Here is a 43,489-nt window from a genome sequence, read left to right on the forward strand (position 1 = left end):
TTTTACCACATACCCAGCAATTGGCCTTGACCGGTGTAGCCCGTGGGGGGTACGTCCTATCCCCGCAACGGGGGCGGCAGCCCGGTGGCATTTTGATGGCTAGCGGGTCGGAGGTCACGCTAGCCTTGCAGGCCCAACAACGGTTAGCCGCCCTGGGGCACGACGTGAGCGTCGTGTCACTGCCGTCACTGGATCAGTTTCACCAACAGTCGAAGGCGTACCAAGACCAGGTCTTACCCCCGCAGGTGCGTCGGCGCGTGGCCATTGAACTTGGAACCACGCAGGGCTGGGAGCGCTACGTCGGACTGGACGGCGCCGTCGTGGGCATCGATCATTTCGGGGCCAGTGGCGCCGCGGTTGACGTTTTGACCGCCAACGGCTTTACGGTGGACCACCTCGTGACGGCCTACTTGCGTACGGGAAGGGTCACCCCTTTACAACTAAACGTCATTTAAACGAACTTACGAGAGGATGATTTGATGATTAACGGCAAAACACAATTATTTGGCTTCATCGCGCATCCGGCGCACCACAGTCGGTCGCCACGTATGCATAACTTAAGCTTTCAACATTGGGGCATCAATGCCCGGTACTTAGCCTTTGACGTCGCGCCCGGTAATCTACCCGCCGCAATCGCCGGTATTCGGAGCATGGGAATCGCGGGGGTCAACTTATCGATGCCGTTCAAACAGACCGTGGTGCCGTTACTCGACGACTTAACGCCCCGGGCCCAACGGATCAACGCTGTCAACACGATCAAAAACGATCACGGCCGCTTGATTGGCGACAGTACCGATGGTGCCGGGTTGTTTCAAAACCTCCAGTCCCGGGGCTTAAACCTGCGGGGCAAACGGGTCGTGATTCTGGGTGCCGGCGGGGCGGGTAAGGCCATCATCGCCGCGTCACTGGATTACCGGTTGGCCCAAGTCGACGTGTTCAAGCGCCAGACGACCAGCTACCCGGCCGTTGCCACCTGGGTAACGGGGTTAGCCCAAAACACCACCACGCCGTTACGCCTGCACCCGTACGAGGCCGTTCAGACCATGCAAGACCTAGTCGCGCAGGCCGATTTGATCATCAACGCCACCAGCGTGGGGATGACCACGGCCGGGGTCCCGGTCCCCACGAGCGTGTTAGAGCAGTTACATCCCGGCCAGGTCGTTTACGACGTGATCTACCAACCCCTGGAAACCGAGTTTTTGGCTTTGGCTCGGCAAAGGGGCTGTGAAACCCATAACGGTTTAGGCATGTTGATCTGGCAAGGCGCCTTAGCTTTCCAATTCTGGACGGGAAAACCGATGCCGGTCCCCGCCGTTGAGGCCGATCTGTTAGCCAGTCTGACCAACGAGACGCCGGCGACTAACCAACGTCACGCCATGTAATTGAGGAGGAATTTAAATGATTATTATTTTAAAACCGACGACCGCAGCCGCCATGCAAGCGAAATTGATTGCCCAATTTGGGACCACTCACGAGGTCTTTACCCACGCTAACCGCATCGCGATTCAGGGTCTCACCCCCGCAGAACTCCCGGCAGATGTTCGGGCGGCCAGTACCGACCTCTTGACCGACGTGCCGGCAGCCGTGCAAAGTAGTCGGCTGTTACACCCCGAGGACACGATCATTCGGACGCCCCATAGCGTCATTGGTGGCAATCATTTTGTGATGATGGCCGGGCCGTGCTCCGTCGAGAGTGCGGGACACGTCGAACGAATGGCCGAGGTTGCTAAGCAAGGTGGTGCCACCGTGGTCCGCGGGGGGGCCTTCAAGCCACGCACGTCGCCGTACTCTTTCCAGGGATTGGGGGAAGAAGGCCTACGGGATCTCCGAGCCGCGGCCGACCAGAACGGCCTGGACATGATCACCGAAGTCATGGATGACGAACACGTCGCAATGGTTGCGCAATACACCGACATCTTTCAGATTGGGGCTCGTAACATGCAGAACTTCTCGCTGTTAAAGGCCGTGGGACGGACCCGGATTCCGGTCGCCTTGAAACGGGGGATGTCGGCCACGATTGACGACGTGTTGAACGCCGCCGAATACATTGCCGCCGGTGGCAATCACCAGATCATGCTACTGGAACGGGGAATTCGAACGTTTGATAATAAATACACCCGTAACACCTTTGACCTGGGGGCCGTGCCGGTCTTACAGGAGCTGACCCATTACCCGGTCATTGTCGATCCCAGTCACGCGGTCGGCACCTGGGAATTGGTCACGCCGATGGCCATGGCCGGCGTGGCGGCGGGCGCCAGTGGAATGATCGTGGAGATTCACGACGACCCCACCCACGCGTTCTCCGATGGGCCGCAAGCGTTGAAACCCAAGACCTACCTGAAGATGGCCAAACAGGCGTTTCAACTGCACGATTTAGTCCAGAGTTGGGCGTAGGAGGGCGAAGATGACAACGATTCCAGTCACGACCGCGGCGAAAAGTTACGCGGTCAACATCGAAACGGGCCTGTTAGTTCGGGTGGGGACCGAACTGGCTAAAGTTTGGTCACCCCGTCAAGTCGCCATTGTGACCGATACCAACGTGGGACCGCTGTACGCGCAGCAGGTCCGTGAGCGACTGACGGCGGCCGGATTTCGGGTGACCGTCCTGACGGTTCCCGCCGGGGAAAGCAGTAAGAGTTGGGCCCAAGTGATGCGGTTGATCGACGCGTTAAGTGCTGCTCAGTTGACTCGTAGCGATGGCGTCCTTGCGTTGGGGGGCGGGGTCGTGGGGGATTTAGCGGGCTTCGTGGCCGCCATTTACCTGCGGGGCATCGCCTTTGCGCAGGTGCCCACATCGTTGTTGGCCCAGGTCGACAGTTCGGTCGGCGGCAAGACCGCCATTGATTTGCCCACCGGTAAAAACTTGGTCGGGAGCTTCTACCAACCCGACGTGGTGTTGATCGATCCCCAAACGCTGACCACGTTACCGCCACGCATGTTGGTGGAGGGCTACGGGGAGATCCTCAAGTGTGCGGCGCTAGTGGGGAGTGACTTCTGGGCCTTGGTTCAGACGGTCGCCCAACCGGCGGACATTCTCGCGCAGGCCGCCCCGTTGATTCGGCACAGTATCGCCTTTAAGGCGCGGGTGGTGATGGCCGACGAAAAGGAGGGCGGTCAACGTCAACTCTTAAACTTTGGGCACACCATCGGGCACGCCGTCGAGCTTTGGGGGCGGGGCCGTTACATGCACGGGGAGGCCGTTGCTATTGGCCTGGTGCAAGTCGCCCGGCTCTTCGCCGCTCAGGGGCTGATGCCCGCCGAGTTGACGAACCAATTACGGGAACGGCTAATGGCCGTGGGGTTACCGGTTGAATTTCCGGTGGATCTGACGACGACGGACCTCTTGGCGGCCATGCACCACGATAAGAAGATTCACGATCAAGCCCTCACCTGGGTCTACCTAACGGCGATTGGACAGCCCGCGATGCACGCGGTTCCGTTAGCCAACTTAGCTACCTGGATTGCTCCGGTGACGGCTAAATGAAAAACTTGAGTCACCAAAAACCGTTGGGCCCGTGAGCCTAACGGTTTTATTTTAGGGGAGAGCCCCTATTTGTGAATGAATGACGTATAATGGGACTATGTTTTAACCAAACTAACTAAGCCCCTAAAAGGGAAAGCCTCAGTTTAACGAAAGGAGGTCTGTTCAGGTGGGTACGCAATTAAAGCGCTTTATTCGTGGGATTTTTTGGACCGTCTTGGCGGGCTACTTCTGGTACACCAACGCTCAAAACCACGCCGCCGGGATCGTCGGGATCATTCAGGACGTCTTCGTGATTTTGTGTGTGATTGCCGCGCTGTTCTACTACGTCACGCTGGTGGTGGACTTCTTCCAGCTCATGCGGCATCGGTCAAAATAGGAACATCATGAATCGGTGTTAATCACTTAGTGGTTGACCCGGTTTTTCTTTTTGCCAATCAGACAGTCACTAATTGAATCGCATTATTGGTGATGAATTGGTCAAGAGGTGAGCTCAGCAAATCTATGCTTTATATAGGAAGCTTTTAGAATGAACGGCAACGGGACTACGACCAAAACAGCCAACCACGGGGGAAACGTAACAAATGTGTGAGCGCACAAAGCCTAAAGAATGTCGTGCGATGATGGGGTTGTCTCAATAGACCATTAGTTTGTTGCCTTGACCCAGGTGAACAAGGTCCTTAGCAATCGCTTAAGTAAATGATTTCACAAAAAAAGAACGTTCCTTAATCAGGGAACGTTCTTTGAGGTTTGTCAGTTAATGGTCAAAGCGAATGGCGACCCAGGTGCTGGCGAGAATCAACAGCAAGCCGATGCCAAACCCCCACGAGAGGGGTTCGGCCAACCACCACCAACCCAGGAGCGCGCCGGTGACGGGTTGCCACAGGAAGAACAGCCCGGATAGTCGACTTTGGAAGAGGCGTAACCCGAGATTCCAAAGTAAGAAGGCTAGGGCGGTCGACACGGCACCGAGATAGAGCAGACTGCCCCAGACGTGGGGGCTGGTCCACGCTATGTGGGTCAAAATGGGCGCTTGCCACATGACGATTGGCGTCAGGCAGACTACCGCGACCAGCGTTGCCAGCAAGGTGACTTGCAACAACGAGTAACGTTGGTCAATTAGTTGGACCAGCACCGACATCAATGCCCAGGTTAGGCCGGCGAGTAACAGGCACAGGGCTCCGAGAACGACGTGTTGCCCGGTGACTTGCAGGCCCACGATGGCGAGTACACCAGTGGTGGCCAGACCGAGACTCACCCAATCGTGTCGCCGGGGCCGCCGGTGGAGGAGGGGCCAACTAAACAACACCATGGCGGTCGGGGTGGCGGTGGTGATTACCGCGCCTAATTGGGCCGAGGCTAGCCAGGTGCCGGTTTCTTGCAGAACGATGGATAGCGTATCGCCAATGATGCCTGCCAGGATGATCAGCCGTAAGTTAGGCCAATCCCAGTGCCAAGGGGTGTGTTGCCCCCAAGCAGCCAGACCCAAAACAATGGTGGCAATCAGGTAGCGCAGCCAGACCAATTGATATGGGAGAAATTTCTCCGACGATGGTCTTGACGACCACGAACATGCCGCCCCAGATGCAGGCCGCAAAACTTAAACATAACGCACCGAAAATTGATTTTGATTGCATGAAATGACCCTCCGCTAAATTTTTTGAATGACTTAAAAATCAGCGGCGGAAATGTGCCGCTGATTAACCCAGCGTTGGCACATCACATTCGAATAGTGGGGCAAAGAACATGGCGACGACCTCCTTTAGCAATAACTTAGCTGATCTAGTTTAGCACAACAATTAGCGGTGAAGAATTGGTCGCTGTCGATTTTTATTAAAAGTGACGGTTAAGTTAATGACTTAATAAAATATTTTTTCAATAAGCCGAACTTTTTTGAAATCGGTGCCAAGACTGACAGCTCGCACTTTTGTAGTCGGTTGACCAATTATTAATCGGAGGTCAATTTAAAATTGTGGGCGCTTTCTGGAAAATTTCCTAGTATAATAAGGATGGTTATAGAGTCCTGAGGAGGTCGTTACAGATGGATCAGATGGAATCAATGAATCCGAAGAAGTTTAAACGTATTTTAGTGGGGGTCGATGATTCGCCCGACGCCCAACTCGCCTTTCGTTACGCCATGAACCGGGCCAAGTATGATGACGCCGAATTGGTGATCTGTTCGATCATGGAATCCGACAGTATGAACATTTACCAGGCCCTGAGCAAGGATTACGTCCACGGACAACGGGCCGAACTGGTCAAGCACCTGGAGCAGTATCAGAAACTAGCCGAACGGGTCGGGGTTAAGCAGGTTAAGTTAATTATCGGTGAAGGGGATCCCGGTGAAACCATGGTCAAGACGATCATCCCCGAAGTGAAGCCCGATATTCTGGTGATCGGGTCGTTATCCAAGAGCGGCGTCCGGAAATATTTCGGGAGCCAGGCGGCCTACATGGCAAAATATTCTCCGGTTTCTGTAATGATTGTGCGGTAACGTTTTCACGGACTTTTCATAATAAAATTGAAAATTATATTCAGTTAAACGCTTGCATGTCGAAAAAAAGTTTCATACAATGGTTCCTATGCGTAGTGATTGAATTAGCACTTTTATTTAATTCGTCAGAATCGGGCATAGGAAAAGAGAGAAAAACATGCAGTTCGTGATTTTGTTATTGGGTATTTTGCTCTTACTGTTCTTAATCATCAAGGTAAAGCTGAATACTTTCGTTTCACTGATTGCCACTTCGATCTTGGTCGCATTAGGTCTGGGGATGAATCCTGCAGACATTGCCGATTCCATTAAAAACGGGATTGGGAGCTCAATGGGCGAGCTGATTATCGTCTTTGGGTTCGGGGCCATGATTGGACGGCTGGTATCAGACGCTGGGGGATCTTACCGGATCGCCCGGACGTTGATTAACATCTTTGGGAAGAAGCGGTTGCAAGTTGCCATCGTGATTGCGTCCTTTCTGATTGGGATTTCCTTACTGTTCGAAGTTGGGTTAGTCCTGGTCACACCAATCGTGTTCGCCGTGGCGTTGGAAGCTGACGTGCCATTCCTGTACTTAGGGATTTCGATGGCCGCCGCACTGTCCGCCACGCAAGGGTTCTTACCACCACAACCCGCACCAACTGCCGTTGCCACGGCCTTGGGTGCCAACATTGGGGAAGTCCTGTTAATCGGGATTATCGTGGCGATTCCTTGTGTGATCGTCGCGGGGCCACTTTGGACGCGGGTGATTCGGCGGTTTAGTCCCGAATTGTTCGTGGTCAAGAAGTCTTTGCCCGCCTTTGGTGAAGTTAAGGAATTTGACTTGAAAGAAACCCCAGGTTTTGGGATTTCCGTTTTAACTTCTTTATTCCCAGTGATCTTTATGGCACTGGCAACGATTTATCAAATGGCGGTCAACGGCGGTCAAGCGCCGAAGAATCCGCACGGCTTTGATGCCGTCGTGACGATGCTGGGGAATCCCGTCATCGCCATGGTGATTGCGTTACTTTTCGCCATTTGGTCCATGGGCCTACACCGTCAACGGACGATGAAGGAAATCAGTGGCACCATCGAAAGTGCCGTAAAGTCGATTGCCATGTTACTGATGGTCATTGCCGGGGGTTCTGCCTTCAAGCAAGTCCTGATTGATGGTGGGGTCGGGAAGGCCGTGCAACAATTGATGGTCAACTCCTCGTTCTCCCCAATTATCTTGGCTTGGTTTATCACGGTGATCTTACGGATTTCTTTGGGGTCCGCGACGGTTGCCGGGATGACGGCTTCCGGATTGATCATGCCGTTGATGCACTCGTTGGGTGCCGATCCCGTCATGATTGCTTTAGCCATTGGGGCTGGGTCGTTAGCGGCTTCTCACGTGAACGATGCCGGTTTCTGGATGTTCTCCGAATACTTTGACTTAAGTGTCAAGGATACCTTCAAAGTTTGGACGACGTTGGAAACGGTCATCTCCATTGTGGGGGTTATCATGGTCATGATCATGAACGCCATTTTCCATTAATTTAAACGTTAATAAGCGGTCGGCGCTGAACCGACCGCTTTTTTTGTGACCAAGCGACAAAAAACGACGTTACCCTCAGCGGTAACGTCGTTTGGCAATCGTTTATTTTTCTTCCCGGACGATGTATTTCGGCCGGTGCTTGGTTTCCAGATAAATCTTATTAATGTATTGGCCTAAAATGCCCAGGCAGAACAATTGAATTCCGCCAATCAGCAACATGATGACCACGAGTGACGGCCAGCCGGCCACCGAGCCACCCACGGTGAGGGCGCGTACGATGACGAAAATCAGCCCGATGATTGACAGGAAAAACGAGAAACTACCGACCCAGGTGGCCAGACGTAACGGGGCGTTAGAAAAATCGATAATGCCTTCGATGGAGTACGAGAACAACTGCCCCAGACTCCAGTGGGTCTTGCCGGCGGCTCGCGGCTGACTTTCGTAGGTCAGGTAGGTCGTCTTGTAACCGACCCAGCTGAAGATACCCTTAGAGAAGCGGTTGAACTCAGGGAGGTCAAGGACCGTATTGACGAACTGCCGCGTCATTAACCGGTAATCCCGTGCGTTCGGTTCGATGCGGACGTCGGAGATGCGGTTGATGACCCGGTAGAAACTACTCGACAGGAAGGCCCGGAGTTTGCTTTGGCCCCTTCGTTCCTTTTGAATGGTGCCGACACAGTCGTAACCGTCGTTTTCAATTAACGCAAACATTTTAGGTAATAGTTCGGGTGGATCCTGAAGATCGACGTCCATGACGGCCACGAGGTCCCCGGTAGTGGCTTGTAAACCGGCGGCTAAGGCGGATTCTTTCCCAAAGTTACGAGAAAACGACCGGTAATGGACCGTTTCTGGATTAGCCTGATGCAACGTCTTCATTTCCGCTAAGGTGTTATCCGACGACCCATCGTCCACAAAGATGTACTCGGGTGTGACCGTTGGGGTCGGGGTGTTCATTTTGTCGATCACCTTGCTAACGGTTTGGTAAAATAGTGGGATTGTCTCCTCCTCGTTATAGCAAGGAACGACTAGACTTAAAGTTTTCATGTATTAGACATTCCTTTCACTCAACATGCTTAATTTTACAGCAAAGCTTAGGGGATAGCTATTACGTTTCCTTTATGTTTGGGTGTCTTTAAACTTAACTATCATGATTAAATTCCCCGGTCGTTAAGGGGGACAATGGGTAAAGGGGGAACTTAAAGCGGGACAGATGGTGACCTGGTGCCGGAAAGGGTGGGGCATTCAGCACCACCGTTCGCCCGGTTTAAGTCGCTGTGCCGGTGTCATCTGGTTGACACAAACCAGAGATTAGAAAAGCGACTTAATCCGGGAATTGACCCGCTACTGGTCCCGGCCGGTGGGGTTATCTGCTATAATTAGGCATAAGACTTCGGAAAGTAGAGGGAATTTTATGACGAAACCGATTAAAGTAATGACAGTCTTTGGCACCCGACCGGAAGCCATCAAAATGGCACCGATTATTTTAGCGATGCAACAGCGGCCGGCGGCGTTTACACCGATCACCGTGGTCACGGCTCAGCACCGGGAGATGTTGGACCAGGTACTCGAAATTTTTCACATTCAACCAGATTACGATTTAAATATCATGCGGCCCAATCAAACCCTTAGTGGCATCACAACTCGCGTATTGGACCACTTGGATCAGGTTTTGACCGAAGCCCACCCCGACATCGTGTTGGTTCACGGGGATACCACCACGACCTTTGCGGCCAGTGTCAGTGCCTTTTACCACAAGACCTTACTGGGGCACGTGGAGGCCGGGTTACGGACCTGGGATAAGTATTCACCGTATCCCGAAGAGATGAACCGGCAATTGACCGACATCTTAAGCGACCTGTACTTTGCGCCGACCAATCTGTCGCGGCAAAACCTGCTTAAACAGGCCCACCCGGACGATCACATCTACGTGACGGGCAATACCGCCATTGACGCGCTCAAGCAGACCGTCGATGCGAATTACCATCACGCCGTCCTTGAGCAGGTCCAAGATGGACACCGCTTGATTCTACTGACCATGCACCGACGGGAGAATCAGGGACAACCCATGCACGTGGTGTTACGCGCCATCCGGCAGGTGGTCGAAGCTCATCCGGACGTGGAAGTCATCTATCCGGTTCATCTGAGTCCGGCCGTGCAAAAAGTGGCCCACGCCGAATTGGACGGCATGGACCGGATTCATCTGATTGATCCGTTAGACGTGGTGGATTTCCACAACCTCGCGGCCAGAAGCTACTTTATCATGACCGACTCGGGTGGGGTGCAGGAAGAAGCTCCGTCGCTGAATAAGCCGGTATTGGTCTTAAGAGACACGACGGAGCGGCCTGAGGGCGTTACCAGTGGCACCTTGAAGTTGGTCGGCACCGACCCGCAAAAGGTCACCACGGCCATGGAAACGCTCTTAAACGACCCAACGGCCTACCAGGCGATGGCCGAAGCCCAGAATCCTTACGGTGACGGTCACGCCTCGGAACGAATTTTGGCCGCAATTGAAGAAAAAATCAATGGAGGCAAAGCGTAATGGCTGAAACAGCGTATGACCGCGCGGAGATCAAAACGACCGAGCAGTTATCCGAAATTATGCGAGATATTCATCAAGAAGCGGGCAAGCACAACGAACGGTTTGATTATAAGATCTTACGGAACGTGCATTTTGCCAACAAGGTCAAGAACCCGGTCACCCAGGAAATGAACGGTGGGGATTCTTGGCGGGTGATGCAGATTGATAATTTATTGGTGACGTCGTTTGGCGTTATTAACGTTGAAAGCAAGTATTGGCGGGGCATGATCTTTCACGATTTATCCGACGAAATCTTTTCGTCGAGCCTAAACGAATTTTCCGCGGTCAATTTACGACACAAGGAAAAAGACACCACTAAGGCTCTGACCAACCAATTGGACCGGTTCTTCTTGCCGAACCTCTCCGAAGAAAATGAATCGTTGACCCAGGGGTACACGTTAAGCCTGGAACAAGACGGGCGCGAGAAGCGTACGGTCACCCTGCATACCGGGATCGGCAACCCAGCGACGCAGGCCGAACTCTCATCTAAGTTACTGGTACGCTACATCAATAGTGAAATTACCATGCATAAGCAACTCGAAAATAAGAGCGATCGGATCATCGATTTCGTGAAACCTTTGGTCTATTACAACTACTACGACCGCTACGAGCACAGTAACTCGCTGGTGGTCGGCAACAAGACGAAGTTGAACCCCCACGACGCTTATAATTGCACGGCGGTGGCCAACTATCACGACCTGGCGACCTTTATTGAAACTTTCCGCCAGGCCAAGCGGGTGCGCTTTAGTCGCCGGACGCTAGAAAAAATGATTGGGACCCTGAAGTTTGCCGAGGATTACGGGTCATTCTAAAGGGGGTCGACCACCCGTGAGTCGTTGGCGAAAACTTTACACGGGGGCCCGCACGGTGATCACGACCATTGCGCGCCACTATCAAATGGCCAACGTGTCCGACTCAGCGGTGGTGTTGGCCTACTACATTTTGTTGTCCTTATTTCCGGCATTGTTGGTGCTGGCCAGTCTTCTACCGTACTTGCACATTGATACCCAAACGGTGCTGAACGGTATCGAGCCCATCGTGCCCGAAAGTATTTACGACATGTTGGGCCCCATCATTCACTCCTTTCTAAATCGACGGAGTGGCGGGGTCCTCTCCATTGGGGTCGTCGTGGCCCTATGGTCGTCGTCCCGGGCAGTCGCGGCCTTTCAACGAACCGTGAACCGGGCCTACGGGGTGGCAGAAAACCAGAATGCGTTCGTTAACCGCGTGGGGGCCTTCTTCTGGATGGTCGTGTTGATCGCGTTAATGTTTGGCCTCATGCTGGTCTTCAGTTTTAGTCAGATCATTCTCGAACAATTGACCCCATTGTTGCACTTGCCGACGCAGGTTCTCACCTACGTCAACGCGGTACGGTGGCCGGTCACGTTCGTGGTCACGTTCTTCATTCTCTTGATCCTATTTTTCTTCGTGCCCAACGCCCGCTTGAAGTGGCGCTTCGTGTGGCCGGGAGCGTTGATTGCGGCGATGGGCTGGTTGCTGTTATCACAAGCTTTTTCGTTATATCTAAAATATTTCATGCATAACATCGATAGTTATAAAACGATTGGGACCTTCATCGTCTTAATGTTCTGGTTAGACTTTACCGGGATGATTCTGATGTTTGGGGCGGTGGTCAACGCGTCGATTCAAGAGTTGATTGCCGGACCGGTCGAGGAGCAGGCCCAGTTGCGCCGATTGCTCCGCCGGCGAAAAGCTAAGAAAGAGTAGCGATTTTTAAATTTGCGTTAGCGCGGTCGTTTAACGTGACGCGTTTGGCGTTCATGACTTAAAATAGAGAAGCTGACCTGAACGGACAGCTTCTCTATTTTAAGTTAAAGCATTCGAATTTACTGATGGTCCTGACAACTAGTGACCAATTGTTGGGCGAAAGCGTCCAACTGTTGGATGTCGTCTTGATCGGGGGACAGGTTGATCTTGATGTCCGGGGCGCCGGCCTTGGCGTGGGCCTGTTGGAAGGCCGCGGCGAATTTATCGACCGAGATGTTGTAGTATTCGCCGTAGAAGGTGTCCCCGGAGCCGGCCACGCCGTAGAGCTTGCCCGTTAGGTCTAGGGCTTGGAGGTCTTCGTAGAAGTCCAACCCTTCGTCGGGGAGGGCCCCTTCATCGTAAGTATAAGGACACACCACACATATATCGGCGGTTTGAAAGTCGGTGGCGTCGGCCTGTGAGATTTCACTTTCGGTGACCTGACAGCCTAAATCCTCTAATTTTTCGGTGATGATGTCGGCAATGTCTTCGTTATTGCCGGTGATGGTGGCAAAAACCACTTGTGCTGTAAGCATAACCATTCTCCTCCTGAGCCATACGGGGCGTTATTTACCCTTAATTATAGCAGGTCTGGGGAAGGGCGACTAGGCAGGGTTAAGGCCACTCAACGTGTTTGTGATGAAAAGCTAATCGATTAACTAATGTCGGGTTCTACCGCCTGAGTTGAGCGGAGACCTGTTAAAATAACACTTAGAGCCATCCCGAAGCGGAGGTTCTAGGTCAGTCTGAACAAGGAGTGACTTATTTTGGCCGTAATTACCATGATTCAAGCCCAGAAACGAGCCGGCCGGTTCAACGTGTACGTGGACGGCCACTACGCGTTTCCGGTCAGTGAAAGCGTCCTGATCGATTTTCGGTTGTTTAAGGGCATGGAGGTCGATCAGCAACTTGAGGCCCGGCTCAGTGCGGCCGACGACGTTGCCAAGGCCTATAACCGGGCGTTGGACTATCTGTCCCAACAACTGCGGACCGAAAAGGAAGTTCGCACTAAGCTGGCCGGGTTAGAGATCGCACCAGAAGTGATCGATGAGACCCTCGAGCGGCTCGTGGCGCTAAACTTAGTTGACGACGCGCACTATGCCGCCAGCTACGTGCGCACGATGATGCGGACCAGCGATAAGGGCCCCCGGGTGATCCGCCAGCACCTCCGCCAAAAAGGGGTGTTGGAACAACCAATCGATGACGCGTTAAAGTTGTATTCGCCAGAGGAGCGCCAGACCGTGGGGACGGCCGTGGCGCAGAAGTTGGCGAAGCGTTACCGGCATCAAGCCTTTCACACCCAGGAGCAAAAGATTCGCCAGGGCCTGATGACCCGGGGGTTTGCGGGCGACGAGATCACGGCGATGCTGGCGACCTTAGATTTAACGCCCGATATCGACGAACAGGCGGCGTTGTTAGCCAAGCAGGGCGAGAAACTGTGGCACAAGTACCGCACGTTAGCGGCGAATGAACGAAAGTATAAAACGAAGCAAGCCCTGTACCGCAAGGGGTTTGGCTTAGATGATATCGACCATTGGTTAGTGGGGATGGCCACGGTCAATGACGACTAGGTAACCAGTAAGACAGGGGGAGTCTGAAATGAAAGCAAAAATGGGGGTTTTTGCGTTATTAACGGCATTAGTGATTGGGTTAGGGGCTGGTCTGGTCTTCTGGTTTAACAACCAGAACCAGTCACAGGCCGAGACGAAACCGGCGGCGGTCAGCAGTAGTTCCGTCAAACCAGTTAAGCCTAAACCCAAGAAGGTCACGCCGAAAAAAAAGCAACCGGTCGCGCCCAAGAATAACGCCACGACCCGCAAAATCGATGCGATCTTACGGGCGAACCGGTTCGTGGGGACGGCGTTGGTCGTCCGGAACGGCAAGCCACTCTACGAAAAGGGGTTTGGTTACGCGAATTACGCGTTACAACGGAAGAACGGGATTAACACCGAATATCAGTTAGCCTCCGTGCAGAAATCCTTTACCGCGGGATTGATCATGAAGTTAGCATCGGAAAAGAAGCTATCTTTGACCGATAACTTGGCAAAGTATTATCCGCAAATCAACGGGTCGCAGCAGATTACCTTACGCGATATGTTGGATATGAAGAGTGGGTTGACGCTGGTACCGTTCCCGGATAATCTCCATTCGGAAAAGGGCATGATTCGGTTTATCTTGAAGAACGTGACCAGTGATCCGGCCAAAATTGGCCAATGGAACTACGCCCCCGTTAACTTCATGTTGCTCGCCGGAATTATCCAAAAGGTCAGCGGCCAGAGTTACCAGCAGTACTTTACCCAAAATATCACGCAGGCCTTTGGGCTCAAACACACCGGGTTTGTCTTTAACATGAATCGGCAACGGGATTATGCGCAGGGGTATGAAAATGAAGACCCGAACGACGTGGTACCGAACTATCAAAACAAGTTCCCTGAATCCCGGGCATCTATGTATTACCAGTACGGGACCGGTCAGGTTTACATGTCGGCCCGCGACCTTTACGTGGGGGAACGCGACATGCTGCAAGGCAAGTTATACCCGCAAACCGACGTGAACACGTTGCTGACGCCGGGGTCTTCCTCAACTTACGGGGGTGGCGACTATATCCAACCGGGCTACATCCGGGTTCACGGGTTAGCCTACGGGCACGAAGCCACGGCCCTGTTGAGTAAGGACGGACAAGATGGCGTCGTCTTGTTGACCAACTATTACCGGGTCAACCAACTGGCGCAAACACCGGCCATCCAGATTTGGAACCTACTTGAAGCGGGCGAACTGGGACGGTAAGTGACTTAAGCGAGTAATCCAAAAATGCGTCACCGGTAAATTAGCGGTGGCGCATTTTATAGGTTCAAGTCGTGGGTGGACTAGTCCTTCGGGCGGCTATCGTAGGCGCGTTTGGATTTGTAACCCGCCTGAAAGACCGTCCGCATCACAGCGATGTGGCGTTGTTGAGTCGCCTTTGCCTTGGCGCCGAAGATGAAGCGGGCCCATTCACGTTGGTAACCGGGCGTTAGGGTGGTAAAGAAGGCTTGAAGTGAGACGTCGTCGGCCAGTAAGTCGGCAACCTGGGGAATCATCGGTTCGTAAGCACTTAAGGGTAATTGGGGCATGGTAAAACGCTCTCCTTGGGGTCAACGACCAGGAAACGGTCAGTGACCACGATATTTTTCTTCAGTTTACCCCGCTTCCGGCGAAAACCCAAGAACTTTCAGGTACCAATCGACCAAAGGTATTCATAAATAAAGGCGAATCTGGTATAATATTGAGTGAATTTTTTATAATTACCCGTTACTTAGAAAGTAGGGTTATAGACATGACGCGCGAAGCTAGAGGACCTAAGGAAGGCGACTTCATTACGATCAAAAGCTACAAGCATGATGGAAGTTTGCATCGAACTTGGCGCGATACCATGGTACTCAAAACAAGCGAAAACGCCCTGATTGGCGTCAATGACCACACGTTGGTCACTGAAGACGACGGGCGGCGGTGGGTGACTCGAGAACCTGCTATCGTTTATTTTCATAAGCATTACTGGTTCAATATCGTCGCGATGATTCGAGACAACGGGGTGTCGTATTATTGTAACCTGGCATCCCCCTATGTTTTGGATAAAGAAGCGTTGAAGTACATCGATTATGATTTGGATGTGAAGGTCTTTCCCGACGGTGAGAAACGGTTACTCGACGTCGATGAATACGAGGCCTTCAGTCAGCGCTGGCATTACGGTGAGGAGACTGATCGGATCTTGAAGGCCAACGTCTTAACGTTGGTCGATTGGATCAATCACCATAAGGGGCCGTTTTCTCAGGCCTACGTTGATTTATGGTATCAACGTTATCAAGAGCTGTTGCGCCGTTCCCATTAGGAACGCGGGCGACGGATCGTTATGAGTTGTCTTCCGGACCATTGGAGTGCTCCCGTGAACGGGAACGCTCCTTTTTTGTTCCGTGACCGGCTAGGCAGGTAAGCGGCGAAAGAGCGGAAATATTAGCGGTCTTTTGGGCCTAAACTTGGTAGAATAGAGCTAATGTGATGGTCAACAGAAACTAAGGAGGGTTGCCGATGAAATGGTTAGCGAATTCACGATTACTTTTTTGGTCCGCCGAACTCTTGATTGTGGCCACGTTGATCTGGGTCTGTACGCAAATCAGCTTTCTTTTTTCGCCGATTGGCATCTTCCTGTCGGTGGTCTTTACGCCGTTACTGCTTTCCGGGATTCTGTTTTACCTGCTGAACCCCCTGGTTAAGTTACTTGAACGCATACGCTGGAAACGACTGCACTTTAACCGGACCGCCGCAGTCATTCTGGTGTTTATCGGGTTAATTGCCGTGATCGGGTACGGGGCGGCTTGGGTGGTCCCCAAGTTAGTTTCCCAAGTGACCAATCTGGTGGGGAACATCCCCGACTTTGCCCGGTCCAGTGAAGCGGTCTTGAAACAGGCCGCCCATCACCCGTGGCTGCAACAGATCGACTTTTCCAAGTACCTGACCCAGTTACAGAATTCGTTGGCTAAGTACGCGGAGGGCGTCATGAGTGGAATTACCTCGGGGATTGGCACCGTGGTGGGCACCGTAACGTCGGTGACCGTGACTGCCGTAACCGTGCCGGTGATGTTGTTTTACATGCTCAAAGACGGTGAAAAGTTAATGCCGGCCATTCGCAAACTGTTGCCGGAAAGACACGCCGACCAGACGATCGAACTCCTGAGTCGGATGAACGCCACGATTGCCCGCTACATCGGCGGTCAGATCTTGGAGTGTCTGTTTGTCGGGACGTTTACGGCGTTTGGCTACATGCTGATTGGTGAGAAATATGCGCTGTTATTGGGCGTGTTTGCCGGATTGTGCAACCTGATTCCTTACGTGGGCCCCTATATCGGGATTCTACCGGCGTTGATCGTGGCCTTTACCATCAGCACGAATATGGTGTTGTACGTGATCATCGTGGTGGTCGTTGTGCAACAGGTCGACGGCAACCTGGTCTACCCCAACATCATTGGCCGTACGTTGCGGATTCATCCGCTGACCATCATCATTATTTTGCTGGCGGCGGGCAACATTGCCGGCTTGTTGGGGATGATTTTAGCCATTCCGCTGTACGCGGTGGTTAAGACCGTGGTGCAATATCTGTACAGCATTTGGCAGTTGGAACACCCCACGATTAGCCAGAAAAATCTCAAGAAATAACTAACGTTTGCGGTTAGAAGTTGACGTCACCGCTGAATATGCTACTATTTACTTTGTTATTGGATTTTTATTATGCCCCCGACGGCTGTCGGGAAATTACCAGATAAGTAGGAGATTCTACATGAAAAAAGTAATTACGTACGGAACGTTTGACTTGCTCCACAAGGGGCACATCCGGCTATTGAAGCGTGCCAAGGCTTTGGGCGATGATTTGACCGTGTGCTTATCTTCCGACGAATTCAATGCCGAAAAGGGTAAGCGGGCTTACACGTCCTATGAAGACCGGAAATACATTCTCGAAGCTATCCGTTACGTTGACCGGGTCATCCCCGAAAAGGGTTGGGACCAGAAGATTCGTGACGTTCAAGACAACGACATCGATATTTTTGTGATGGGTGATGACTGGAAGGGGAAGTTCGACTTCTTGAAGGACTACTGTGAAGTGATCTACCTACCACGGACCGAGGGCATCTCCACCACTAAGATCAAGCATGACTTGGGCTTAGCGGACGATGAAGCCTGGAAGGAAGAAGATTAATCGATGGTCCCTAAATCCTTAGTCGCTGACTAGGGATTTTTTCATAGTGACCAGCGCAAACGGAGGGAACAGCAGTGCAGCAAATTATATTTCTCGTGACGTCGTTAGACGGCCTTCATAAACCCAACTTCACCAAACAATTAAAGGCAGCCCTACAACAAAACGTCACCATTAAGTTATTAGTCGCCCTGGTGGATTTTGATGCCGCTTGGGAGGTTCGCCAGTTCATCGAACGGCTGGCGCGCGATGACGAACGGTTCAGCCACGTGCGCATCATCACGATTGCGGAACTTTACGCGCAGGAGGCCGGTTTGGCTTTAAGTGCCGAAGAACGCCACGACCTCGATTTAACGGCGTATGACGAACGGGTCTTCGCCGACCAGCAGGGCCAGTTACGCCGGTACCTGGATCACGGGCACCTGGTTGCCGAACTTCAACAGTTAGACGACAAGACGCCGATGGTCTTACGCCAGTATCACGACGATCAGCTCACGCAGGTGGATACGTATGACTTGCACGGGCAAGTCGTGGGAATCGCCAAGGTTAAAGCCGGGGTGGCGCAAACCAGCTACCTCTTAAACGCGCAGGGCGACGCCACGTTGCGGTTAACCCGGCACCAACGGGAAGTCGAACACGTCTACAATTTAGGCGCGGATTCGGCGATGATTGCCACGGAATTCAGCAGTGCCAAGGAAGTTGCCGCGCTGAACAACATGTCGAAACGTAAACGTGACCGGACGTTGGCCAATAGTGTGGACCATACCGAGATGATTACGGCCACGGAAACCTATTACAGTGTGTTGGTTTACGCCACCTATCACCGGTTCAACGACGTGTTTGGGTTCTACCAGACGGTCCTCGATCGGTTCATGACGCCCCAGACCCAACTTTACGTGGATCTGGCGGTCAACGCCGTGTTGTCCCCCCAAATGCCTCACCAGTTAATCTTTAATTACTAAGGAGTTATTCCATCGTGCGTGCGATTTTATCTGGATTACATCATAAAAAGAAATTACAGGAACTCGAACTCGAACTGATCGACGTGCCGGAACCGTTTGACGACTTAGTGGTCACTTTCCTGGAGAAGCAGACCCAGGTGTCGTTGACGCTACCCATCACCAAGGTCATCAGTGCCGGGGTGGTGCGGATTCGGCTCAACGCTAACGACCTCAGGGTTCCAGAGAGCACCCAGAGCGACTTTAGCTGGGAACTGTACCTCAACCTCCAGCAACAAGATACCCGGGGCCTGATCCAAGTGGAAAGCGAATACCTCAGTGACCGTCATCAGTTGTCGCTGACCAGCTTTTATCAATTAAATAGTGATGCCAACGGCATGGCATTATTTAACCTGCACACCAACCAACCCGATGATGAATTTGCCATCAGTGCGATTAACTTGCAAAACGACCAGCTCCAGATCACGGGCCCTAACCGCATCAACAACCGCAAAATCGATAATCAACGGCTAGTCTTAAAGAACGGTCAGGACCAGGGAACTGCCGAATGGCCCATCACTAAAATGGGCCTGCACGGGTTATTTAGCGGCGTGATTCCGCTGAGCGATTTGGCGTCGAATAGTAAACAAGAACTGTTTATCCGCTCGACGGTGGACGGGCAGGACCTCGAACAACGCGTGATTTTAGGCAAATCGTTGGCTGGTCAGGTCACCCAAGCCATCACCGGACACCACCGCTTAGTGGTCATCGAAAAGCGGTTCAACAACGGGATTCAGATTCGCGAAATGGCCGCCCCATCGTTACCCGAGCGGTTGGGCCATTTACCCAGCAAGGTCGGTGGTGCGACCCATCTGTTGAGCGTCCTGATGGAAAAGGTCAACCTGATGTACATGCGGCGCCTGTTTAAGCGCGGCCACCGGGCTTACGACCAGCCAACTTTGATCTTCGAAAGTTTCGGGGGACGGCAAGTCAGCGATTCACCGTACGCGATTTACCAACTGTTCACCCAGCTTTATCCGGGCTTTCGCTTCGTGTGGTCGATCGACCGGACGCAGAAGAAGTTCTGTAAGCAAAATGGCATTCCGTTCGTGGTGCGGCGGACGGCTAAGTGGGTGCGCACGTTGGAAAAGGCCACGTTCTGGATCAGTAACGCGCGTTTTCCGGCCTGGGTCAAGAAACCTAGCTACGTGACCTACATTCAGACCTGGCACGGCACGCCGTTAAAGAAACTCGGCCTGGATATCGAAAACGTCTCGATGCCCGGGACCACGACCACCAAGTACCATGCCAACTTTGTCCGCGAAGCCAACCGCTGGGATGCGTTGGTCTCGCCGAACGACTACTCCACGCAAATCTTCCGGTCGGCCTTTGGGTTTAATAATCAGATCTTAAAGGTCGGCTATCCGCGGAACGACGAACTGATCAACAGTAGTGCCGAAGACATCGTGGCCTTAAAGACGCAGATGGGTATTCCGTTGGATAAGAAGGTCGTCTTGTACGCGCCGACTTACCGGGATAACCAGTTTGCCGAGAAGGGGAAGTACACCTTCGAATTGCCGTTCTCGCTAGACGATTTCAAGCAACAATACGGGGATGACGCTGTCTTAGTGTTGCGGATGCATTACTTGATTTCCAACGCCTTAGACATCAGTGGTTACGAGGACTTCGTGTACGACATGTCCAACCACCCAAGCATTTCGGACCTGTATCTGATTAGTGATATGTTGATCACCGATTACTCATCCGTCTTCTTCGATTACGCTTATCTGAAACGGCCGATCCTGTTCTATCCGTACGATTACCACATGTACAAGGACGAACTCCGGGGGTTCTACCTGGACTACGAACGAGATCTGCCGGGGGAAATTGCCCATAACGAAAAGGAACTGTTGACCATGATTGGTGAGAAACTCCAGACACCGGATATGAGCGACAACCCGAAGTTTATGGACTTTTACCGCCGCTTCTGTGCGATTGACGACGGGTTAAGCTCGTTGAAGGTCGTAAACTACGTGGTTCAACAGATTGAAAACCAGGGCTAACCGCGCCTGCGACCTAGTAAGCTAAACCTAATAGAGGGACCCCACGAAAAATTCGTGAGGTCCCTCTATTAGGTTTAGTCTTTATTTCGCCCGCGGCGCTTGATCGACGCGAGTAACGGCGTGAGTTTCTAACTTGGTCACCGTTTTGGTTGATGAGGTGATCCCTTGGAAGTACTGGTGAAGGATCTTTTGGTAGTTGCGTTTGACCAGGGCCACGTTGGGAACCTGATGGCGGGTTAGCTGCGCCTGTGCGGTCTGGGCCCAGCGTTTGGACTGCGCGGGTTGACCCGTATGGTCGACCAAGTAGGTCACGTTGCGGCTCGCCTTCTTGGCTTGCGGGGTGACCGGCTGATGGGGTGCCTGGCTACTAGCCAGTGAGGCGTGCATGTTGGTGGTCAAACTAGTGATTTCGTAATACTGATTTTTCTTGACCCGGACACCCGCGTAGGTCTTGAACAATAAGACGTTCAAGAGACTGGCAATGATGACAATGCCCACCCCGCAGACAATGACGGTCATTGCCGGGCGGAGCGCTTGCCGGTGGCGCTTGGTCCAGACTAACCCGACCAAGCCGCCCAGGGCGATCAAGGCGCCGAGACTAAAGACGATTTCAATAAGGATGATTTCGGTACTCGCCGACATAATTTCACCTGTTTTCCGATAGAATTCAATTTATAATGATACCACTAAACCGGGTGGTGCGGAAACGCCATCGAGCAATTCGTGAATTGTCCGGGGTTATGTGTTAAAATCAAAGCATTGTGTCTATTAACGTGTTTTTTAAACCTTAAAAATCTGTGAGGAACGAATAATGAGTGAAAAAAATTTAGCAACGGCGGTAGATAAGCGGCGGACCTTCGCCATTATCTCTCACCCCGATGCCGGGAAAACCACGATCACCGAACAACTCCTGCTGTTCGGGGGCGTCGTGCGGGAAGCCGGAACGGTCAAGGCCCGCAAGAGTGGAAACTTTGCCAAGTCCGATTGGATGGAAATTGAACAAAAGCGGGGCATCTCGGTCACGAGTTCCGTGATGCAATTCGACTACCAGGGCAAACGGATCAACATCCTGGACACCCCTGGACACGAAGACTTCTCCGAAGATACCTACCGGACGCTGATGGCCGTCGACTCGGCCGTCATGGTCATCGACTCGGCCAAGGGGATTGAACCGCAGACCAAGAAGTTGTTCAAGATCTGTAAGATGCGGGGCATCCCGATCTTTACCTTCATGAACAAGCTGGACCGCGATGGGCGCGATCCGTTAGACCTGATTGCCGAACTCGAAGACGTTTTGGGCATCGAAGGCTATCCCATGAACTGGCCGATTGGGATGGGCAAGGAACTGAAGGGGTTATACGACCGGTACCATCACCGTGTGGCCCTGTTCCATAAGGACGCGCAGGGTAACCAGTACCTGCCGTTAAACGACGACGGGGACCTGGTGACGCCCAACGCCTTAGAAGAAGACGATTGGTACACCGAAGCCCGGGAGAACATGCAAATGATCGAAGAGGCGGGGAACCCGTTTGACGCGGCCAAAATCGCTGCCGGGGACCAAACACCGGTCTTCTTCGGCTCGGCGCTAGCCAACTTCGGGGTGCAGACCTTCCTGGACACCTACCTGGAATATGCGCCACAGCCGGCTACCCACCACACGGAAACCGACGGGGACGTGGCCCCGACCAATCCAGAATTCTCCGGTTTCGTGTTCAAGATTCAGGCCAACATGAACCCGCATCACAGAGACCGGATCGCCTTCGTGCGAATCTGCTCCGGAGAATTCGACCGGGGGATGGACGTGACCCAAGAACGGACCGGCAAGAAGTTGCGGCTCTCTAACGTGACGGAGTTCATGGCCGATACCCGCGAAAACGTGGAAACGGCCGTGGCTGGCGACATCATCGGATTGTACGATACCGGAAACTTCCAGATCGGGGATGCCATTTATACCGGTAAAAAGGATATTCGCTTTGAAAAGTTACCGCAATTTACGCCAGAACTTTTCGTGCGGGTTTCCGCGAAGAACGTGATGAAGCAAAAGTCCTTCCACAAAGGGATCGACCAACTGGTCCAAGAAGGGGCCGTCCAGCTCTACACGGCCTATACGACCGGCGACTACATCTTAGGGGCCGTCGGGCAACTCCAGTTTGAAGTCTTCCAGTTCCGGATGAAAAACGAGTATAACTCCGACGTCATCATGGAACCGATGGGCAAAAAGACCGCCCGTTGGATTAAGCCCGAGCAATTGGACGAACGGATGTCGTCGTCCCGGAACCTCCTGGTCAAGGACCGGCAAGGCCAACCGCTGTTTCTGTTTGAAAATCAATTTGCGGAACGCTGGTTCAAGGATAAGTACCCGGACGTTGAGTTGACGTCTAAGCTCTAAAATAAATATTATTATATAGCCCCCAACTACGCTAACCGGCGTGGTTGGGGGCTTTTGTGGGCTGAAACGCAATATTCAACGGGAAGTTAATCGTTTTAGCCTTGTGAATTTATGGGAATTTAACCCGTGCTATCGTGGAATCAATGCTAGTGAAAAGGGGTTAAGAAACATGAAACAACGATGGTACTGGGGCGCTTTATTAGGACTCCTGTGCCTGCTGGGACCAGTTACTAAAGTGCATGCCGAAACGGCGGCACAGTTTATTTCGCGGGCACCGCAGGGGATTGCGCTAAAAAATGCGTTTGTAACGGGTGATCATCCCGTGGGGAGTTCTCAGAAAAATAGTGCGCTGGTCATCTCGGCCGAGGACAGCTCAGTTAAAACGCAAGCGGTATTGGTGACGAGTGCGCCCCATCAGTTTGGAACGATTTGGTCGCAGGCAGGTAATGAATTTGATTTGACCCATGATGTGACGACGTCAATGTGGATGTATTTTGGAGACAAAAAAGAAAACGCGGCGGACGGGATGGCTTTGGTGATCCATAACGATCCTCGGGGGCGTAAAGCGATGCCGCAGTTTTCGAATAATATTTTGGGGGAAACGTTGGGCGTCTGGGGCGTTGATAACCAAAGCAAAAGAACGAATCCGCAAGAAATTGCAGCGACGGCCATCCAAAATAGTTGGGCGTTGGAATTTGACACGTTTTTAAATAAAGCTAACGATTATAAGGCCGCGGGAAAGGGAACGTCATTTGATACAAAATTAAAGGGTCCCCACATTGCGGCAAATTATCCCGGGGAGGCGGGGAGCTACACGGCCAATAAAGTGACCTCACTGCTTCCTGGGAATAAGCCCCAGTACTACTTTAATTTAAACCATATCAATCCCATCCAAGGCAATAAGGACTTCCTGTCTAATGGGCGTTGGCACCACCTAACTTTAGACTGGCAAAGTCAGAGTCAAACGTTAACCTACACGTTTAACGATAAGGATCCCCAGACGGAAGAACCTTTAGCGGGGATTCAACGGTCGGTTAAACTAGATTTAAAGAAAATTGATCCCGAAAATACGGGTAAGGCAACTTGGGGCTTCACGGGGTCTAATGGGGATGAAGCGGCTAATAATCTCGTGATTTTTGAGGGGGTTCCCGGATTAGTCAATGCATCAGCGCAAGCCACGTTAACGGATTTAACCACGCATAAATCCGTGGGCGCTGGCGGCGAGGTGCGAGGAGACAGTCCCGTACAACTTGATTATCGGGTGAAATACCACGATGGTAAGCAAGATTGGCAAGGCATTCAGATGGCAATTCAGTTACCAGAACGGGTCCGGTTTACAACCGGAAAAATCGTGTATCCGAATCGACAGACCCAAGAACTAGACCTGACGCGGATGGAAAACGGCCGCTTAGTCGCAGAACTTAAACATACGCTGACTGCCCAGAATACCGAAGCAACGGTTCAATTAACCGGGACAACACAAAACGACGTTCAGCCGCAACCGGTCGCTTTAACGCGGGCTAGTTTTTCGGCAATCAACGGAATTGCGACCACGGCGTTGCCAAGGTTTAAAATCACCCCTAATTTTAAACTGGATCTGCAACCGACTAGTCCGGATAAAGTGACCATTAAGCATGGTCAGACCACGACCATCAAGGGCAACGTGTCGTGGCCCAATAGTATCCAATTGACCAATCAAGACCTACGGGTTCAGGCGCAGATCAATGGCATCAACCAGAAGCCCCAAGCACTGACGGGGAAAGTTACGGGAGAGGTCACTTATGTACCAGCTGCGAAAAGCTTAAAGGGCGGTCATAATGACGTTCAATTGAAGGTTTACGATACCTATGGCAACACCTCGCAACCGATTAAGGTTGACGTTTACGTGATTGGAACACTGTCGTTAGACCTTGTACGGAGTGGGAATTTTCAGACCACAACCTTAACGGGACAGTCGCAGGCTAACGTTGTTCGTGAAGGGGATTGGAAAGTGTTGGTCCGAGATACTCGTGCGGAAGGGACGCCGTGGCAACTGCAAGTGGCCGCAACGCCGTTCACGCGAACGGACGATCACCCGTTGGATGGTCAATTAGTGTATGTGGAGGGGACGCAAAGTACCCCCATTTCAACTAAGCCGGTTCCCATTCACCGTGGTGCGGCGATGGACGATCAGCCGGTGACCAACGTCACATCGACCTGGGATGATCAGCGTGGACTCAGTTTAAACGTTGGAAGCCAGGCGCTAACTGGTCAATACCAGGCTGAAATTCTCTGGTCACTGAACGATGCCCCGAATTAATTTTGAGGGACAATTGGCATTTAGTTGACGAAGATTAACGTCAAAGCGACAATTATTCCTGAATTCGGAATGGTTGTCGCTTTTAGGTTGGACGGAATCACCCGGTCAAAAAATAAACTAAGATTAACGATTTTTGCACCGGTTATCGGGGGACAAGTCTTTCTAATACGGCATAACTGTTTTATCATATAAAATGGTTACAGTATAAGAAGGAGGCGTCGGCGATGAACTTACGACGAGGACTACGTGCGTTGTTTAGCGTGTTTTTGACGTTATGGGTGGGCCTCACTGTGGCGCACGCCGATGCGGATTACGATAACGCGTTGGCGACCGCCCCTCAGGGAATTGCGTTAGATCAGATCTTTACGCCCGGGGAGACCGCGAATAACAAGGCACGGGTGGTCAATACCACCAACTCACAGACGGCGGGCACGCAGGCCGTGATGGTCACCAACGCAAAGGACCAATTCGGAACGATTTGGTCCACGGATGATAATGCGTTTGACCTTAATCAGGATGAAAGCGTTTCGATGTGGATGTATTTCGGCAATAAGGCCGCTAACGCCGCCGATGGCATGGCGTTTGTGCTCCAAAATGACGGCCGGGGCGTGGCGGCAACGCCGAACTTTGGCAAGAAAATCTCCGGGGAAACCCTGGGCGTCTGGGCGGTCGACACGAATACCAAGCAGACCGATCCGGCGGCCCTGGCGAAACTGGCTATTCAAAACAGTTGGGCGTTGGAATTTGACACCCACCTCAACAAATCCAGTAGCTACAGCAAGGCCGGGGACGCCGATTCCTTTGACGTGGGCCTGACCGGTCCCCACTTGGCGTCAGCCTATCCGGGGGAAGGGAGTAGCTATCAGATGGTGAAGACGAGTGGCCTGCTGATTACCCAGAAGGCTTACTACGCCACCCTGGCCCATCAAGGCGTGATTGCGGGGGGCAACGACCTGCTGTCTAACGGGCGTTGGCATCACGTGACGCTGGACTGGGACGCTAGCGCCAAGAAGATGACCTACATCTTTGACGATAAGGACCCGGAAACCGGCAACGAACAGACCGGGACGGCCCAGGCGGTGACGGTTGATCCGGCCATCGTCGACCCGGACAATACGGGGAAGGTCCGTTGGGGGTTCACGGGTGCGACCGGGAGCAGTTACGCCAATAACCTGGTGATCTTTGAAAAGGTACCGGGACTCGTCGAAACCAAGGCCGCGGCGACATTAACCGATCTTAACACGGGGAAGGTGCTCAAAGACGGCGAAAGTATCCGGGGAACTCACGAAGTTCAACTCGATTACGCGTTGACCTATGAGGGCGGCAAGCAGTCGTGGAAAGATGTTACGGCCAAGCTGAAGCTACCAAACGATTTAAAATTTGAGAAGATTAACGTGACTTACGCGAACGGTGAGCAACAAACGGTTGATCCCAACGAAATCACGGACGATCAATTGAGCTTTAAGCTCGACCAGGACCTCTCGACGACTAACGAGACGGCCCGGATTCGGTTGACCGGAGCGGTGAGTGACCAGAAACAAGCCGTCGATGTGGCGGCCAAGACCAGTACCTTTACGGCGGTCAACGGTGTGGCGACGGCCGACACGGTGCGATTTACCATCGACCCCAAACTCGATATCGACTTACTGTTGACCTCGGCATCAACGGTCAACATCGAAGCGGGAACCACAACGACCGTTAAGGGCCAAGTTTTCGTGCCCGAGGGGATCACCATAACTAACGATGATTTGACGGTTCACCCAATCCTTAACGGGACTGCCATGCCTGCCGAAAAGATTGAGGATCCTGACGATAATATGAGTGGGAAGGTGCGGTACACCCCCGCAGTTAAGGACCTGATCGTGGGCAAGAACACGGTGGATCTGTACGTTGAGGATAACTACGGGAACCGGTCCAACAAGATTACGGTGACCATTAACGTAACCGGGGGACTAACCTTCGACCAGGTGGCCGAAAACAGTTCCTTTAAGGCGACGACCCTGACGGGAAGTTCCCAAAAGGTCCACCGAACGAATGACTGGACCGTCCGGATTTTAGACACCCGAGCGGCCGGGGCGAAATGGAGTCTGCAAGCCGCCGTGGGAGAGTTCACCACTAGTGACGGCCAAAAGTTAGCGGGGGGCTTAACCTACTCGGATGGTCAAGAACAAATCAAATTGACCAGCGCCCCGACGACCATTCATCAGGGCACGTCGAGCGCCAATCAGGATGTCACCGATGTGGTGGACGACTGGACCGATGACACGGGGATTCATTTAACGGTCAACGGGGATGCACTCAGTGGCGACTATAGCGGCCAAATCGATTGGACGCTAACGGACGCGCCCTCGTAACGAAAATAAGCCGTCAAAAAAACGATGTTTCCCGGTGTGGGAAACATCGTTTTAAGTTGGCATAAATTACACTTGGGCAACCTTGGCTTGTGCCGCTTGGGCCAGGATGTTCAGGTAGTTGAACGGCCGGTCAAAGTTTGGCTGGAACAACATGTCGACCATAGCTAAGTCGTCGATGGTGTTGTTGTTTTGGATGCAGACGGAGAGGGTGTTGGCGGATTGTGAGACGTCATACTTGCTCATCAAAGCGCCCCCCAAGATACGCTTGGTGTCCGGGTCGAAGACCAGCGACATCAAGACGGGTTCCGTGGTGGGCATGAATTCGGGCCGGTAGTTATCTGTGATGATGACTTGGTCGGCCTTGACGTCCTGTTGGTGGGCGGCGGCTAAAGTCAGCCCGGTCGAGACGATGGTTCGGCCGTACAGTGCCAAACCGGAGGAGGATTGCGTGCCTAAGTACTTAACGGTGGGGTTAGTCAGGTTCTTCCCCACCAGAATCCCTTGACGCACGGCGTTAGTGGCTAAGGGGATGTAAGCACTTTGGTGAGTAGGGTTATAGTGCACGGCGGCACTGTCCCCGGCGGCAAAAATATCAGGGTTAGAAGAACGCATGTAATCGTCGGTCAGAATGGCACCGTTGGGAGCCATGTCGACCTGGCCTTTAAGTAAGCCGGTGTTGGGCCGAAAGCCAATGCACAGGATGGCTAAGTCGGTCTGGTAACGTCCCTTGTCGGTATTGATGGTTAAGCTTCCGTCGGCCGCGTCTTCGAAGTTGGCGACGGTTTCCCCTAAGGCCAGTTGGACCCCGTGGTCGCGGTAGTCCTGTTCGATGGTGTCCGTGAACTGGGCGTCGAAGTACTTGGGCATCACGCGGTCTTGGGCGTCGATCAACGTAACGTCGTGACCGGTGGTGGAGTAAGCTTCTGCCAGCTCAGCACCGATGTAGCCGGCCCCAATCACGGTAATGCGTTTGGCGTTTTTGGCGTCTTCAAACAACGTCTGGGCGTGGTTCCAGTTTTTGCACAGCTTGACCTTGGCGTTATCGATGCCCGGGATTTTCGGGACGATGGGCCAGGAGCCACTGGTCATGACCAGCTTATCGTAGGCCGTGGTGGTTTGTTCGTGAGTGGTCAGATCTTCGACCGTGACCGTCTTTTGGGCGGCATCGACGGCTAAAACATTGTGATTCATTTGGACATCAGCACCCAGTTGATGTAATTCCTTGGGATTGGAGTAGAAGAGACCTTGCGGATCGGCGACTTGGCCGCCTAAATATAAAGCGATTCCACAAGACAGGAACGAAATGTTATCGTTACGTTCGTAGACCGTAACTTCGGCATCGGGATGATCAGCCAGGATTTGTTTAATGGCAAAGGTGCCCGCATGAGTACAACCAATAACTGTGACTTTCATAAGATGGTGCCTCCCAAAATAAGTGATTTTTGATTGAATTGAATTTCACAAGTGAAACCAAATAAAAAATCAATTCAATTGATTACAACTTTATTTTAAACAACTCATCACAAATGTCAACATTTTTTGTGATGTGTCACACATTGAGGTGGCGTGCCCCCCGGGACGAGCCTAGTGTTCTCCGTGAAAAAGCGGTAAACTTAGAGACAACATTAGTGAGAAAAGGAGTTCCTTAACCATGATTGGAAAACATTTAACTGCCTGTACCTCGGTATTAGTCGGGAAGGCGGCCACCGTGGATGGCTCGACGCTGATTGCCAGAAACGATGACACGTTCTTGCCATTAACGCCGCAACGCTTCTACGTACACCCCGCCGAACACGACCAACCGGCGCGGACCTGGACGTCGAATCAAAACGGATTTACGGCCCCAATTCCTAGCGATGGTCACCGCTACTTAGCCACGCCTAATGTGGAGATCGACAAGACCGGTGAATACGCCGAAAGTGGAATCAACGACCAGAACGTGGCGATGAGTGCCACCGAAAGTGTCTATGGGAATCCGGACGCCTTGGCCTATGACCCGTTGGTGGCCAACGGTTTAGCCGAAGATTCGTTGCAAACGATGGTTCTGCCGTACATCACCTCGGCTCGAGATGGGGTGCGTTACTTAGGCAAGTTGATCAAGCAATACGGGTCACCTGAAGGCAACGGCGTGCTGTTCTCCGATAATCAAGAAGTTTGGTACATGGAAATCGTGACGGGCCATCACTGGGTCGCCCAACGGATCCCGGATGACGCCTACGCGGTGACCGCTAACCAGGTGGCCATTCAACAGGTGACCTTCGACGATCCCGATAACTTCATGTTTTCTGCGGGGATTCAAGCCTTCGTGGCTGAACATCATTTGAATCCCGACCAGGATGGCTGGAACTTCCGCCACATCTTTGGCACCAGTACCGAAAAGGACCGGCACTACAACACGCCACGGGTCTGGTTCGGCCAACGGGTGTTGAATCCGGAAATCGAACAGGATCCGCAATCGAGTGACCTGCCGTTTATTTGTCGGACCAGTCACAAGATCAGTGTAGAGGACGTTGAATACATCCTAAGTTCCCACTACAATGAAACACCGTACGATCCGTTGGGCCACGGTCCCGAAGACTTGCGGACTAAGTTCCGGCCAATTTCGATGAACCGGACGCAAAACTCGCACGTTTTACAGATCCGTAACGACGTGCCCGCCGACCGGTCGGCTCTCATGTGGTTATGCTTCGGGGTGCCAGCGTTCAGTCCCTACGTGCCGTTCTTTGCCAACGTCACGGACACCGACCCATCGTACAGCCAGACGCCGCGGCGTTTGGACGACCAGAGTGCCTACTGGATGTACCGCAAGTTGTCGATGATCGTGGAATCCCACTACCGCGACTTTATCGAACAGGACGTCGATTACGTGACGGCCGCTAAGCAGGCCTTACGGACTCACGTGGCTCAGACGTTGGCCCACGCCGACCAGGAGCAGTTGAGTGGGGCGGCGTTAACCGACTACTTGACCGATCGGAACCACGCGGTCACGGCCACCATGCGCCAGACCACCACACAGTTTACTAACGACTTGATTGAAAAAGGCCTGACGTTATCGGGTCTGACCTTCAACATGGATAAAAATCTTTAAATGACCTAAAAAATCCGTCTCACCGATGATGTTTACCGGTGAGACGGATTTTGTGATGGTTGAATTAAAGTTGACGAGCTAAACGGACGTACCGCGCGTTGATGTAGGCGGCAGGCCCAATCTGGTACCAGACTAGTTGTTGGTCGTCCACGATACGGCGGCGAATTTCGAGCAGTTCGCCGTTGGCCAGTTGCCCGGCAATTTCGCCGTAGGGTTCGCGGTAGATCATCACGGAGCCTTGGGGCACGTAATCGACGGTCCCGGTCAACCGAACGTTGTGACCGGTCAATTGGGTGACCCGTGGAATCTCTAAGTGGCGTTCCCAATGGTCGTGGCGCTGAGTCTCCTCGGCATTCAGCCATTGGTTGCCCCCCAGGTTATACCACACGGACTGGTCGGTCAGCGTGATGATGGCGAATAACCGCCAGAGCGATTGTGCGGGGAACTGGTAGCCGTAAGGGTGACCCGCGGGCAGGTCGTAGACCGGATGCTCGGTGGTCAACGTGACGTATTGCTGGACGCGTTGAACGGTCTGCCAGGCATCCCGCCGGTAGAAGTACAACATGCGCTGTGCGTGGTCGGTATAGGTGCCGTGTTGGTTGCCCTGGGCCCGGAAGATGTGGTAACCGTCGACGGCCGGGGGGGTCAGTTGGAACGTAGCTCCTAAGCTGGCCCGTTGAAGGTGCGGCAAGCCAAGCAGTTGCCCGGAATCGTAGTCGATTAGGTAGGTGATGATTGGCTGCCCCCATTTGCGTTGGTAGACCAGGGTGGTCAACCCGTACTCGTTGAGAAAGGTTTGGGTCATCCCATCCATCCGTAATAAGACGTATCCGGGGATGACGGGGAAGGCCAGATGCACGGTTTCGCCCACCTTACCGGTCAAGACTAATGCTGGCTGTAGCGGGTGATTTGCCGTGTCGACCAACCGAATGACCAGGGTGGCCTCGGGCTTCGCCGCGGTCGTGGTGGAACGGATCGGAGCTGGTACCGGGGTGACGACTGGGGGCGCCATCGTCGGAGCTGGGACCTTGGCCACCGCTTGATCGGTGGCCGACCGGGCGGGCCGCTCATCCATCACGGGTGGTTGATCTTGCGTGGCGTCTTGAGACGCCGGAATGGGTTTGGAAGATTGATGGGGCCGTGTTGTTGGCCGGTCAGCCGTTGCTCGTGAGGTGACGAATCGCTTTACCCAGTCCATTAACGCCATAGTTGTTCACCTCCACCAGAATTTTTAGCGATAATTAGTCGCTAGTCGTTGATTGCCTTTAAAATACAGTATACCGCATCTGTTCGGGACCTGCAGGGGATTTTCAATCAAATAAAAACGGTAACGCTGCGATTGGCAGCGTTACCGTTAAAATGACGTTATTTGGTGGTATCGGTGGCGACGTCTTCGTCGGCGGCTAAGGTAATCTTGCCGTCTTCGATCTTCGCCACTAAGTTCTTCACGTCGGCGTGGTCGAGGTAGAAGTCCGCAATGCGGTCTTCGATCTCTTCTTGAATGACCCGCCGCAGTGGCCGCGCGCCCATTGCGGGGTTGTAGCCTTCCGTGACTAACTTTTCTTCGACCGGTTCCGTGACGTGGATGTGCAAGCCTTGACCGGCCAGCATGGTGTTCACGTCATCGATCATCAGGTCGACGATCTTCATCAAGTTTTCCTTAGTTAAGGAGTTAAATTCGATGATGTCGTCGAACCGGTTCAGAAATTCGGGTTTGAAGTAGTTGGTCAGACTGCCCAGAACGGAGTGGGTCTTGCCCGCCGCCTCGGCACCGAACCCAACGCTAGCTTCCACGTCGCCGGTCCCGGCGTTACTGGTCATGATGATCAGCGTATCCTTAAAGGAAACCGTCCGACCTTGGGAGTCGGTCAGGCGTCCGTCGTCAAGAATCTGTAAGAACATATTCATGACGTCGGGGTGGGCCTTTTCGATTTCATCCAAAAGGATCAACGTGTACGGGTGACGCCGAACTTGTTCGGTCAGTTGACCAGCTTCTTCGTACCCGACGTAGCCAGGAGGCGACCCGATCAGCTTAGAAATTGAGTGCGGCTCCATGTATTCGGACATGTCGAACCGAATCATGGCGTCCTCCGAACCGAAGAGTTCGTTGGCCAGTTGCTTGGCGAGTTCCGTCTTGCCGACCCCGGTGGGACCGACGAAGAGGAAGGAGCCGATTGGCCGGCCCGTGCCGTTTAAGCCAATCCGGTTCCGGCGAATGGCCCGGGCAACTTTATCAACTGCTTCGTTTTGGCCGATGAGGTGTTTTTCGAGATCACCGGACAAGCTCTGGAGTTGATGCTGTTCCTTGGCTTGTAATTCACCAACCGGAATGTTGGTCTTTTCTTCGACGATTTGTTGCATGTCCTTTTCGGTGACTTCCGTGGAAGCCGTTTGGTCCGCGTTAGTGGCGGATTCCTTGGACTTGTTTAATTTTGTGACTTGATCACGGTAGTAAGCCGCTTTTTCGTAGTCTTCCTGTTTCAAGGCGGCTTGCTTTTGCTTTTCGGCGTCGGCGATCTTTTCGTCAATGGCGTGTGGATCGGCGACGTTGATGGTTAGGTTCTTCCGTGATCCGGATTCATCGAGTAAGTCGATCGCCTTATCCGGTAGGAACCGGTCTTGAATGTACCGGTCGGATAACCGAACCGCCGCATCGATGGCCGCGTCCGTGTAGTGGACGTGGTGGTAATCTTCGTACTTCTTTTGAATCCCCTTGAGAATCTCAACGGCTTCGTCCGGACTCGGTTCGTTGACCGTGACCGGTTGGAACCGCCGGGCTAAGGCTTGGTCCTTTTCGATATCCCGGTATTCGTTTAACGTCGTGGCCCCAATCAATTGGAAGTCTCCCCGTGCTAAGGCGGGTTTTAAGACGTTCCCGGCATCCATGCCACCTTCGGCATTGCCGGCACCCATGATTTCGTGGATTTCGTCAATGAAGAGGATGATGTCGGGGTTGGCTTGAACTTCCTTCATCAATTGTTGCATGCGTTGTTCGAATTGGCCCCGGATACCAGTTCCTTGGACCAGTGAAACGACATCCAAACGGATAATCTGCTTGTTCATCAGTTTTTGTGGAACGTTACCTTCCACAATCCGTTCGGCTAAACCTTCGACGACCGCCGTCTTCCCGACACCGGCTTCCCCGATTAACACGGGGTTATTTTTGGTCCGCCGGTTGAGAATTTCGATGACTTGCGCCGTTTCTTTGTCCCGCCCGATCACGGGATCAATCTTGCCGTCTTTGGCGAGCTGGGTGAGGTTCAGGCCATATTGGTTCAGCAGGCCGCCCTGACCGTTGCCTTGATTGCCCGCAGGTTGGGTTGGTCGTCTCTGACCAGCCGCTTGCCGGTAATCGCCGCTTTGGTTCGGGGTGCCGCCTTGCATGGCCCGGAAAATATCATCCAGGTTACCAAAGCCGAATGGATCTTGTGCCATACGGCCACCTCCATTTCCAGAGTTGTTTTGCTGCTCCTTGAGTAGTTGATAGCAATTTTGGCATAGGTCAACTTGTTGCCGTTGTCCGTTCACACTCATATATAAATGAATGGTCGCTTCGTTGCGGTGACAGTTTTGACATAGCATTTTGTCGTCTCCTTTCTGCCCTGGAGTAAGTGTGAGTAAACTCACACCGGTCAGTCGAAAGAGTTTGACCTTTCTTGACCATTGACCACATTATACCGCCTGACGTGATAGGTGCAAGTAATTTGTCTCACCACGCTAAACGGTTAAGGTGGCCATTTAATTTGAACGACTTCATTTTAGCACTCCCCCTGATAGAATGCTAAAACTCACGTCCGATTTGGAAAATTCTTTTTTTGACCTCGACGAATTTTCAACGTAAAATATGGAAAGAAAAGGGGGCAGTTACCAATGGCACGAGACTTTACTGACTTAATGAACCAATTAAAAGATCAGAAGATTGACCAGTTTGAAGTGGGACCGGACGAGTTTCAGGCGTTCCAAAAAGCGTATATGGCCTTTGATACGCGTAAACGCGTGATTGGTCAAGCCCACAAGGATGGCAAATTGATTTACCGTTACGACCACGATACGGGCGACCAGAGCTAACGTGGGCCCATATATTAGGATAAAATACGTAACTAGTCGAATAAATCAACCGGAAAAGCGGTCATCAACGCCGTTTCTAGCGGAATCATGCTATAATTAGGACTAGAACAAGTTAATGACTGATGACCGAGTGGTGGATTGGGCCGCGTGAGCGCCTATGAGACTAACGATGAAAGCGGTTCAGGTATCACTTGTAATTTAATGGCAAGATTGATATTCTAAGTAGGTAGACGTGGCGTTGACTGGTTGTTTGATCAATGCGCAAGATCAAAAGACGCCACGTTCGCTAAATTATCAACCTAAGCTTAAAGGAGATCGATCAATTATGGAAAAACGCGAATTTCATATTACAGCAGAAACGGGGATTCACGCCCGTCCCGCAACTTTATTGGTACAAGCAGCAAGTAAGTTCAACTCTGAAGTTAGCTTACAATACCAAGACAAGTCCGTTAACTTAAAGTCCATCATGGGGGTTATGTCCTTAGGTGTCGGCCAAAACGCCGAAATCACCATTACGACGGACGGGGACGACGAAGCCGATGCCATGACTGCCGTTGCTGAAACGTTGAAAAAAGAGGGCTTGTCTGACTAATGAGAGCGATGCTCAAGGGAATTGCCGCGAGCGACGGAATTGTGTGCGGCCAGGTCTATCGCTTGGTCGAACCGAACTTAACCGTTCAACAGCGCGCAATCACTAATCTTGATTACGAATTAAATCGATTCCATCAGGCCCTTGAAGCAGCCGTCTCCGATGTTGAGACAATTAAAACTCGTGCGACTAAAAACCTGGGTACTGATAGTGCCCAGGTTTTTAGTGCGCACATTGCCATGCTCCAGGACCCGGAATTGATCACGGCGGTCGAAACTCAGATTCGCCAACGCAAGATCAACGCCGAAGCGGCCTTGGCCGCCGTGGCGCAAACCTATGAGGCCTCGTTTCAAGACCTCACGGACAACCCGTACATGCAGGAACGTATCACGGACCTCCATGACGTCACTAAGCGCGTCACGGCCCACCTGTTGCAGGTGGCCCTACCAGACTTGGCGTTAGTTAACCATCCCGTGATCGTGGTGACCCACGACTTGATTCCTAGCGATACGGTTTCGGTCAATCCGCGCTACATCTTGGGCTTTGTGACCGACTTGGGTGGTCGGACGTCGCACTCGTCGATTCTGGCGCGGTCGATGGCCATCCCCGCCGTGGTGGGAACCCAACACGCCACGGACCAGTTAACGAACGGGGAAATGGTGATCTTAAACGGCACGCGCGGTCAGGTCATGGTTGATCCTGACGATGACGAGTTGGCGTCGGCCCAGGCCGCGATGCACGAACGGGCGGCTAACCTGAAACGGTTAAGTAGGTTACGGCATCACGGGACGGTCAGTCGCGACGGTGTCGGGGTGACGCTGGCCGCCAACATTGGCACGGCTAACGACTTACCCAGCGTTCTGCAGAACGGCGCCGAAGCCATCGGCTTGATGCGTACGGAGTTCCTCTATATGGATGCGGACCAGCTTCCCAGTGAAGACGACCAGTTTGCGACCTACAAACGGGTCCTAACGGCCATGGCGCCTCGGCCGGTCGTCATCCGGACGTTGGACATCGGGGGGGATAAACCCTTGCCGTACTTAAAACAAAAACCGGAGACGAACCCCTTCATGGGGGCCCGGGCCATCCGGCAAAGTTTGACGCACCAGCAGATCTTCCGGAGCCAGTTACGCGCGTTGTTGCGGGCGTCAGCCTTCGGCAACCTGCGCATCATGTTTCCGATGATTGCCACGTTAGACGAATTTCGGCAGGCCAAGGCCATCTACGACGATGAACGGTCGAAGCTGACCGTGGCCCAGGTTCCCATGGGCAGTATCAAAATCGGGATGATGGTCGAGGTGCCCGCGGCGGCCCTGTTAGCCGACCGGTTTGCCCAGGAAGTTGATTTCATGAGTATCGGGACCAACGACCTGATTGGGTACACCATGGCGGCCGACCGAACCAACCAAGACGTGGCCTACCTCTATCAACCTTACCATCCCGCCATTTTACGGCTGGTTAACCGGGTGATTGCGGCGGCCCACGGGGCGGGAATTCCGGTGGCCATGTGTGGTGAGATGGCTGGTGACCCAATCGCCGTGCCCCTGTTATTGGGCATGGGTCTCGATGAATTTTCGATGGGAGCGGGGTCAATTTTAAAGACTCGACGCTTAATTGGCCAACTCAGTGCCCACGACCTGCAAGCCCTGGTGGAGACCACGTTGAATCAGGCCAGCACCAGCCAGGAGGTCATCACGATGGTCCAGGCGGCGGTGCCGGGAATTTTAACCTAAAATTTAGATAAGCAGTTCAGAAGGGCGTTTGTTCGGAGAAATCCGGGGAAACGCCCTTTTATTTGGGCTGGGCGTTGGTTGTGGTTTGCAATCATCTAGGCAAACCCATATAATTGTGATGATTGTACAACACATGGCGCCAAAAACTTTAAACACAGCCAGATACAAGGGGGATTGGCAATGAACATCGGCATATTTACGGATACCTATTTCCCTCAAGTCAGTGGGGTCGCAACGTCCATCAAAACGTTGCGCGATCAGTTGGAAAAGCAGGGGCATCAGGTGTATATCTTTACGACCACCGATCCACACGTGGAGCGGAATGTCTATGAACGAAACGTCTTTCGTTTTTCGAGCATTCCCTTCGTGTCGTTTACGGACCGACGGATTGCCGTGCGGGGACTGTTTCAAGCCTACCAAATTGCAAAGGAATTAAATCTTGACATCGTGCACACCCAGACTGAATTTTCGATGGGGTGGATCGGTAAGTTTGTCGCCCGGAACCTCGAAATTCCGTGTCTGCACACGTACCATACGATGTATGAGGATTATCTACACTACGTGGCCAACGGTAAGATTCTAAAGCCGGTGCACGTTAAACAGGGGACGTTGGCGTTTTGTTACCATTTAACCGGTGTTGTGGCGCCCAGTGACCGGGTGCTGACCACGTTGAGTGATTACGGGGTCAAGGCGCCGATTCGGGTGATTCCCACGGGAGTTAACCTGCACCAGTACGAACAACCGGATACCGCGGACTTACGGCGCAAGTTGGGCTTTACGCCCGAGACGCCGGTTATCTTGTCGTTGAGCCGGTTGGCGTACGAGAAAAACATCACAGCTAGTATTGCGGCCATGCCCCAAATCTTGGCGCAGGTGCCCAACGCCCAACTCCTGATCGTGGGGGATGGGCCGGCTCGTGAAGATCTGGAACAACAGGTCAAAGACGCCCAGCTGGAAGACCACGTGTCGTTTACCGGTGAGGTCAATAACGATGACGTTTTTCGCTACTACCATATGGCTAACGTCTTTCTGTCGTCGTCGGATTCCGAATCGCAAGGATTGACCTACATCGAGGCCATGGCGGCGGGTACCAAAATCGTGGTCATGACCAGCCCGTACACCGATGAGCTGTTATCGAGTCGGGCCCTCGGGGTAACGTTTAAGAACCCGGCCGACATGGTCAAAAACGTGATCGATTACCTGTTGCACGGGGATGAGGAACAAGATCCGGACCTGTTAGCGCGAAAGTTAGCGGAAATTTCTGCGGATACCTTCGGCCAACGAATCATTAATTTTTACCGTGATGCTCAGGTCAGTTACGAGCAGGCCCACGAAGACACCCCGGATTTCAGCAATTAGAGGAGTACTTGAATGTTAAAAATCAACATGTTTTCCGCCGCAGATTCCGTGAAGGGTCAGGGGGTCGGAAGCGCGTATAACGAGCTCATGAACCTGCTGAAGACCCGGTTATCGCAAGAATTTACGGTGACGGTCAACCGGTATGGTCGGGTCGATTTGACGCACTACCATACGATTAACTTTTCCTATTATTTGTCGACGTTTTTGCCCGGACGGGGTCGTAAGATTGGCTACGTCCATTTTTTGCCGGAAACGTTGGAGGGAAGCTTGAAGATTCCCCAACCGTTTCGGGGGATTTTTTATAAATACGTGATTGCCTTCTACCGCCGCATGGACCATATCGTGGTGGTGAACCCCACGTTTATTCCGAAACTAGTGGCTTACGGGATTCCGGAAAACCGTATCACCTATATTCCCAATTTTGTAAGTCGGCAGGAATTTTACCCGGTCGCTGCGACCCAAAAACGGTCGTTACGGCAGCAGTACGGCTATGCCACCACTAAATTTACGGTGTTGGGGATCGGCCAGATTCAGGAGCGCAAGGGCTTGTTTGACTTTATCAAGTTAGCCGAACACCACCCGGAGATTCAGTTCATCTGGGCGGGCGGTTTTTCGTTTGGTCGGATTACCGACGGCTACGCGGAACTCAAGAAAGTAGTGGATAATCCACCAGCCAACCTGAGTTTCCCCGGCATCGTCGATCGGGATAAACTGGTGGATTATTACAACCTGGCTGATTTATTCCTTTTGCCTTCTTTTAACGAACTTTTTCCCATGTCGGTGCTGGAAGCTTTTAGTACGGGCACTCCGGTGTTGTTACGGGACCTCGACCTGTATCAGGCCATTATTGCCGGCGATTATCAACCCGCGCAGGACTACGCCGAGATGGATCAGTTGTTGACCACTTTGCCACACGATGCGGCGGCCCTGGAACACTGGCACCAACGTAGCTTGGCAGCGGCCGACCATTATTCGGAAGATCATCTCACTCAGATTTGGCGGGAGTTCTATCAACAACAGGCAAAAGAGGGGTAACGCGATGACACGACGAAATAAATGGGTCCTCACGTTGATGCTCCTCCTCGGAATTGCGATTTTTGCGTACTCGTTGCGCGACATCAAATTTTCCGTGTTGATCAACGATTTTGTGCATATTAATTTTTGGTGGTTCGGCGTGGCCGTAATCTGTATGTTATTGTACCTGGGGCTTGAAGCGGTAATCGTCAAGGTCTTTATTTCCGATCGAATTTCGGGTTTCTCGTTTAAAGACGCGCTACGGATCCCGGCGGTGGAACAACTGTTTAACGGGATTACGCCGTTCTCGTCCGGTGGCCAACCGGCCCAACTGATTGCGTTGATGCAAACGGGGGTCGACGCGGGGAAGGCCAGCTCGATTCTATTGATGAAGTTCGTGGTCTTCCAGTCGATGATCGTGGTGAATTTCTTGATTGCCCTGGTCATTGGATTTAACTACATTCAGGATAAGCTCCACGCCCTGGCCTGGCTGGTGGTGTTCGGCTTTACCATTCACTTGGCCGTGATTATTGGCTTACTGATGGTGATGTTCTGGCACGCCTTTACCAAGCGAGCCGTAGCGGTGGTCCTATACCCGATGCACTGGTTCATGAAACAGGACCGTTACGACCGGATGGCGGCGAATATTGACGACAAGATTGATTCGTTTTACGCCGAGAGTGTTCGGATCAGTGGTAAGGGAAAACTCATGCTCCGGGTCTTCGTGATCACATTTTTTCAACTCCTATTCTATTACCTGATCCCGTACTTCATTATGTTGGCTTTAGGCTACACCACGGCAAACATCGTCATGGTCACCAGCATGCACGTGCTGATTGTCATGGTGATCTCGCTGTTCCCGATTCCTGGGGGCTCTGGCGGGGCGGAGTATAGTTTTGAGATGATTTTTAAGAGCTATATCGCGTCGAATAGTAAACTGGTCTTGGCCATGATCCTCTGGCGCTTGTTGACCTACTACTTCGGAATGTTGACCGGACTAGTGGCCATGGTGGTGAAACCAGATAAGGTCGTTGAGGAAAGTAAGCCCACAAATCTGTGAGTTTTTTGGATTAAAACGTGTCATCTGCCCTTAAGTTTGGTAAAATCATAGTGAAGCTCAGAAAGGGGACCAATCATGGAAGAATCTCAACTGATTGGCATCATCAATCGCTTAAAGGCGATGCAAGAAGATGCCACCGACGAGCCACAACCCCGTCGATTCGAAAAGGAAGGCGTTGAACAAGCCACAGTGGTTTACAACGCGGCCAATAAGACTTATACGTTAACCGAACACAATCCGGAAACGACCTTCGAGTTTGATAACATTGATTTAGTGGCTATCGAATTATTTGATTTATTGACGGATAACTAACAAAACTATGGGTGCCATAGTTTTGTTTTTTTTATAGGCCGAAAAGTTGAATTTTTCCAAAGGTTGCCCGTTGGAATTGATTACCCAGCGCTATCAGCTATACTGGAGTAATGTTAATTATTTTGTGGAGGCAGTCTCATGGCAAACTTTGTTAAGCGAAGGATGAACTGGGTGAATACCCGTATGGGGTTCTTCCTCTTGATCGTCGTTTTATTTTGGATTAAGACGTACGTGGCCTACCAAACCGAATTTACGCTAGGGGCGAAGGGCAACGTCCAGCAGTTTCTATTGCTGATTAACCCACTCCCCGCGGCGTTACTCGTTTTTGGGATCGCGTTGTACTTTCGGGGGCGGTTGGCGTACTGGTTGATGTTGATCATTGACCTCTTAGAGTCAACCTGGATTTTCGCCAACGTCGTCTATTACCGGGAATTCTCGGATTTTCTGTCGTTTGGGATCATGAAAGGTTCCAGCGACGTTCAAAACAACCTGGGTAAGAGCTTAGCGCAGATTACCCACCTGTATGATTTTTTTGTGTACCTCGATATCATTCTCTTGGTCGTGCTGCTGTTAACGCACGTGATTCGGATCGATCCGCGACCGTTTAAGCGGCGGTACGCCTTGGCCATGTCGGTCTTGTCGTTTGGCCTGATGTTTGCGGAGTTCGGCATGGCCAACGCGGACCGATCTGGTTTACTGACGCGGACGTTTGATAACAACTACATCGTGAAGTACTTGGGATTAAACGAATACGCGGCCTTTAACGCCTACCAGACGCAAAAGGAAAGCGCCACCCGGGCCAGTGCGAACGCCAGTGATATGAAGAGTGTCCTGAAATACCTGAAACAAAATCGGGTCAGTCCGAACGTTTCCTACTATGGAAAGGAAAAGGGGAAAAACGTCTTTATCATCCACTTGGAAAGTTTCCAGCAATTCCTATTAGATTATAAAGTGAATGGTAAGGAAGTTACCCCGACGTTAAACAAGTTCTACCATAGTCAAAATACGTTGTCGTTTGATAATTTCTATAATCAGGTGGCTCAAGGGAAAACGTCTGATGCCGAAATGATGCTGGAAAATTCTCTCTTTGGGTTGCCTCAGGGGTCCGCAATGACCACTTACGGAACTCAGAACACGTTCCAAGCGGCACCAGCGATTTTGAGTCAGGAAGCCGGGTACACGACGGCGGCCTTTCATGGGGATGTGCCGAGTTTCTGGAACCGGGATAACACCTACAAGTCGTGGGGGTATCAGTACTTCTTTAGTTCGAGTTACTACACGCAAAAGGCCGATTATAGTGTCGGTTATGGGTTGAAGGATAAGATTTTCTTGCGGGATTCGGCGAAGTACCTCGAACAGTTACCGCAACCGTTCTACGCCAAGCTGATCACCTTAACCAACCATTACCCGTACGAGTTAGATAAGAAGAACGTTGACTTCCCGGCCACGAAGACGGGGGACAAGACGGTCGATCCGTACGTGCAGACGGCCCATTACTTGGATCAGGCGTTTGCGGAATTCATCAACTACCTCAAAAAGGCGGGACTCTATAAGAACAGTGTCATCTTGGCCTATGGGGACCACTATGGAATTTCCAACAACCACCGGCCGGCCATTGCCCAACTTCTGGGTAAGAGTAAGGTGACGAGTTTTGATTTGGCACAGTTCCAGAAGGTCCCATTGATGATTCACGCAACGGGACTCAAGGGGGGCATCAACCACACGTATGGTGGAGAAATTGATGTCTTGCCGACCTTACTAGATCTTTTAGGGGTGAAGAATACCAATACGGTTCAGTTTGGCCAAGATCTGCTGGCCAAGAATCGAAACCAGACCGTAGCGTTTAGAAACGGGAACTTTGTCTCACCAACCTACTCTAAGATTGGGGGAACCGTGTACGATACTAAGACGGGGAAGCCTCTGACGTTGACCAACGCGCAAAAGAAACAGGTTGATCAGTTGCAGAACCACGTCACGACGGAACTCTCGTTGTCTGATCGGGTAATCTACGGGGACTTATTGCGGTTCTACACGCCTAAAGGCTTTACAAAGGTTAATAAGAGTAGCTTTACCTATAAGTACAAACCAGCCATGGAGAAGCTGGCCGAGGCGCAGAAGGAAGAAAAGACGAGCGTCCTAGCTAAGCACGATGGTAAGAGCACCGTCACGGACTATAAGACGGATGCACCAGAATTGAAATAGTAATGAGTAGAAGCCCGTTATCCTTGTGATAACGGGCTTTTGTGTGGTTAAAGGGAATTAGCTGAAATTAATTTCAGTAAATATTCATTTTTCGCTTGACCAAGTCCGGAGATATTGGTAAACTAATTTCTGTTGTCATTTACGGAAACAAACGCGATGGCAACGGCAACCGGTTACGGTTTAACAATTTAAAAAAGGGCTTGACGGTCGGATTGATAATTGTTATGATAGTAACCGTTGTTGAGAATATTTATTCAACTTCTTCCAAAAACATTTAATATTTATTCAAAATAATGTTTAAAAAGTTGTTGACACGGTATTATCGACATGATATACTTTAAAAGTTGTCACGAAGCAATTACTTCTTATGACAACTTGGTAGACCTTTGAAAACTGAACATTGTTTTGACAAACCAAATATGTGTAGGGCGGTTTGAACTTAGGTTCAAACCCAAACAATATT

General features: G+C 52.1%; 37 protein-coding genes (1 of these 37 running past the window's edge). 29 read left to right on the forward strand and 8 right to left on the reverse strand.

Annotation, left to right across the window (positions count from 1 at the left end; translation table 11 throughout):
* From tkt to FD25_RS00280, 5 genes are all read left to right on the forward strand, one after another.
* Positions 1-455, forward strand: partial view of a transketolase gene (tkt, locus tag FD25_RS00260; protein WP_057800593.1) — the final stretch only. It extends 1,558 nt beyond the left edge of the window; the window shows 455 of its 2,013 coding nt (coding positions 1,559-2,013); its start codon lies off the left edge, out of view; it ends in the stop codon at positions 453-455.
* Positions 456-479: 24 nt separating this feature from the next.
* Positions 480-1,382, forward strand: a complete 903-nt coding sequence (locus FD25_RS00265; RefSeq protein WP_057800594.1) for a shikimate dehydrogenase — start codon at positions 480-482, stop codon at positions 1,380-1,382.
* 16 nt (positions 1,383-1,398) lie between these two features.
* Positions 1,399-2,394, forward strand: coding sequence for a 3-deoxy-7-phosphoheptulonate synthase (aroF, locus tag FD25_RS00270; protein ID WP_057800595.1), 996 nt, complete (start codon positions 1,399-1,401; stop codon positions 2,392-2,394).
* Between the two features lie 10 nt (positions 2,395-2,404).
* Positions 2,405-3,484, forward strand: coding sequence for a 3-dehydroquinate synthase (gene aroB, locus FD25_RS00275; protein WP_057800596.1), 1,080 nt, complete (start codon positions 2,405-2,407; stop codon positions 3,482-3,484).
* Positions 3,485-3,650: 166 nt separating this feature from the next.
* A complete protein-coding gene (locus FD25_RS00280; protein ID WP_057800597.1) occupies positions 3,651-3,860 on the forward strand; it encodes a hypothetical protein in 210 nt (69 codons plus the stop codon).
* A 378-nt stretch (positions 3,861-4,238) separates the two neighbouring features.
* On the opposite strand, the gene FD25_RS00285 is transcribed toward FD25_RS00280, so the two are convergent.
* A complete protein-coding gene (locus tag FD25_RS00285) occupies positions 4,239-5,006 on the reverse strand; it encodes a DMT family transporter (RefSeq protein WP_235807905.1) in 768 nt (255 codons plus the stop codon).
* Between the two features lie 525 nt (positions 5,007-5,531).
* On the opposite strand from FD25_RS00285, the gene FD25_RS00290 reads away from it, so the two are divergent.
* Positions 5,532-5,975 carry a universal stress protein gene (locus FD25_RS00290; protein ID WP_162256252.1) on the forward strand — a complete coding sequence of 148 codons (444 nt, stop codon included), beginning with the start codon at positions 5,532-5,534 and terminating at the stop codon, positions 5,973-5,975.
* Positions 5,976-6,132: 157 nt separating this feature from the next.
* Complete coding sequence (locus tag FD25_RS00295; RefSeq protein ID WP_057800599.1) at positions 6,133-7,488, forward strand: gluconate:H+ symporter; 1,356 nt, start codon at positions 6,133-6,135, stop codon at positions 7,486-7,488.
* A gap of 102 nt (positions 7,489-7,590) precedes the next feature.
* Here FD25_RS00295 and FD25_RS00300 read toward each other — a convergent pair whose 3' ends face one another.
* Positions 7,591-8,532 (reverse strand): glycosyltransferase family 2 protein, encoded by a 942-nt coding sequence (locus tag FD25_RS00300; protein WP_057800600.1) that lies wholly within the window; start codon positions 8,530-8,532, stop codon positions 7,591-7,593.
* Positions 8,533-8,899: 367 nt separating this feature from the next.
* Here FD25_RS00300 and wecB point away from each other — a divergent pair, with 367 nt between their 5' ends.
* The 3 genes from wecB to FD25_RS00315 are packed head-to-tail and all read left to right on the forward strand — an operon-like array spanning position 8,900 to position 11,794.
* Positions 8,900-10,027, forward strand: coding sequence for a non-hydrolyzing UDP-N-acetylglucosamine 2-epimerase (gene wecB, locus FD25_RS00305; RefSeq protein ID WP_057800601.1), 1,128 nt, complete (start codon positions 8,900-8,902; stop codon positions 10,025-10,027).
* Entirely contained in the window at positions 10,027-10,878 is an 852-nt protein-coding gene (locus tag FD25_RS00310; RefSeq protein ID WP_057800602.1) for a nuclease-related domain-containing protein, read from the forward strand. Before wecB ends, FD25_RS00310 begins: the two co-directional genes overlap by 1 nt.
* 16 nt (positions 10,879-10,894) lie before the next feature.
* Positions 10,895-11,794, forward strand: a complete 900-nt coding sequence (locus tag FD25_RS00315; RefSeq protein WP_057800603.1) for a YihY/virulence factor BrkB family protein — start codon at positions 10,895-10,897, stop codon at positions 11,792-11,794.
* 119 nt (positions 11,795-11,913) lie between these two features.
* On the opposite strand, the gene FD25_RS00320 is transcribed toward FD25_RS00315, so the two are convergent.
* Positions 11,914-12,369: a flavodoxin gene (locus FD25_RS00320; protein ID WP_057800604.1), complete on the reverse strand. Its 456-nt coding sequence runs from the start codon at positions 12,367-12,369 to the stop codon at positions 11,914-11,916.
* Positions 12,370-12,597: 228 nt separating this feature from the next.
* On the opposite strand from FD25_RS00320, the gene recX reads away from it, so the two are divergent.
* On the forward strand, positions 12,598-13,404 hold the full coding sequence (recX, locus tag FD25_RS00325) for a recombination regulator RecX (protein WP_225428556.1): 807 nt from the start codon (positions 12,598-12,600) through the stop codon (positions 13,402-13,404).
* Between the two features lie 28 nt (positions 13,405-13,432).
* Entirely contained in the window at positions 13,433-14,620 is a 1,188-nt protein-coding gene (locus tag FD25_RS00330) for a serine hydrolase domain-containing protein (protein WP_057800605.1), read from the forward strand.
* Positions 14,621-14,700: 80 nt separating this feature from the next.
* On the opposite strand, the gene FD25_RS00335 is transcribed toward FD25_RS00330, so the two are convergent.
* Positions 14,701-14,946: a YdeI/OmpD-associated family protein gene (locus FD25_RS00335; RefSeq protein WP_057800606.1), complete on the reverse strand. Its 246-nt coding sequence runs from the start codon at positions 14,944-14,946 to the stop codon at positions 14,701-14,703.
* A 203-nt stretch (positions 14,947-15,149) separates the two neighbouring features.
* Here FD25_RS00335 and ntdP point away from each other — a divergent pair, with 203 nt between their 5' ends.
* The 5 genes from ntdP to FD25_RS00360 all read left to right on the forward strand — a co-directional run bounded on the left by ntdP (position 15,150) and on the right by FD25_RS00360 (position 20,559).
* A complete protein-coding gene (ntdP, locus tag FD25_RS00340) occupies positions 15,150-15,701 on the forward strand; it encodes a nucleoside tri-diphosphate phosphatase (RefSeq protein ID WP_057800607.1) in 552 nt (183 codons plus the stop codon).
* A 197-nt stretch (positions 15,702-15,898) separates the two neighbouring features.
* On the forward strand, positions 15,899-17,023 hold the full coding sequence (locus tag FD25_RS00345) for an AI-2E family transporter (RefSeq protein ID WP_057800608.1): 1,125 nt from the start codon (positions 15,899-15,901) through the stop codon (positions 17,021-17,023).
* A 121-nt stretch (positions 17,024-17,144) separates the two neighbouring features.
* Complete coding sequence (gene tagD / locus FD25_RS00350) at positions 17,145-17,561, forward strand: glycerol-3-phosphate cytidylyltransferase (protein ID WP_057731823.1); 417 nt, start codon at positions 17,145-17,147, stop codon at positions 17,559-17,561.
* Between the two features lie 74 nt (positions 17,562-17,635).
* A complete protein-coding gene (locus FD25_RS00355) occupies positions 17,636-18,520 on the forward strand; it encodes a hypothetical protein (RefSeq protein ID WP_057800609.1) in 885 nt (294 codons plus the stop codon).
* 14 nt (positions 18,521-18,534) lie between these two features.
* Positions 18,535-20,559, forward strand: a complete 2,025-nt coding sequence (locus FD25_RS00360; protein WP_057800610.1) for a CDP-glycerol glycerophosphotransferase family protein — start codon at positions 18,535-18,537, stop codon at positions 20,557-20,559.
* 81 nt (positions 20,560-20,640) lie between these two features.
* Here FD25_RS00360 and FD25_RS00365 read toward each other — a convergent pair whose 3' ends face one another.
* Complete coding sequence (locus FD25_RS00365; RefSeq protein ID WP_057800611.1) at positions 20,641-21,201, reverse strand: hypothetical protein; 561 nt, start codon at positions 21,199-21,201, stop codon at positions 20,641-20,643.
* Between the two features lie 169 nt (positions 21,202-21,370).
* Between FD25_RS00365 and FD25_RS00370 the strand changes: the two genes are divergently transcribed.
* From FD25_RS00370 to FD25_RS00380, 3 genes are all read left to right on the forward strand, one after another.
* On the forward strand, positions 21,371-22,948 hold the full coding sequence (locus FD25_RS00370) for a peptide chain release factor 3 (protein ID WP_057800612.1): 1,578 nt from the start codon (positions 21,371-21,373) through the stop codon (positions 22,946-22,948).
* 169 nt (positions 22,949-23,117) lie between these two features.
* Entirely contained in the window at positions 23,118-25,247 is a 2,130-nt protein-coding gene (locus tag FD25_RS00375) for a lectin-like domain-containing protein (protein ID WP_057800613.1), read from the forward strand.
* 224 nt (positions 25,248-25,471) lie between these two features.
* Complete coding sequence (locus FD25_RS00380; RefSeq protein WP_057800614.1) at positions 25,472-27,601, forward strand: L-type lectin-domain containing protein; 2,130 nt, start codon at positions 25,472-25,474, stop codon at positions 27,599-27,601.
* A gap of 66 nt (positions 27,602-27,667) precedes the next feature.
* Here the strand turns inward: FD25_RS00380 and FD25_RS00385 are convergent, their stop codons facing one another.
* Positions 27,668-29,014, reverse strand: coding sequence for an FAD-dependent oxidoreductase (locus FD25_RS00385; protein WP_057800615.1), 1,347 nt, complete (start codon positions 29,012-29,014; stop codon positions 27,668-27,670).
* A 238-nt stretch (positions 29,015-29,252) separates the two neighbouring features.
* On the opposite strand from FD25_RS00385, the gene FD25_RS00390 reads away from it, so the two are divergent.
* Positions 29,253-30,689, forward strand: a complete 1,437-nt coding sequence (locus tag FD25_RS00390) for a C69 family dipeptidase (RefSeq protein ID WP_057800616.1) — start codon at positions 29,253-29,255, stop codon at positions 30,687-30,689.
* A 64-nt stretch (positions 30,690-30,753) separates the two neighbouring features.
* On the opposite strand, the gene FD25_RS00395 is transcribed toward FD25_RS00390, so the two are convergent.
* Both FD25_RS00395 and FD25_RS00400 read right to left on the reverse strand, forming a co-directional pair.
* Positions 30,754-31,896, reverse strand: a complete 1,143-nt coding sequence (locus FD25_RS00395; RefSeq protein WP_057800617.1) for a MucBP domain-containing protein — start codon at positions 31,894-31,896, stop codon at positions 30,754-30,756.
* A 158-nt stretch (positions 31,897-32,054) separates the two neighbouring features.
* Entirely contained in the window at positions 32,055-34,271 is a 2,217-nt protein-coding gene (locus FD25_RS00400; RefSeq protein WP_057800618.1) for an ATP-dependent Clp protease ATP-binding subunit, read from the reverse strand.
* Between the two features lie 288 nt (positions 34,272-34,559).
* Here FD25_RS00400 and FD25_RS00405 point away from each other — a divergent pair, with 288 nt between their 5' ends.
* The 8 genes from FD25_RS00405 to FD25_RS00440 all read left to right on the forward strand — a co-directional run bounded on the left by FD25_RS00405 (position 34,560) and on the right by FD25_RS00440 (position 43,026).
* Complete coding sequence (locus FD25_RS00405) at positions 34,560-34,757, forward strand: hypothetical protein (RefSeq protein WP_057800619.1); 198 nt, start codon at positions 34,560-34,562, stop codon at positions 34,755-34,757.
* Between the two features lie 325 nt (positions 34,758-35,082).
* Positions 35,083-35,349, forward strand: a complete 267-nt coding sequence (locus FD25_RS00410) for a phosphocarrier protein HPr (protein ID WP_057731799.1) — start codon at positions 35,083-35,085, stop codon at positions 35,347-35,349.
* Positions 35,349-37,079, forward strand: coding sequence for a phosphoenolpyruvate--protein phosphotransferase (gene ptsP, locus FD25_RS00415; RefSeq protein ID WP_057800620.1), 1,731 nt, complete (start codon positions 35,349-35,351; stop codon positions 37,077-37,079). Before FD25_RS00410 ends, ptsP begins: the two co-directional genes overlap by 1 nt.
* 180 nt (positions 37,080-37,259) lie before the next feature.
* Positions 37,260-38,438 (forward strand): glycosyltransferase family 4 protein, encoded by a 1,179-nt coding sequence (locus FD25_RS00420; protein WP_057800621.1) that lies wholly within the window; start codon positions 37,260-37,262, stop codon positions 38,436-38,438.
* Positions 38,439-38,450: 12 nt separating this feature from the next.
* Positions 38,451-39,473 (forward strand): glycosyltransferase family 4 protein, encoded by a 1,023-nt coding sequence (locus FD25_RS00425; RefSeq protein ID WP_057800622.1) that lies wholly within the window; start codon positions 38,451-38,453, stop codon positions 39,471-39,473.
* Between the two features lie 4 nt (positions 39,474-39,477).
* Positions 39,478-40,512: a lysylphosphatidylglycerol synthase transmembrane domain-containing protein gene (locus tag FD25_RS00430; protein WP_057800623.1), complete on the forward strand. Its 1,035-nt coding sequence runs from the start codon at positions 39,478-39,480 to the stop codon at positions 40,510-40,512.
* A 75-nt stretch (positions 40,513-40,587) separates the two neighbouring features.
* Positions 40,588-40,824, forward strand: a complete 237-nt coding sequence (locus tag FD25_RS00435) for a YkuJ family protein (RefSeq protein ID WP_057731789.1) — start codon at positions 40,588-40,590, stop codon at positions 40,822-40,824.
* A gap of 138 nt (positions 40,825-40,962) precedes the next feature.
* The gene (locus FD25_RS00440; RefSeq protein ID WP_057800624.1) at positions 40,963-43,026 is read left to right on the forward strand and encodes an LTA synthase family protein; all 2,064 of its coding nucleotides are present in this window, start codon (positions 40,963-40,965) and stop codon (positions 43,024-43,026) included.
* The last annotated feature ends 463 nt before the right edge of the window (positions 43,027-43,489 follow it).

Source organism: Levilactobacillus acidifarinae DSM 19394 = JCM 15949 (assembly GCF_001434835.1).
Taxonomy (GTDB): Bacteria; Bacillota; Bacilli; order Lactobacillales; family Lactobacillaceae; genus Levilactobacillus; species Levilactobacillus acidifarinae.

Coding starts and splice junctions, on each gene's coding strand:
- FD25_RS00265 (WP_057800594.1), top strand. CDS start 480: ATGATTAACGGCAAAACACAATTATTTGGCTTCATCGCGCATCCGGCG.
- aroF (WP_057800595.1), top strand. CDS start 1,399: ATGATTATTATTTTAAAACCGACGACCGCAGCCGCCATGCAAGCGAAA.
- aroB (WP_057800596.1), top strand. CDS start 2,405: ATGACAACGATTCCAGTCACGACCGCGGCGAAAAGTTACGCGGTCAAC.
- FD25_RS00290 (WP_162256252.1), top strand. CDS start 5,532: ATGGAATCAATGAATCCGAAGAAGTTTAAACGTATTTTAGTGGGGGTC.
- FD25_RS00295 (WP_057800599.1), top strand. CDS start 6,133: ATGCAGTTCGTGATTTTGTTATTGGGTATTTTGCTCTTACTGTTCTTA.
- FD25_RS00300 (WP_057800600.1), bottom strand. CDS start 8,532: ATGAAAACTTTAAGTCTAGTCGTTCCTTGCTATAACGAGGAGGAGACA.
- wecB (WP_057800601.1), top strand. CDS start 8,900: ATGACGAAACCGATTAAAGTAATGACAGTCTTTGGCACCCGACCGGAA.
- FD25_RS00310 (WP_057800602.1), top strand. CDS start 10,027: ATGGCTGAAACAGCGTATGACCGCGCGGAGATCAAAACGACCGAGCAG.
- FD25_RS00320 (WP_057800604.1), bottom strand. CDS start 12,369: ATGCTTACAGCACAAGTGGTTTTTGCCACCATCACCGGCAATAACGAA.
- FD25_RS00330 (WP_057800605.1), top strand. CDS start 13,433: ATGAAAGCAAAAATGGGGGTTTTTGCGTTATTAACGGCATTAGTGATT.
- FD25_RS00335 (WP_057800606.1), bottom strand. CDS start 14,946: ATGCCCCAATTACCCTTAAGTGCTTACGAACCGATGATTCCCCAGGTT.
- ntdP (WP_057800607.1), top strand. CDS start 15,150: ATGACGCGCGAAGCTAGAGGACCTAAGGAAGGCGACTTCATTACGATC.
- FD25_RS00345 (WP_057800608.1), top strand. CDS start 15,899: ATGAAATGGTTAGCGAATTCACGATTACTTTTTTGGTCCGCCGAACTC.
- tagD (WP_057731823.1), top strand. CDS start 17,145: ATGAAAAAAGTAATTACGTACGGAACGTTTGACTTGCTCCACAAGGGG.
- FD25_RS00365 (WP_057800611.1), bottom strand. CDS start 21,201: ATGTCGGCGAGTACCGAAATCATCCTTATTGAAATCGTCTTTAGTCTC.
- FD25_RS00370 (WP_057800612.1), top strand. CDS start 21,371: ATGAGTGAAAAAAATTTAGCAACGGCGGTAGATAAGCGGCGGACCTTC.
- FD25_RS00375 (WP_057800613.1), top strand. CDS start 23,118: ATGAAACAACGATGGTACTGGGGCGCTTTATTAGGACTCCTGTGCCTG.
- FD25_RS00380 (WP_057800614.1), top strand. CDS start 25,472: ATGAACTTACGACGAGGACTACGTGCGTTGTTTAGCGTGTTTTTGACG.
- FD25_RS00385 (WP_057800615.1), bottom strand. CDS start 29,014: ATGAAAGTCACAGTTATTGGTTGTACTCATGCGGGCACCTTTGCCATT.
- FD25_RS00390 (WP_057800616.1), top strand. CDS start 29,253: ATGATTGGAAAACATTTAACTGCCTGTACCTCGGTATTAGTCGGGAAG.
- FD25_RS00395 (WP_057800617.1), bottom strand. CDS start 31,896: ATGGCGTTAATGGACTGGGTAAAGCGATTCGTCACCTCACGAGCAACG.
- FD25_RS00400 (WP_057800618.1), bottom strand. CDS start 34,271: ATGCTATGTCAAAACTGTCACCGCAACGAAGCGACCATTCATTTATAT.
- FD25_RS00405 (WP_057800619.1), top strand. CDS start 34,560: ATGGCACGAGACTTTACTGACTTAATGAACCAATTAAAAGATCAGAAG.
- FD25_RS00410 (WP_057731799.1), top strand. CDS start 35,083: ATGGAAAAACGCGAATTTCATATTACAGCAGAAACGGGGATTCACGCC.
- ptsP (WP_057800620.1), top strand. CDS start 35,349: ATGAGAGCGATGCTCAAGGGAATTGCCGCGAGCGACGGAATTGTGTGC.
- FD25_RS00420 (WP_057800621.1), top strand. CDS start 37,260: ATGAACATCGGCATATTTACGGATACCTATTTCCCTCAAGTCAGTGGG.
- FD25_RS00425 (WP_057800622.1), top strand. CDS start 38,451: ATGTTAAAAATCAACATGTTTTCCGCCGCAGATTCCGTGAAGGGTCAG.
- FD25_RS00430 (WP_057800623.1), top strand. CDS start 39,478: ATGACACGACGAAATAAATGGGTCCTCACGTTGATGCTCCTCCTCGGA.
- FD25_RS00435 (WP_057731789.1), top strand. CDS start 40,588: ATGGAAGAATCTCAACTGATTGGCATCATCAATCGCTTAAAGGCGATG.
- FD25_RS00440 (WP_057800624.1), top strand. CDS start 40,963: ATGGCAAACTTTGTTAAGCGAAGGATGAACTGGGTGAATACCCGTATG.